This window comes from Ideonella alba, assembly GCF_018069845.1.
Lineage (GTDB): Bacteria > Pseudomonadota > Gammaproteobacteria > Burkholderiales > Burkholderiaceae_C > Ideonella > Ideonella alba.
Genome location: NZ_JAGQDD010000019.1, coordinates 56034 through 98299, shown reverse-complemented (window position 1 = coordinate 98299; position 42266 = coordinate 56034). Strand labels below are relative to the sequence as shown.

Annotated in this window: 40 protein-coding genes and 2 pseudogenes (1 of these 42 only partly in view); 28 read left to right on the top strand and 14 right to left on the bottom strand. The window is 71.5% G+C overall.

The genetic code is table 11. The annotated features are described in order from the left end of the window. Positions 1-81 precede the first annotated feature (81 nt). On the bottom strand, positions 82-1074 hold the full coding sequence (locus KAK03_RS20175) for a LysR family transcriptional regulator (protein WP_210856500.1): 993 nt from the start codon (positions 1072-1074) through the stop codon (positions 82-84). 99 nt (positions 1075-1173) lie between these two features. Here KAK03_RS20175 and KAK03_RS25530 point away from each other — a divergent pair. Next, positions 1174-1338 (top strand): annotated as a pseudogene (locus tag KAK03_RS25530) (DUF2917 domain-containing protein); the annotation flags it as partial. A gap of 50 nt (positions 1339-1388) precedes the next feature. On the opposite strand, the gene KAK03_RS20170 reads toward KAK03_RS25530, so the two are convergent. After that, a complete protein-coding gene (locus KAK03_RS20170; RefSeq protein WP_210856499.1) occupies positions 1389-1802 on the bottom strand; it encodes a TfoX/Sxy family protein in 414 nt (137 codons plus the stop codon). Positions 1803-1874: 72 nt separating this feature from the next. On the opposite strand from KAK03_RS20170, the gene KAK03_RS20165 reads away from it, so the two are divergent. After that, positions 1875-2474 (top strand): 5-formyltetrahydrofolate cyclo-ligase, encoded by a 600-nt coding sequence (locus KAK03_RS20165; protein ID WP_210856498.1) that lies wholly within the window; start codon positions 1875-1877, stop codon positions 2472-2474. Between the two features lie 90 nt (positions 2475-2564). Next, a complete protein-coding gene (locus KAK03_RS20160) occupies positions 2565-3581 on the top strand; it encodes a hypothetical protein (RefSeq protein ID WP_210856497.1) in 1017 nt (338 codons plus the stop codon). Here KAK03_RS20160 and KAK03_RS20155 read toward each other — a convergent pair whose 3' ends face one another. Genes KAK03_RS20155 through KAK03_RS20135 form a run of 5 tightly spaced genes read right to left on the bottom strand, consistent with a single transcriptional unit; the run spans position 3582 to position 11441 of the window. Then, positions 3582-4415 carry an SDR family NAD(P)-dependent oxidoreductase gene (locus tag KAK03_RS20155; protein ID WP_210856496.1) on the bottom strand — a complete coding sequence of 278 codons (834 nt, stop codon included), beginning with the start codon at positions 4413-4415 and terminating at the stop codon, positions 3582-3584. Further along, positions 4412-5755: a glutamine synthetase family protein gene (locus KAK03_RS20150; protein WP_210856495.1), complete on the bottom strand. Its 1344-nt coding sequence runs from the start codon at positions 5753-5755 to the stop codon at positions 4412-4414. Before KAK03_RS20150 ends, KAK03_RS20155 begins: the two co-directional genes overlap by 4 nt. After that, positions 5752-6726, bottom strand: coding sequence for a glycerophosphodiester phosphodiesterase (locus KAK03_RS20145; protein ID WP_210856494.1), 975 nt, complete (start codon positions 6724-6726; stop codon positions 5752-5754). The genes KAK03_RS20150 and KAK03_RS20145 overlap by 4 nt, the downstream gene beginning before the upstream one ends. 23 nt (positions 6727-6749) lie before the next feature. Next, positions 6750-7874, bottom strand: a complete 1125-nt coding sequence (locus KAK03_RS20140) for an NAD(P)/FAD-dependent oxidoreductase (RefSeq protein WP_210856493.1) — start codon at positions 7872-7874, stop codon at positions 6750-6752. Between the two features lie 24 nt (positions 7875-7898). Beyond that, positions 7899-11441, bottom strand: coding sequence for an indolepyruvate ferredoxin oxidoreductase family protein (locus KAK03_RS20135; protein WP_210856492.1), 3543 nt, complete (start codon positions 11439-11441; stop codon positions 7899-7901). Between the two features lie 181 nt (positions 11442-11622). Between KAK03_RS20135 and KAK03_RS20130 the strand changes: the two genes are divergently transcribed. From KAK03_RS20130 to KAK03_RS20100, 7 genes are all read left to right on the top strand, one after another. Then, the gene (locus KAK03_RS20130) at positions 11623-12135 is read left to right on the top strand and encodes an Lrp/AsnC family transcriptional regulator (RefSeq protein WP_210856491.1); all 513 of its coding nucleotides are present in this window, start codon (positions 11623-11625) and stop codon (positions 12133-12135) included. A gap of 32 nt (positions 12136-12167) precedes the next feature. Then, entirely contained in the window at positions 12168-13298 is a 1131-nt protein-coding gene (locus KAK03_RS20125) for a GGDEF domain-containing protein (RefSeq protein ID WP_210856490.1), read from the top strand. Then, on the top strand, positions 13295-13891 hold the full coding sequence (locus KAK03_RS20120) for a hypothetical protein (RefSeq protein ID WP_210856489.1): 597 nt from the start codon (positions 13295-13297) through the stop codon (positions 13889-13891). The genes KAK03_RS20125 and KAK03_RS20120 overlap by 4 nt, the downstream gene beginning before the upstream one ends. A gap of 162 nt (positions 13892-14053) precedes the next feature. After that, positions 14054-14377, top strand: a complete 324-nt coding sequence (yajC, locus tag KAK03_RS20115; protein WP_210801734.1) for a preprotein translocase subunit YajC — start codon at positions 14054-14056, stop codon at positions 14375-14377. 58 nt (positions 14378-14435) lie between these two features. Further along, positions 14436-16334 carry a protein translocase subunit SecD gene (gene secD, locus KAK03_RS20110; protein WP_210856488.1) on the top strand — a complete coding sequence of 633 codons (1899 nt, stop codon included), beginning with the start codon at positions 14436-14438 and terminating at the stop codon, positions 16332-16334. A gap of 18 nt (positions 16335-16352) precedes the next feature. Then, positions 16353-17390, top strand: coding sequence for a protein translocase subunit SecF (gene secF / locus KAK03_RS20105; protein WP_210856487.1), 1038 nt, complete (start codon positions 16353-16355; stop codon positions 17388-17390). Between the two features lie 33 nt (positions 17391-17423). Beyond that, positions 17424-19970: a DUF1631 family protein gene (locus KAK03_RS20100; RefSeq protein ID WP_210856486.1), complete on the top strand. Its 2547-nt coding sequence runs from the start codon at positions 17424-17426 to the stop codon at positions 19968-19970. Between the two features lie 30 nt (positions 19971-20000). Here KAK03_RS20100 and KAK03_RS20095 read toward each other — a convergent pair whose 3' ends face one another. From KAK03_RS20095 to KAK03_RS20085, 3 genes are all read right to left on the bottom strand, one after another. Beyond that, positions 20001-20453, bottom strand: a complete 453-nt coding sequence (locus KAK03_RS20095; protein WP_210856485.1) for a Smg family protein — start codon at positions 20451-20453, stop codon at positions 20001-20003. Positions 20454-20542: 89 nt separating this feature from the next. Continuing rightward, a complete protein-coding gene (gene dprA, locus KAK03_RS20090) occupies positions 20543-21673 on the bottom strand; it encodes a DNA-processing protein DprA (RefSeq protein WP_210856484.1) in 1131 nt (376 codons plus the stop codon). Between the two features lie 22 nt (positions 21674-21695). Next, on the bottom strand, positions 21696-22856 hold the full coding sequence (locus KAK03_RS20085) for a LysM peptidoglycan-binding domain-containing protein (RefSeq protein ID WP_210856483.1): 1161 nt from the start codon (positions 22854-22856) through the stop codon (positions 21696-21698). Positions 22857-23099: 243 nt separating this feature from the next. Here KAK03_RS20085 and def point away from each other — a divergent pair, with 243 nt between their 5' ends. The 12 genes and pseudogenes from def to KAK03_RS20025 all read left to right on the top strand — a co-directional run bounded on the left by def (position 23100) and on the right by KAK03_RS20025 (position 34019). Then, positions 23100-23618 carry a peptide deformylase gene (gene def / locus KAK03_RS20080; protein WP_210856482.1) on the top strand — a complete coding sequence of 173 codons (519 nt, stop codon included), beginning with the start codon at positions 23100-23102 and terminating at the stop codon, positions 23616-23618. Between the two features lie 17 nt (positions 23619-23635). Then, entirely contained in the window at positions 23636-24592 is a 957-nt protein-coding gene (fmt, locus tag KAK03_RS20075; RefSeq protein ID WP_210856502.1) for a methionyl-tRNA formyltransferase, read from the top strand. Positions 24593-24655: 63 nt separating this feature from the next. Further along, on the top strand, positions 24656-25507 hold the full coding sequence (htpX, locus tag KAK03_RS20070) for a zinc metalloprotease HtpX (protein WP_210856481.1): 852 nt from the start codon (positions 24656-24658) through the stop codon (positions 25505-25507). Positions 25508-25645: 138 nt separating this feature from the next. Continuing rightward, positions 25646-26032 carry a hypothetical protein gene (locus KAK03_RS20065; RefSeq protein WP_210856480.1) on the top strand — a complete coding sequence of 129 codons (387 nt, stop codon included), beginning with the start codon at positions 25646-25648 and terminating at the stop codon, positions 26030-26032. 38 nt (positions 26033-26070) lie between these two features. Then, positions 26071-26796 carry an AzlC family ABC transporter permease gene (locus KAK03_RS20060; protein WP_210801747.1) on the top strand — a complete coding sequence of 242 codons (726 nt, stop codon included), beginning with the start codon at positions 26071-26073 and terminating at the stop codon, positions 26794-26796. Continuing rightward, complete coding sequence (locus tag KAK03_RS20055; RefSeq protein WP_210856479.1) at positions 26793-27122, top strand: branched-chain amino acid transport AzlD family protein; 330 nt, start codon at positions 26793-26795, stop codon at positions 27120-27122. The genes KAK03_RS20060 and KAK03_RS20055 overlap by 4 nt, the downstream gene beginning before the upstream one ends. A gap of 45 nt (positions 27123-27167) precedes the next feature. Beyond that, complete coding sequence (locus KAK03_RS20050) at positions 27168-28361, top strand: phosphoglycerate kinase (protein WP_210856478.1); 1194 nt, start codon at positions 27168-27170, stop codon at positions 28359-28361. Between the two features lie 206 nt (positions 28362-28567). Continuing rightward, positions 28568-29824: a cyclic di-GMP phosphodiesterase gene (locus KAK03_RS20045; RefSeq protein ID WP_210856477.1), complete on the top strand. Its 1257-nt coding sequence runs from the start codon at positions 28568-28570 to the stop codon at positions 29822-29824. Between the two features lie 31 nt (positions 29825-29855). Next, positions 29856-31925, top strand: a complete 2070-nt coding sequence (locus tag KAK03_RS20040; protein WP_210856476.1) for an EAL domain-containing protein — start codon at positions 29856-29858, stop codon at positions 31923-31925. Positions 31926-31979: 54 nt separating this feature from the next. Continuing rightward, positions 31980-32291: a DUF1840 domain-containing protein gene (locus KAK03_RS20035; RefSeq protein ID WP_210856475.1), complete on the top strand. Its 312-nt coding sequence runs from the start codon at positions 31980-31982 to the stop codon at positions 32289-32291. Then, a pseudogene (locus tag KAK03_RS20030) lies at positions 32291-32956 on the top strand (histidine phosphatase family protein). The gene KAK03_RS20035 and the pseudogene KAK03_RS20030 overlap by 1 nt, the downstream one beginning before the upstream one ends. Positions 32957-32960: 4 nt before the next feature. Further along, positions 32961-34019: a sterol desaturase family protein gene (locus KAK03_RS20025; protein WP_210856474.1), complete on the top strand. Its 1059-nt coding sequence runs from the start codon at positions 32961-32963 to the stop codon at positions 34017-34019. 12 nt (positions 34020-34031) lie between these two features. On the opposite strand, the gene ruvB is transcribed toward KAK03_RS20025, so the two are convergent. After that, positions 34032-35096: a Holliday junction branch migration DNA helicase RuvB gene (ruvB, locus tag KAK03_RS20020; RefSeq protein ID WP_210856473.1), complete on the bottom strand. Its 1065-nt coding sequence runs from the start codon at positions 35094-35096 to the stop codon at positions 34032-34034. Between the two features lie 89 nt (positions 35097-35185). On the opposite strand from ruvB, the gene KAK03_RS20015 reads away from it, so the two are divergent. The 4 genes from KAK03_RS20015 to KAK03_RS20000 all read left to right on the top strand — a co-directional run bounded on the left by KAK03_RS20015 (position 35186) and on the right by KAK03_RS20000 (position 38450). Next, positions 35186-35545, top strand: coding sequence for a DUF2946 family protein (locus KAK03_RS20015; protein WP_210856472.1), 360 nt, complete (start codon positions 35186-35188; stop codon positions 35543-35545). Positions 35546-35628: 83 nt separating this feature from the next. Next, on the top strand, positions 35629-36282 hold the full coding sequence (locus KAK03_RS20010; RefSeq protein ID WP_210856471.1) for a helix-turn-helix domain-containing protein: 654 nt from the start codon (positions 35629-35631) through the stop codon (positions 36280-36282). 37 nt (positions 36283-36319) lie between these two features. Then, entirely contained in the window at positions 36320-36787 is a 468-nt protein-coding gene (locus tag KAK03_RS20005; protein ID WP_210856470.1) for a copper chaperone PCu(A)C, read from the top strand. 100 nt (positions 36788-36887) lie between these two features. Next, positions 36888-38450, top strand: coding sequence for a methyl-accepting chemotaxis protein (locus KAK03_RS20000; protein WP_210856469.1), 1563 nt, complete (start codon positions 36888-36890; stop codon positions 38448-38450). A 4-nt stretch (positions 38451-38454) separates the two neighbouring features. Here KAK03_RS20000 and ruvA read toward each other — a convergent pair whose 3' ends face one another. Next, the gene (ruvA, locus tag KAK03_RS19995; protein WP_210856468.1) at positions 38455-39030 is read right to left on the bottom strand and encodes a Holliday junction branch migration protein RuvA; all 576 of its coding nucleotides are present in this window, start codon (positions 39028-39030) and stop codon (positions 38455-38457) included. A gap of 36 nt (positions 39031-39066) precedes the next feature. Here ruvA and KAK03_RS19990 point away from each other — a divergent pair, with 36 nt between their 5' ends. Next, complete coding sequence (locus tag KAK03_RS19990; protein WP_210856467.1) at positions 39067-40050, top strand: PhoH family protein; 984 nt, start codon at positions 39067-39069, stop codon at positions 40048-40050. Then, positions 40050-40562 (top strand): rRNA maturation RNase YbeY, encoded by a 513-nt coding sequence (gene ybeY, locus KAK03_RS19985; protein WP_210856466.1) that lies wholly within the window; start codon positions 40050-40052, stop codon positions 40560-40562. The genes KAK03_RS19990 and ybeY overlap by 1 nt, the downstream gene beginning before the upstream one ends. Here ybeY and KAK03_RS19980 read toward each other — a convergent pair. Beyond that, entirely contained in the window at positions 40492-41505 is a 1014-nt protein-coding gene (locus tag KAK03_RS19980; RefSeq protein WP_210856465.1) for a hypothetical protein, read from the bottom strand. The two genes, ybeY and KAK03_RS19980, sit on opposite strands and share 71 nt — an antisense overlap. A 33-nt stretch (positions 41506-41538) precedes the next feature. Next, on the bottom strand, positions 41539-42266 hold the 3' portion of the coding sequence (locus KAK03_RS19975; RefSeq protein ID WP_210856464.1) for a magnesium transporter CorA family protein. 373 nt of this gene lie beyond the right edge of the window; only the last 728 of its 1101 coding nucleotides appear in the window; the start codon falls outside the window, past its right edge — the gene reads right to left on this strand; its stop codon occupies positions 41539-41541.

Genomic DNA, 42266 nt, shown 5'->3' with positions numbered 1-42266 from the left:
GCCCGCCGCCGGGCCGCCCCAAGGCGGGCGAGCCCCCCTGGGGGGTGGCGACGCCGCGCAGCGGCTAGCCTGGGGGCACCATCAATCCGGCAAGGCTTCGGTTTCGGCGTCCGGCACGTCACCGATCGCCACGCGGGTCAGCACCGCCTGGGCGCGCACCCAGGCCATGAAGGCCTGCACCTCCGGGCGCGGCGGCTCGCCGGCGCCGGCCAGCGGCACCAGCCAGTACAGCCAGGGCACCGGCTGGCGGTGGGCCGGGCCGAAGGGCTCGACCAGATCGCCGCGGGCCAGCATCTCGTGCACCAGGGCCAGCCGGGCCAGCGCCACGCCGTGGCCGGCCAGTGCGGCCTGCACCTGCTGGTGGGTGAAGTTCAGCGTGATCCAGCGCCGCGGCGCCAGGTGCCCCAGCTGTTCGGCGCCCAGCCAGGCGCCCCAGCCCAGCGCAATCGCCGGCGGCGTGCCGTCGTCCATCTCGATCAGCGTGTGCTGCGCCAGATCGGCCGGCGTGGCCAGCGGCGGGGCCTCGCCGCGGGCGATCGCCTGGTGCAGCGCGGCGCCGATCACCGGGGTCAGCAGCTCGGGGAACAGGCGCTCGGAGCCGGCCGGGGCCTTTTCGGGGCGGCAGTGGCGCAGCGCCACATCCAGCTCGAAGTCATCGGTCTCGATCAGTCGGTCGGTGGCGGCGATGCGGATGTCGGCGCCGGGGTGGCTGCGTTCGAAGTCGGTCAGGCGCGGCATCAGCCACAGCGAAGCCATCGACGGGAAGGTGGTGACGCTGACCATCTCGCGGCTGCGCGACATGCGGATCTGGCGCACCGAGGTGTCGATGCGTGCCAGTGCCGGCGCCACCACGCGCAGCAGCGCCTGGCCGGCGCTGGTGAGGTCGACGCGGCGCGTGGCGCGGTGGAAGAGGGCGGCGCCCAGTTCCTCCTCGAGCGACTTGATCTGGCGGCTGACGGCCGGCTGGGTCAGGTGCAGCTCCTCGGCGGCAGCGCTGAACGACAGCAGCCGGGCCACGGCCTCGAAGGCGCGCAGGCCATCGAGCGAGAGCGGGCGGTGCGGCGGGCGATTCATGAGCGCTGATTATGAATCCGGTCTGGCGAATTCATTCGTCAAACCCACGCTCCACCTGCATGATTCAGCCACTCGCCAAAGGTTGGCGGCAGGAGATTGATGATGGAATGGCATCTGCGGCAGCGCCAGTCCTGGGACGTGGCGCACACCGGTTGGCTGGTGGCGGCGGGCGAGCCCGCCTGGATCACCCGCGAAGGCGACCCCGACGACCACGTGCTGGCCCGCGGGGCCGTGCTGCGGGTGACCGCGGGCGAGCGGGTCCACCTGGGCCCCTGGCAGGAGGGCAGCCGCCCGACGGTGGTGTTCGTCGCCGCTCAGGACGGGGTGGGTCGCCGCGGTTTGGCCGACCGGGGGGCGCCGCTGCGCCGGGCCTGGGGCGCTTTCGGCGCCTTGGCCGCCTGGGCGCGCAGCGCCGCCTCCAGAGCCAGCCGGCCCCAGGGCTGCATCTGAGACGGGGCGTCCATCGCCTCGTCCGGCGCGCTGAAGTAGCGCAGCGCGCCGTGCTCGCCCTGGGCGGTGACGTACTCGAAGCGGTGGCAGCCGGCGGCCTCGAAGCGCGGCTGCGTCGCGTCGTCGACCTTCAGGTACAGCACCTCGCGCATGATCAGCGCGACGAACAGCTCGTCCACATACAGGCCATGGCCGCCGAACATGCGCCGGCTGCGCACCGCGCCCAGCGGCGCCAGCAACTCGGTGCACCAGTTCACGAAGGCCTTGTCCGGCGTCATGCGGCCCAGTGTAGTCAGCAGCACGGCCCCTGGTCGACAATCGGGTGAACCAATGCCCGGGACCACCGCGCCATGACCCTGCCGTTCAAGCTGAACCTCGAACCCTCGCGCGACAAGGCCGTGCTGCGCAAGCAGCTGCAGGCCGAGCGCATGAGCCTGCTCGACCGCCACCAGCGCGCCAGCCACCTGCAGGAGGTGCTGATGGTCTGGCTGATCAGCCGCAAGGAAACCACCATCGGCGCCTACTGGCCGATCAAGGGCGAGTTCGACGCGCTGCCGGCGCTGTACCGCTGGAGCGAGGCCGAGCCCGGCCGGCGCATCGGCCTGCCGGTGATGAACCGCGAGACCAAGCAACTGACCTTCCACGTCTGGTACCCCGGCTGCCCGATGGAGGAGGACGCCTACGGCATCCCCAAGCCCAAGGACACCGAGTCCTTCCACCCCGAGCTGCTGCTGGTGCCCTGCGTCGGCTTCGGCCCCGGCGGCGTGCGCCTGGGCTATGGCGGCGGCTTCTATGACCGCACCTTGGCGGCGCTGGAGCCCGCCCCGGCCACCGCCGGGCTGGGCTACATGCACGGCTACCTGCCCTGGCTGCAGGCCGAGCCGCACGACATCCCGCTGGACGCGCTGTTGACCGAAGAAGGCGTGTTCTGGGAGCGCGATCCCGCCTGACGCCCCTTCAGACTGCCTTAATGTGCGAATTGCACATTAAATACAGCGCTGGGGGAAGGGTCCTCCTCGCACAGATGTGGAGGATGGACCATGAGGCATTGGATCACCGGCTGGGCCGGTTGCGCGGCACTGGCGCTGGCGGGCAGCGCCAGTGCCACCAGCTACCAGCTGACGGACTTTGGCAACCAGGGCAGCGGTGTGGCCACCGCCAATGGCCTGAATGCCGCCGGCGACGGCGTAGCCACTGCCAGCCCCGGCGGACCGCTGACGGTCTACCAGGGCTTCCGCACCGGCGCGGGCGGCGCCCGGGCACTGCAGCCCTTGCTGGCGGGCCAGTACACCCGCGCGTTTGGTCTGAATGACCTCGGCTGGGCGGTGGGCGACACCCGCCATGCCGACGGCTGGGCGCGCGCGGTGCTGTGGAAGAAGAACAAGCCGCTGGACCTGGGCAAGCTGCCCGGCATGTGGAACAGCGTGGCGCTGGCGGTCAATCGCCAGGGCGACGTGGTGGGCTACAGCGACCACGGCGCGCGCTACGTTTTCGGCACCCTCTGGAGCGGCGGCACGATGCGCCAGGTCGGCCCCGGCCAGACCACCGCCAACGGCATCAACGATGCCGGCGAGGTGATCGGCAACCAGCGCCCCTACCCGTCGAACGGCACGCTCAACTGCTGGCACCAGCCTGCCGGCGGCAACGCCAGCTACCTGCCCAAGCTGGCGGGCAACCTGTGCTCGGTCGCGGCCATCAACCAGGCTGGCGAGATCGCCGGCGGCTCGATGGCGCCCGATGGCCGCTGGCACGCCGTGCTGTACCGCGCCGGCCTGCCGATTGACCTGGGCAGCCTGGGCGGCACGATGACGATGGCGACCGGCCTGAACGACCGTGGCGGCATCGTGGGCTATGGCCTGCTGCCCGACGGCAGCTCGCGTGCGCTGCTGTTGGCGCCCGGCACCAACCCGGTGGACCTGAACACGCTGCTCGACCCGGTCAGCGGCGCCGGCTACCAGCTGCTGCAGGCCGTCCGCATCAACGACAACGGCCAGATCGCCGCCACGGCCAGCAAGGACGGCACGACCCGCGCCGTGCTGCTGACGCCGCTGCCCTGATCAGCCCCGCAGCCGGTCCAGCCCGAACAGCGCCGACAGCTTGGCGTCCAGCGTGGCGGTGGGCAGCAGGCGCTTGAGCCACACCAGCTTGGCGCTGTTGGCGCCCGCGCGGTAGAGCGGGCCGGGCGACGGCTGTTCCAGGTGATCGGCCAGACCGCGCACGAAGTCGGCCACCGGCGTGGCCCCTTTCTGCGAGGCCTGGGCGCGGCGCAGCACTGCCTTGGCCACGGGCGCGTACAGCGAGCCCTCGGGCAGTTGCACCCGCTCGCCACCGGCGTCGCCAAAGCCCGAGACGATGCCGCCCGGCTGCACCGTCACCACCCGGATGCCGAAGGGCGCCAGCTCCATGCGCATCGCGTCGGCCAGCGCATGCAGCGCGGCCTTGCTGGCGCAGTAGGCGCCGGCAAAGGGCGTGGCCGTGACGCCGGAGACACTGCCGATGTGCGCCACGCAGGCCTGCGGCGCGGCGGCGCGCAGCCGTGGCAGCAGGGCCTGCGTCACCGCCACCGGGGCCACCACATTGGTGTCGAGCTGCTGCCGCAGCGCCTGCGGCGACAGGTCCATCAGCGCGCCGAATTGGCCAAAGCCGGCGTTGTTGACCAGCAGGTGCAGCGCCAGGCCCTCGGCCTGCAGCGTGGCGGCGAGCGCAGCGATCGATGCGGCGTCGTCCACATCCAGCGCCATCGCCCGGGCGCCAGCGTCCACCAGCGACTGCAGCCGCTCGGGCCGGCGCGCGGTGGCAATGACGCGCCAGCCCCGGCGCAGCAGTTCGGCGGCCAGCGCGGCACCGATGCCGCTGGAACAGCCGGTGATCAGGGCAGTGCGCTGGTTCATGCCTGGGGCGCCAGAAAGCGCCGCTCCCATTCGCTGATGTGGTTCAGGTAGCTGTCGTGCTCCAGCGCCTTGACGGCCAGGTAGGCGCGCACGAAATCGGCGCCCATCAGCCGCGCGGCGTGCGGGCTGTGCGCCATGCGCTCGTGCGCGGCCAGAAAGGTGCGCGGCAGGCCGTGCGTCTCGTCGTAGCCGTTGCCCTGCACCGGCTCGGTGGGCGTGAGCTGTTCTTCCAGCCCGGCCAGGCCGGCGGCCAGCGAGGCGGCGATCGCCAGATAGGGGTTGGCATCGGCCCCGGCGATGCGGTTCTCCACCCGCCGCGCCACCGGCGACGAGGTCGGCACGCGCAGACCCACGGTGCGGTTGTCGCGGCCCCAGGCCAGCGTGGTCGGCGCCTGACTGCCGCTGACATAGCGGCGGAACGAGTTGATGAAGGGCGCGTAGACCAGCATCAGGTCCGGTCCGTAGGTCTGCAGGCCGGCGATGAAGTGACCCAGCGCGGGAGTGTCGGCACCGGCCGCGTCGGTGAAGATGTTGCGGCCCTGCGCATCGACCACGCTCTGGTGCAGGTGCATGCTGCTGCCGGCCTCGCCGCTGATCGGCTTGGCCATGAAGACCGCGTTCAGGCTGTGCTGCAGCGCCACCTCCTTGGCCGCCAGCTTGAACAGGAAGGCCTGGTCGGCCACCGCCAGCGCGTCGCCGTGCAGCAGGTTGATCTCGTACTGGCTGCAGCCGACCTCATGGATCCAGGTGTCGCCGCGGATGCCGAGTGTGTCGATCGCTGCATGGAAGGCGTCCCAGAACGGCGCCAGCTCGTTCAGCAGGCTCAGGCTGAAGGCCGACTGACCGACCTCGGCGCGGCCGCTGCGGCCCACCGGCGCGGTCAGCGGCTTGGCGGGGTCGGTGTTGGGCGCGGTCAGGTAGAACTCGATCTCCGGCGCCACCACCGGCCTCAGGCCGCGCTCGGCATAGCGCGCCAGCACCGCCTGCAGCACCTGGCGCGGCGCGAAGGCGCAGGGCCGGCCATCCAGCTCGATGCAATCGTGGATCGCCATCCAGCGCGGCGAGCTGGCCCAGGGCACCGGGCGCAGCGTGGCCAGGTCGGGCACCAGGCGCACATCGGGGTCGGCGTCCGGGAAGATCGGGTCGTAGGAGTATTCGCCAGTGACGCACTGCATCGGGATGGCCTGCGCGATGCGCAGCTCCTGGCCGCGGGCGAAGGCGGCGGCGGGCATCAGCTTGCCGCGCGGATAACCCGAGACATCGGGGAACAGGCATTCGATGTCGCGCACGCCCAGCGCCCGCAAGCGCTCGGCCAGATCGTCGTGGGGGTGGGTGCTCATTTCACGCCTGCGGGCAGCGGCAGGCCCTTGTCGGTCATGACCGCCCGCAGGCGGTCGGGGTAGTCGGTGATGATGCCGTCCACGCCCCAGTTGATCAGCTCGGCCATGCGGGGCTGGTCGTTGATCGTCCAGGGGATCACGATCAGACCCAGGTCGCGAGCCTCCTTCAGCAGCGCCGGGGTCAGGTTGCGGTGGTGTACGCCCCAGATCACGCCCGGTGCCTCACCGGCCGAGGCGCGGATCGTGCGCGGCACCGAGCCGCCGTGGTCCTTCACCAGGTGGCCGGCGGTCCAGGTGCCGTCGCGCACCGTGGAGTAATCGGGGAAGTCCATCGTCAGGTACATCGTGCGCAGCCCTGGCTGCTTCTTGTGCAGCCACTGCAGCGTGCGCCAGTCGAAGCTCTGCACCATCACCCGCTGGGTCATGCCGTGCGCGCGGATCACCGACAGCAGCGCGTCGACAAAGGGCTCGGGCGCCAGCGTGTCCTCGGGGTAGCGCGGGTCGAGCTTGGTCTCGATGTCGAAGTGGATGTCCTTGGCGCCCAGGCGCTGCACCAGCTCGAAGACCTCGGCCAAGGTGGGGATGCGCTGGCCGTCGATCGCCTGCTGGTCCGGGAAGTCGCGGCCGTACTTGCTGGTCAGATCGTGGCGACCCACGTCGTGGGTCTTCACCGTGGCCAGCGGCAGGCGGTTGATCAGCAGGTCGTCGCGGATGAGGAAGCGGCCCTCGGCATCGCGCGTGATGGCCTTGTTCAGCGCGCGGTCGTGGTGGATCACCACCACGCCGTCGGCGGTGACGGCAGCGTCCATCTCCAGTGTGGTGACACCCAGGCGGATCGAGCGCTCAAAGGCGGCCAGCGTGTTCTCCGGCCACAGGCCGCGGCCGCCGCGGTGCGACTGCAGGTCGAAGGCCGAGGCGCTGCCGGCCCACAGGGCCAGAACGATGGCGGCAAGGCGCAGGCAGGCACTCATCGGGGCTATCTCCTGGATCGGCTTCAGCGCGGTGCCATCACCGCCGGCTGCACGCCGTGAGCGGCGAGTGTCGCAGGCCGTGGCGCACCGCGCAGCAGGCTGGCCGCCAGCGCGGCGGCGCCGGCGGCACTCTGGATACCGTAGCCGCCCTGGCCGGCCAGCCAGAACAGGCCGCGCACGGCGGGGTCGGCGCCGATCACCAGCTCGCCGTCGGGCGCAAAGCTGCGCAGGCCAGCCCAGGTGTGGCGCGGGCGGCGGATCGTCAGCGTCGAGACCTCCTCGATCCAGGCGATGCCCAGCGCGATGTCCAGCTCTTCGGGCTGCACGTCGTGCGCGGCCACCGGGTCGGCATTGGCCGGCGAGCCCAGCAGCGCCCCCGCGTCGGGCTTGAAGTAGCCGCGGTCGTCCAGCGCGGCCAGCACCGGCCAGCCGCGCGTGTCCAGGCCTGCCGGCGCATCGAAGGTGAAGGCGGCGCGGCGGCAGGGCTGGATGCGCTGGGGCGCGGCACCGAACAGCGCGGCCACCGGGTCGGCCCAGGCGCCGGCGGCGTTGACCACGCGCGCCGCCACCAGCGGCTCGCCGCGCGCCGGCTGCAGCCGCCAGCCATCGGCCACCCGTTCGGCGGCCTGCAGTGCGAAGCCGCAGTGCAGCGTCACGCCGGCGCGGCGTGCGCCGGCCAGGTAGCCCTGGTGCAGGGCGGCGACGTCGATGTCCATCGCATCGGCCTCCCACAGACCGCCGATCACCTGGTCGGGGCGCAGCACCGGCACACGGGCCCGCACGGCCGCGGCGTCCAGCGTCTCGACCACAGTGCCGGTGGCCTGCAGCGCGGCGCGGGTCTCGTCCAGCAACGTCTGTTGACCTGGCCCGGCCAGGTACAGCGCGCCGCGTGGCGACAGCAGCGGCACACTGCAGAAACCGGCGGGGGGCGATTCGTAAAAGGCCCGGCTGGCGCGGGTCAGCGCGCGCGCTTGCGGCGGGCCGTAGCTCTCCATGAACATCGCCGCCGAGCGGCCGGTGCTGTGCCGGCCGGGCTGGTCCTCGGCCTCGAGCAGCGCGATGCGCAGCGGCGGTCCGCCGTCCTGCGACAGGGTCCAGGCGAGCGAGGCGCCGGCGATGCCGGCGCCGAGGATGGCGATGTCGAACATCGCCCGATTGTCAGCCGGCGGCGCTCAGGCGCCGCGCCACTGCGCCATCAGCTGCGCCCACTTCGGCCGCACCGCAGCCAGGTGCCGCGCCTTGATGTGGCCGTAGCCGCGGATCTCCTCGGGCAGGCTGGCGATCTGCACCGCCAGCGGCAGCTTGTCGGCGCTCAGGCCGGCCAGCAGCTCCTCCACGGTGCGGCGGTACTCGTCGATCAGCGCGCGTTCCTCGCGCCGCTCGGGGTGGCGGCCGAAGGGGTCGAGCGCGGTGCCGCGCAGGCCCTTGAACTTCACCAGCCAGCCCATCGCGGTGCGCACCCAGGGGCCGTAGGGCGCCTTGACCAGCTCGCCGCGCTCATTGGTCTTGGCGAACATCGGCGGTGCCAGGTGGTGCACCAGCTTCACCTCGCCGTCGAACATCGCCGCCACCTTGGCGGTGAACTCGGGCGCGGTGTGCAGGCGGGCGACTTCGTACTCGTCCTTGTAGGCCATCAGCTTGAACAGGTAGCGGGCGACGGCCTCGGCCAGGCGGGTGCTGCCGCCCAGCGCGGCCTCGCGCTGGCGCACCTGCTCGACAAAGGCGCGGTAGCGCTCGGCGTAGGCGCTGTCCTGGTAGCCGGTGAGGAAGTCCACCCGGCGCTGCAGCAGCTCGTCCAGCGACGGCCGCTTGACGAACTGGATCACCTGCCCGGCGATGTACAGCGCCCTCACCGCGGCCAGGTCATGGGCGCAGCGGCGGCCCCACTCGAACGCCAGCTTGTTCTTCTCGACCTGGGTGCCGTTGAGCTCGATCGCGCGCATCAGCGACGCATGGCTCAGCGGCACGCGGCCACGCTGCCAGGCGTAGCCCAGCATCAGCGGGTTGGTGTAGATCGAGTCGCCCAGCAGCTTGACCGAGACCTCCTCGGCATCGAAGGCCGCGAAGTGCTCGGCACCCACGGCCGAGCGCACCGCGTCCTCGCAGCCGGCGGCCGGGAACTGCCAGTCGGCGTTGCCGATGAAGGCGGCGGTGGGCGTGCGGTGGCTGTTCATCGCCACGAAGGTGCGGCCCGGCTGCATCGCGGTCAGCGTGGGCTTGGCGGCGGTGACGATGGCCTCGCAGCCGATCACCAGGTCGGCCTTGGCGGTGTCCACCTTGGTGGCCAGGATGTTCGCCGGGTCGTCAGCGATCTGCACATGGCTCCAGGTGGCGCCGCCCTTTTGCGCCAGGCCAGCGGCGTCCTGCGTGACGATGCCCTTGCCCTCCAGGTGCGCGGCCATGCCCAGCAGCTGGCCGATGGTGATGACGCCGGTGCCGCCGATGCCGGCGACGACGATGCCCCAGGCCTCGGGCGCCGCGGGCACCACCGGGTCGGGCACGGCCGGCATCGCCAGGTCCTTGCCGCCGGCCTTGGGCTTCTTCAGCGCGCCGCCCTCGACGGTGACGAAGCTGGGGCAGAAGCCCTTGACGCAGGAGAAGTCCTTGTTGCAGGTGTTCTGGTTGATCTGGCGCTTGCGGCCGAACTCGGTCTCCAGCGGCTCGACCGAGACGCAGTTGCTCTGCACCGAGCAGTCGCCGCAGCCCTCGCAGACCAGCTCGTTGATCACCACCCGCTTGGCCGGGTCGACCAGGCTGCCGCGCTTGCGGCGGCGGCGCTTCTCGGTGGCGCAGGTCTGGTCGTAGATGATCGCGGTGGTGCCCTTGAGTTCGCGGAACTGGCGCTGGATCGCGTCCAGTTCGTCGCGGTGGTGCACCGTGACGCCGGGGCTCAGCGCCGCGCCCTGGTATTTCTCGGGCTCGTCGGTGACGATGACCAGCTTGGCCACGCCCTCGGCGATGAGGCTTTGCATGATCTGCAGCACCGAGTGGCCCTCGGGCCGCTCGCCCACGCGTTGGCCGCCGGTCATGGCCACGGCGTCGTTGTAGAGGATCTTGTAGGTGATGTTGACGCCGGCGGCGATGCTCTGGCGGATCGCCAGCAGGCCCGAGTGGAAGTAGGTGCCGTCGCCCAGGTTGGCGAAGATGTGCTCCTCCTTGGTGAACGGCGCCTGGCCCACCCAGGGCACGCCCTCGCCGCCCATCTGGGTGAAGGTGCTGGTGGCGCGGCCGGGCATCCAGTTGACCATGTAGTGGCAACCGATGCCGGCCACCGCGCGCGAGCCCTCGGGCACGCGGGTGCTGGTGTTGTGCGGGCAGCCCGAGCAGAACCAGGGCGTGCGCTCGCCGGTGTTGACCGTCAGCGTGGCCAGCTCGCGCTCCTTGGCCTCGATCACGCGGATGCGGGCGTCCATGCGGGCGCGCACGTCGTCGGGCACGCCCAGCTTGGTCAGGCGCTTGGCGATGGCCTTGGCGATGATAGCCGGCGTCAGGTCGGCCTTGGCGCGCAGCAGCCAGTTCTCGCTGGGGTTGGGGCGGCTCCATTCGCCGCCGCTGTGGTCGGCGCTGTCGTCCTCGTCGAACTTGCCCAGCACGTTGGGGCGCACGTCGGTGCGCCAGTTGTAGAGCTCTTCCTTGAGCTGGTATTCGATGACCTGGCGCTTCTCCTCGACCACCAGGATCTCCTGCAGGCCCAGCGCGAAGTCGCGGGTGATGGTGGCCTCCAGCGGCCAGACCACGTTGACCTTGTGCAGGCGCAGGCCGATGGCGCGGCAGACGTCATCGGTGAGGCCCAGGTCGGACAGCGCCTGGCGGGTGTCGTTCCAGGCCTTGCCGCTGGCGATGATGCCGTAGCGGTCGTTGGGCGTGGCCACCACGTTGTGGTTCAGGCGGTTGGCGCGCACATAGGCCAGCGCGGCGTACCACTTGGTGTCCATCAGCCGGGCTTCCTGCTCCAGCGGCGGGTCGGGCCAGCGGATGTGCACACCGCCCGGCGGCATGATGAAGTCCTCGGGCAGGATGATCTTCACGCGGTCGGCCGACACATCCACGCTGCTGCTGGATTCGACGATGTCCTGGATCGTCTTCATGCCGGTCCACACGCCGGCAAAGCGGCTCATCGCGAAGGCGTGCAGGCCCATGTCCAGGATGTCCTGCACGCTGGACGGGAAGAAGGTGGGCAGGCCGCAGGCCTTGAAGACGTGGTCGCTCTGGTGGGCGGCGGTGGAGCTCTTGGCGACATGGTCATCGCCGGCAATCGCGATCACGCCGCCGTGCTTGGCGGTGCCGGCCATGTTGGCGTGCTTGAACACATCCAGGCAGCGGTCCACGCCCGGGCCCTTGCCGTACCAGATGCCGAACACGCCGTCGTGCTTCTTCTGCTCGGGGAACAGGTCCAGCTGCTGCGTGCCCCAGACCGCGGTGGCGCCCAGTTCCTCGTTGACGCCGGGCTGGAAGACGATGTGCTGCGCCGCCAGGTGCTTCTTTGCCGCCTGCAGCGACTGGTCGTAGGTGCCCAGTGGCGAGCCGCGGTAGCCGCTGATGAAGCCGGCGGTGTTCAGGCCCGCGGCGGCGTCGCGGGCGCGCTGCAGCAGCGGCAGGCGCACCAGCGCCTGCACGCCGCTCATGAAGGCCCGGCCGGAGGGCAGGGTGTACTTGTCATCGAGCGTGACGGCTTCCAGTGACTTCAGCACGGAAGCGGGCAGCGGGGCGTTCATGCGGGGCGGCTCCTGTCAGGCATGGGCAGCCGGCGCCGGCTTGTGGCCGGGGCCGGTCCCACCGGGGTGTGGCGTGGATCGAGTGTAGGAGCGCTCGGCCGAGAAGTGCTTTCTTTCGATTGCCAAGTGGGGTGATCTGGAGAAACAATCTTGCTCAATTTGCTCGAGATGGGATTGAAAATTGCCAGACGCTGAATATTCAGGGCAAACCCGGAGCGCCGCCCCGCCAGCGCTGGACCGCTACGACGTGGCCATCCTGGCCGCGCTGCAGCGCGACGCCCGGCAGTCCAACGCCGACCTGGCCGCCGCGATCGGCCTGTCGGCCGCACCCACCTGGCGGCGCGTGCGCCGGCTGGAGGAACTGGGCGTGATCACCGGCTACCGCGCCGAGATCGACCGCCGCAAGATCGGCCTGGGCGTGCTGGCCTTCGTGCGGGTGGATACCGAGCGTGACAACGCCGAGAGCACCCGGGCGCTGGAGGCGGCCATCCGCGGCCTGCCCGAGGTCATCGCCTGCCACTACATCAGCGGCGCGGGCACTTTCGAGCTGCAGGTGCTGGTGCCTGACCTGGACGCCTACTCGCGCTGGACGATGGAGACGCTGTTCAAGCTGCCCAACATCAAGGACCTGCACACCAGCTTTTCGCTGGGCGAGGTCAAGGCCGGGGCTGCGCTGCCGCTGGGTCACCTCTAAAGTCTGGCGCTGGCGCGCCGATCAACCCGTCCATGCGCGGGTCCCTCCACAGCATCGGCCAACAGCTGCTCGGTCCACCGGGCCGCCGCCGCATGCGCGTGCAGCAGACGCTGCTGGGCATGCCGGCGCTGCTGCTGATGCAGATCCTGCTGCTGGTGGAACACCGGGTCAGCGGCGCGGCGCTGGGCGAGCTGGGCTGGTACGCGGCCATCACCTGGAGCGGCTGCGCGGTGTTCTACGGGCTGGTGCGCAGCGGCTGGAGCGAGCGGCTGAGCGCCGAGGCCTCGCTGAGCCTGCCGCAGATGGCCTTCGCGATGGGCTGCGTGGCCTGGGCCTACTGGCTGGCGGGCCCGCTGCGCCCGGCGCTGCTGCTGCTGATGCCGCTGACGCTGAGCTTCGGCGTGTTCGCGCTGGACGACCGGCGGGTGCGCACGCTGTCGGCGCTGGGCATCGTCGGCGTGGGCGGTGTGGTGGCGCTGCGCCTGCCGGCGCAGGCCGCCTGGCCCGACGTGGCGCTGGACCTGTCGATGTGGCTGTTCACCGCGGTCACGCTGGCCTCGATCGGCGTGCTGGCGCGGCGCCTGGCGCGCATGCGCGAACGCCTGCGGGCGCAGAAGAGCGAGCTGCGCGACGCGCTGGAGCGCATCCAGCTGCTGGCCACGCGCGACGCGCTGACCGGCCTGCTCAACCGCCGCGCGATGATGGAACAGCTGCAGACCCTGGCCCGCAGCCGCCAGCCGATGACGCTGGCCCTGGCCGACCTGGACCGCTTCAAGCAGATCAACGACGAGCACGGTCACGCGGTGGGCGACCGCGTGCTGCAGGCCTTCGGCCAGCGCGCCCAGCAGATGTTCGGCGAATCGGGGCTGGTGGCGCGCTGGGGCGGCGAGGAATTCCTGTTCGCCATGCCGCACGCCGACGAGACCCTGCTGCGCATGCTGCTGGAACAGCTGCGCAGCACGCTGGCCGGCTCGGCCCATGAGGGACTGCCGGTGAGTGTGCGCATCGGCTTCTCGGCCGGCGTGGCGCGTTGCCATGCGCTGACCGACCTGGAGGAGGCGATCGAGCGCGCCGACCAGGCGATGTACCGCGCCAAGGTGGCTGGCCGCGGCTGCACCAGCAGCCTGGCCGTGGTCCAGGATCCGGCCCGGGAGCCCGCGTGAGGGCGGGCCTGATCCTGGTGACGCTGTTGGCCCAGGTGGCCTGGGCTGCGCCAAGTGCGGGTGACGAGTGGGTGGTGCTGCTGCGCTGGCAGGCGATGCCGCCCGCCGCGCCAGGCGCCGACCGGCACTGGTCCACCACCGTGTCCGCCCCCCCGGCCGCCGCCGCCGACTGGCCCGCGCTGCGCCTGCGCCCCGGCACCACCGCCAGCTGGCGCCAGGATCGCTGGCACACCGACACTGACACCCCTGTCGCCACCGGCTGGACCCCGCAGGGGCCGGTGCTCTATCCCGCCGAACGGCGCCGTCCCGAGCCGCAGGCCCAGCCGCTGCAGGCGGTGTCGCTGCAGGCCCTGCCAACGCGCCGCCGCGCCGAGCTGAACCTGGCCTGGTCCGCGACCTGGCCGGCGGCAGATGCCGACGGCAGCAGCGAGGCCCGCGGCACGCTGACGCTGCCCCCAGGCCGCTGGGTCACACTGGCCGAGTGGGCGCCGAGCGCGCTGCCGGGTCCGGCGGCGAACGGGGATCGCTCCTGGTCGACCCCGTCGGCCCGACCGGCGGGCTGGCGCCTGCAGGCGCGCGCCGAACGACCCTGAACCGCCCGGTCGCCAGCGGTCTGACTGCGGGTTGACCCGGGGCTTGCCGGTGAACTTTCCGCCCGCACCTACAATCCGAGCCCACTGCGCGCGCCGGCCCCGGCGCGCCGCGCTGTTGCGCCCGGCCATTCCGGCGGGCCCCCGTCATCCGAGGATCCCTTCGTGTTCATCTCCAATGCCTATGCCCAAGCCGCCGCGCCCGCCGCGGGCGGTGCCTCCAGCCTGATGCAGTTCCTGCCGCTGGTGCTGATGTTCGTGGTGCTGTACTTCATCATGATCCGGCCCCAGATGAAGCGCCAGAAGGAGCACAAGGCCATGATCGATGCACTGGCCAAGGGCGACGAGGTCGTGGTCTCCGGCGGCATCCTGGGCAAGGTCACCCGCCTGGGCGACAGCGTGCTGCATGTCGAGGTGGCCAATGGCGTGGAGATCCAGGTCCAGCGCCCCTCGATCGTGCAGGTGCTGCCCAAGGGTTCGCTGAAGTAAGCCGACCCCCTCTTCCTCCCTCACGAGGCGCGGGCCGGCTGGCCCGCGACATCCGCGCATGAATCGCTATCCCTGGTGGAAATACGCGCTGCTGGCCCTGGCGCTGGTGGTGGGCCTGATCTACACGCTGCCCAACTTCTTTGGTGAAGCGCCGGCGGTGCAGGTCTCCAGCGGCAAGGTCACGCTGAAGGTCGATGCCTCGCTGCAAGGCCGGGTCAGCGAGGTGCTGAGCGCCGCCGCGATCCAGCCCGACTTCGTGCAGTTCGAGGGCAACTCGGTCAAGGCGCGCTTCGCCAGCACCGACATCCAGATCAAGGCCAAGGACGCGCTGAACAAGGCGCTGAACCCCGACCCCAATGATCCGTCCTACATCGTCGCGCTGAACCTGGTGTCGCGTTCGCCGCAGTGGCTGACCCGCCTGCATGCGCTGCCGATGTACCTGGGCCTGGACCTGCGCGGTGGCGTGCACTTCCTGATGCAGGTGGACATGCGCGCCGCCCTGACCAAGAAGGCCGACTCGATCGCCAGCGACGCGCGCACCATGCTGCGCGACAAGACCATCCGCCACGCCGGCATCTCGCGCGAGGGCAACAGCGTCGTGATCACCTTCCGCGACGCCGCCACCCGCACCCAGGCGCGCAACGTGCTGGAAGGCAACCTGCCCGACGTGCAGTGGGCCGACACCGCGGCCGCCAACGGCGACCCCGTCCTGAGCGGCACGCTCAAGGAAACCTCGGTGCGCAAGGTCCAGGAGGCGGCGCTCAAGCAGAACATCACCACGCTGCACAACCGCGTGAACGAACTGGGCACCTCCGAGCCGGTGATCCAGCAGCAGGGCCTGGACCGCGTGGTGGTGCAGCTGCCTGGCGTGCAGGACACGGCGCGCGCCAAGGACATCATCGGCCGCACCGCCACGCTGGAGGTGCGCATGGTCGACGACTCGCCCGAGGCGGCGGCGGCCGCCACCGGCGCAGCGCCGGTGCCCTTCGGCACCGAGCGCTATGCCGAGCGTGGCGGCGGCCCGCTGATCGTCAAGCGCCAGGTGGTGCTGACCGGCGAGAACCTCACCGACGCCCAGGCCGGCTTCGACGACCAGCACCAGCCCGCGGTGCACCTGACGCTGGACGCCAAGGGCGCGCGCATCTTCAAGGATGTCACCCGCGAGAGCGTGGGCAAGCGCATGGCCATCCTGCTGTTCGAGAAGGGCAAGGGCGAGGTGGTGACCGCGCCGGTGATCCGCTCCGAGATCGGCGGTGGTCGGGTGCAGATCTCCGGCCGCATGACCACCCAGGAAGCCAACGACACCGCGCTGCTGCTGCGCGCTGGCTCGCTGGCGGCGCCGATGGAGATCATCGAGGAGCGCACCATCGGCCCGAGCCTGGGCCAGGACAACATCGAGATGGGCTTCAAGAGCGTGGTCGGCGGCTTCATCGCCATCGCCATCTTCATGTGCCTGTACTACCTGTTGTTCGGCGTGTTCAGCTCGCTGGCGCTGGCCTTCAACCTGCTGATGCTGCTGGCGCTGCTGTCGATGATCCAGGCCACGCTGTCGCTGCCAGGCATCGCCGCGATCGCGCTGGCGCTGGGCATGGCGATCGACTCCAACGTGCTGATCAACGAGCGCGTGCGCGAGGAGCTGCGCGCCGGGGCCTCGCCGCAGGCGGCGATCCACGCCGGCTACGAGCGCGCCTGGGCGACCATCCTGGACTCGAACATCACCACGCTGATCGCCGGTCTGGCGCTGCTGGCCTTCGGTTCGGGCCCGGTGCGCGGCTTCGCGATCGTGCACTGCCTGGGCATCATCACCTCGATGTTCTCGGCGGTGATGTTCTCGCGCGGCCTGGTGAACCTCTGGTATGGCCGCCAGAAGAAACTCAAGTCGGTCTCGATCGGCCAGGTCTGGCGCCCCGATGGCGCCGAGCTGCCGGCCGTCGCGGCCGAGACCGACAAGCCCTGAGCGGACAGGAGACTCAGCATGGAATTCTTCCGCATCCGCAAGGACATCCCGTTCATGCGCCACGCGCTGGTGTTCAACGCCATCTCGGCGCTGACCTTCGTCGCGGCGGTGTTCTTCCTGGCCACGCGCGGCCTGCACCTGTCGGTGGAGTTCACCGGCGGCACGGTGCTGGAGGTGGCCTACGAACAGACGGCCGACCTCGGCAAGGTGCGCCAGACCGTCGAGACGCTCAAGCTGGGCGAGGTCCAGGTGCAGAACTTCGGCACCTCGCACGACGTGATGATCCGCGTGCCGGTGCGCGGCGACATCAAGCAGACCGAGGTGTCCAGCAAGGTCTTCGGCGCGCTGTGCACGGCCGAGCAGGGCAAGGTGGTCGATCGCCAGTACACCACCGACAAGGGCGAGCAGGTCAGCCGCCAGGCCTGCGATGTGGCCGGGCACGAACCGGTCAAGCTCTCGCGCGTGGAGGCGGTGGGCGCCTCGGTGGGCGATGAGCTGGCCCAGGACGGCGCGATGGCGCTGCTCTTCGTGGTGATCGGCATCGTGATCTACCTGGCCTTCCGCTTCGAGTGGAAGTTCGCGGTGGCGGCCATCCTGGCCAACCTGCACGACGTGGTCATCATCCTGGGCTTCTTCGCCTTCTTCCAGTGGGAGTTCTCGCTGTCGGTGCTGGCGGCGGTGCTGGCGGTGCTGGGCTACTCGGTCAACGAGTCGGTGGTGATCTTCGACCGGATCCGCGAGGCCTTCCGCAAGTACCGCAAGATGACCACGGTGGAAGTGATCGACCACGCGATCACCTCCACGATGAGCCGCACCGTGATCACCCACGGCAGCACCCAGATGATGGTGCTGTCGATGCTGCTGTTTGGCGGCCCGACGCTGCACTACTTCGCGGTGGCGCTGACGATCGGCATCCTGTTCGGCATCTACTCGTCGGTCTTCGTGGCCGCGGCGATCGCGATGTGGCTGGGCGTCAAACGTGAAGACTTGCTGAAAGCTGTGGCGTCCGGCAAGGATGGCGACCCCAACGACCCCAATGCCGGGGCAGTGGTGTAGTAGAGTCAACGGGTCTTTGTGCCGACCCGTCCCATGAGCCCTGCGAGTGCCGCGTTGACGCCTCTGGTTGACCAGGCGCGGCAGCGGTTTGTCGAAACCCTCACCCAGGATGCTGCGGCCCTGGTGACCGCGGTCACCGAGGGCGCGCATCAGCTGGCCGATCAGCCCGCCGAGCGGGCGGTGGCACAGTTGCGTTTCGACATCGTGCAGGAGCTTCGCCGCAACGGCCTGGGCTGGCCGGCGCGCCTGAAAGACCATCTCCAGCGCATGCTGGAACCCAGCGCCGCGGTCGATTCGGCGTCGGGGGCCTTGCTGAGTTCGCTGCAGGGCCAGAAGGACCTGTCCCTGGTCGACGACGCCACCGTGCGCCGCGAGATTGCCGTGTCCCGGCTGACGCTGGCCGTGATGGACCAGTGCACCTGGGAGGTGGCCGACCTGCGCGCCCGCTTTGTCAGCACCAGCGGCCAGCCCGACTTCCCCGATGACGACGTGCTGCGCCCCCAGGTGATGGCGCGCTGCCTGGTGCGCTCCTGGCTGGCCTGCGACCTCAGCCTGGACAGCTGGCAGCAGCTCGAATCCGTGCTGCACAAGCGGCTGGCCCAGCGCGCCCAGGAGGCCTACCACGAGGCCAACCGCTGGCTGGTCGAGCGCGGCGTGATGCCCGAGATCGACCTGCGCCCGTTTATCCGGCGCTCCGACGGCACGCCCACCGCACCGGGCGCGCTGGATCCGCTGGACGCAGCTCCGGCGGCCGCGGCAGCGGCCGATGCGCCGGTCTCGACCCGTTCGGGCGGCGCGGCCGCGGGGCCCTCATCGGCATCGTCCACGCCCTCGTCCTGGCGGCGCCTGTTCCCGGCCTCGCCTGAGGGCGCTGGCGGGTCCACGGGGGGTGGCGGCGCGGTGGGTGGCGGGGGCGGAGGCGCGTCTGGTGGTGGTGTCCCCTCAGGTGGCGGCACCGTGATGGGCGGCGCCGGCGGTGTGTACGTCGGGGGCGGCGATGGCGACACCCGCAGCGGCCCCGGCAGCACTGCCTACCGTCGCCGCATGGACGAGGAAACCCGCATGATGACCCGCCCGGTGGCGGGTCACCGCATGCCCACCGACGTCGTGCTCGAGCAGTTCGGCCAGATCGTCGAGCGTCACCTGCCCGGCTTTCTGGATACGGTGCAGGCCCAGCCGGCCTCGGCGCAGCTGTCGGCGGCCATGGCGCGCGCCCAGCAGCAGGTGGTGGCCGAGAGCGACGCCGCGCAGGCGCCGGGCGGCGGCGGCGCGCCCAGCCCGGCGATGGTGCTGCGCGACCTGCAGGAGCGCAGCCGCGAGCTCAAGTCCGCCGCCGCCACGCCGGCCGAGCGCGCCACGATCGAGCTGGTGGCGCTGCTGTTCCAGAGCATCCTGACCGATGACCGCATCCCCGCCACGATTCGGGTCTGGTTCGCCCGGCTGCAGATGCCGGTGCTGCGGGTGGCCATCGCCGAGCCCGATTTCTTCTCGTCCGAGGAGCACCCGGCGCGCCGCCTGATCGATCGCATGGGCGCCTGCGTGATGGGCTTCGAGGGGGCGGGCAGCACCGAGGCCGTGGGCCCGGCGCTGGAGGCCGAGATCAAGCGCATCGTGCAGGTGGTCGAGGCCTTCCCCGACACCGGCCGGCGCGTCTTCCAGACCGTGCTCAACGAGTTCGAGAAGTTCCTCGAGTCCTACTACGCCGACCACGACGCGACCACCCGCATGGGGATCTCGCTGGCGCAGCAGGTCGAGCAGCGCGAGACGCTGGCGATCCAGTACACGATCGAGCTGCGCAAGCTGATCGCCAACATGCCCATCCACGATGGCGTGCGTGACTTCCTCTTCCACGTCTGGGCCGATGTGCTGGCCACCACCGCGATCCGCCATGGCCCGCAGAGCGACGCGCTGATCCAGGTGCGCGAGGCGGCGACCGAGCTGATCTGGACCGCCACCGCCAAGACCACGCGCGAGGAACGCGCCCAGGTGATCCGCCGCCTGCCGCCGCTGCTGGCCACGCTGCGCCAGGGCATGAACGCGGTGGGCATGTCGGCGCAGAAGCAGGAAGAGTCGATCAAGGCGCTGAACCTGGCGCTGACGGCGGCCTTCGGCGCGCGCGCGGCCACCATCTCCGACGAGCAGTTCGAACACCTGAAGCAGCGCCTGGAGACCATCGAGGAGCTGCTGCCCGACGACGATTTCGAGATCGACGACAGCTGGATCCTGGACGAGGCCAACCACGGCAGTGACGGTCTCGAGGTGGTGGGCGACGGCGGCTCGATGCCCGGCCCCGCGATGATCCAGTGGGCGATGCAGCTGGCCGTGGGCGACGCCTTCCGGCTGGAACACCGCGGCCGCCAGGAGACCGTGCGCCTGGTCTGGCAGGGCATGCACCGCCAGCTGTCGCTGTTCTCGGCCGGAGGCGGGCGCTGCCTGCTGTTCCAGAAGGCGCGCCTGGCGGCCTACCTGCAGGCGGGCCTGTTGCTGCCGGTGCAGGAGGAATCGCTCACCGCCAGCGCCACGCGCGAGGCGCTGCGCCGCATCGAGGCCGATCCGGGCCGCTTGCTGGCCGCTGCCTGAGCGGCGTGACTCGGCGCGCGGCGCCGGGGGTCAGTGGATGACGCGGTCCTCGGGAACGTCGAACAACTCGTCCAGCACCAGCGCGTCGGGCTCTTCGCCACGCGACCAGAACAGCATCAGCAGGATGATCTTCAGATCGTCCAGCGGCAGCGGGCCTTCACCGGCCGCCATCGCGCGGTCGATCGCCTGCTCGCGCAGCTCGGGCGTCAGCACCCCGGCCGACTCCAGAAAGCGCAGGAAACCCAGGCCCTGCGGACCGAGCTGGTCTTCCTCGCGCGGCAGGTAGATCCGCTGACTCAGCGTGGCCGGCGCCGCCAGCAGCGGCGTGCCGGCGCTGTCCAGGCCATCGAGCCACTGCAGCGCGTCATGGATCTCGTCGGACTCGAAACCCACGGCCGAAAGCTTGCGCCTGAGCTGGTCGGGCTCCGGGCAGGCCTCGGGCCGCCAGTAGTTTTCGTAGAGGTAGACCAGCACATCGAACATGCGAGGATCATAGCCGCTGGGCCGCGCGCCCCAGCCGGGCGAAACAGGGCCTCGCCGGGGTGCTCTTCCGGCCCTTGCCCGGCGCCGGCTCAGGCCTGGCCGATGCGCTGGAAGCGGCCGCCCGGCAGCCGCGCCACCCGACCCGCCAGCTCCAGCGCCAGCAGCCGCGCACTGAGGGCGGCTGCCGGCCAGCCGCAGCGCGCCTGCAGCGCGTCCAGGCCCAGGGTCTCGTCGCCCAGCGCACCCAGCACGGCACGGTCGCCGGGGTCGGCGGCATCGGCCCGGTCGGCAGGCGCGGTGGACGGCCCGGGCGCCGGCACCGACCCGGCATGGGCGGGCAGCGCCTCGAGCAGTTCCTCGACGCTGGTCACCAGCGCCGCGCCCTGGCGGATCAGCTGCAGGCAGCCCTGGGACTGCCGGGCATGGATCGGGCCGGGCAGGGCGAAGACCTCGCGGTTGGCCTCCAGCGCGAGGCGGGCGGTGATCAGCGAGCCTGACTGCAGCGCGGCCTCCACCACCAGCGTGCCCAGGCTCAGTCCGGCGATGATGCGGTTGCGCAGCGGAAAGTGCGCCGGCAGCGGCGGTGTGCCCGGCGGGTGCTCGCTGAGCAGCGCGCCGTTGTCGGGGATGCGTGCCGCCAGCGCGCGGTGGCGCGTGGGGTAGACGATGTCCAGGCCGCAGCCGGTGACCGCCACCGTGCCCCCCGGGCCGTCCAGCGCCCCCTGGTGCGCCGCGCCGTCGATGCCCGAGGCCAGGCCCGACACCACGCACAGGCTGCGCCGGCTCAGCCCGGCCGCGAATTCGCGCGCATGCGCCAGACCGGCCGGCGTGGCCTGCCGGCTGCCGACGATGGCCACCGACGGCGCCGCCAGTCGCCAGGCGGGCCCCTCCAGCCACAGCAGCGGCGGCGGGTCGGGGCTGTCCAGCAGCAGCGGCGGGTAGTCGGGGTCGCCCCAGGCCAGCACCTGATGCTGGGGCCCCCCCTCGAGCCAGCGCAGGCTGGCGTCCCAGGCGGCATCGGCGGCGGCGTCGCTGTCCTGGCGTGCCAGCAGGCCCTCGACCGCGGCGGCGCCCACCTGTTCCTGCCACAACGCCTGCGGGGCGTCGAGCACCGCCTGGGGGGAGCCGCAGGCGGCCAGAAGGCGACGCATGGCGCCGCGGCCCACGCCGCTGACGTGGCTCAGCCGCAGCCAGGCACGCAGCTCGTCCGGATCGACCATGCCCGCGGCAGCGGGTCGCCGCTCAGGGCTGGGTGACCAGATCGCCGCGGGTCACGGCGGTGTTGGACTGCAGCACCAGCGCATAGGACACGCGGTCGAAGACGCGGAAGACGAAGAGCTCGCCCACGCGGGTGTCGGGCAGGCGCATCACCGCGCGGTCGCCGGTGGTGGTGTCCACCGCGGTCTGGCCGGCGCGCCACAGCGCCAGCACGTGGCCGCGCTCCATGCCGTCCTTGGCGCCGCGGTTGATCGAGACGATCTGGTTCTGCCCGGCGTTCAGGCCATCGCCCTGCACGCCCACGATGCGCGCGGCCAGCATCCCTTCGGGCGAGTGCGGGGCGTAGGGTTCGAAGTCGCGCGGCGGCTGCGGCGCCAGGCGGTCGCCGACATTGGCTTCCTCGCGCAGCGACACCACGGTGAACGTGGCCGGCACCAACTCGGCGGTCTTGCCGTCGGCCGAGGGGCGCACCTCGCCCGCGCGGACCTGCTCGACCACGCCCACGTGGCGGGCCTCGAAGCCGAGGATTTCGCCAGTCAGCGGGTCGGTCAGCGGCTTGGGTTCGCGGTAGAGCTGCCAGGTGCGCGCCTGCGAGACGTCACCGCGCACGTAGGCGGTCTCGCCGCGCGACAGCAGCACGCGGCCTTCCTGGGTGGCGACGATGCGCGGCGCATTCACCAGGGTGTCGGCCTCCAGCACCACCGATTCGGTCAGGAACGGGCCGATCACGCTCATCGGCACCGAGCCGATGGCCGAGTCCTGCAGCGATTCAGGGCGCACCCGCGGGGACAGCTTGCCATCACCGCTGGATTCCACCGGCCGGCCCACGCGCAGCACGGCGCGGCCGTTGCTCTTGTCCAGCCAAAGCACCTGGCCGGGGTAGATCAGGTGCGGGTTGCGGATCTGCTCAAGGTTCATGCCCCACAGCTCGGGCCAGCGCCAGGGGCTCTTGAGGAAGATCTTGGAGATCGCCCACAGCGTGTCGCCGCGCTTGACGGTGTGGCTGTCGGGCGCGTCAGGGGCCAGCTCGGACAGCGGCACGCCAGCCTGCGCCACCTTCTGGGCGGTGCTGCGCTGGCCGTCGGTGACGGGGTAGTTGACGGCCGACGCCGGGCCGGTGACCAGGGCCCCGCACAGGCCGAGGGCACACAGCAGAGGAAGAAGGCGTGGCGAGGATCGGCTCATGGTTCGAGTCTCCCGGGCAATGAGCCGGAAATCAGTGGCAATGCAACAATCGGGGCCTGAGGGCCGTCCTGGCCGGGTCAGTCCCGCGAAAAGCTGAGAAAGCGTCGCAAATTCTGCCCCTAAAGCCTTGATGCCGCAATGAAATGCGGTGACGGCCGTCGCCCAGATTCGCCCCGCCCGCGCAGCGGCTGTTGTGTCTTGTCGACAGCCCGGCGCCCAACCGAGTCCCTCTGCCCCGCTTCCATGGCCCTGCTGAGCATCCTGCGCTACCCCGATCCCCGACTGCACACCGTGGCCCAGCCCGTGGCCGAGGTCGATGCCACCGTGCGCCAACTGGTCGACGACATGCTCGAGACCATGTACGCCGCCGAGGGCGTGGGCCTGGCCGCCACGCAGGTGGACGTGCACCGCCGGGTGATCGTGATGGACACCTCCGAGCAGCGCGACCAGCCGCTGGTGCTGATCAACCCCGAGATCACCTGGGCCAGCGACGAACTGCGCGTGGGCGAGGAGGGCTGTCTGTCGGTGCCCACCATCTACGACGAGGTGCGCCGCCACGCCCGGGTGCGGGTGCGCGCGCTGGGCCGCGACGGCCAGCCGCACGAGTTCGAGGCCGAGGGCCTGCAGGCGGTGTGCGTGCAGCACGAGATGGACCACCTGATGGGCAAGGTCTTCGTCGAGTATTTGAGCCTGCTCAAGCGCGACCGCATCAAGACCAAGATGCTCAAGAAGACCCGCGACGAGCAGGGGCGCCGCCGCTGATGGCCGCCGCTGCGGACCTGCGGGTCGGCTTCGCCGGAACGCCCGAGTTCGCCGCGGTGGCGCTGCAGGCGCTGCTGACGGCCGGCTTCACGGTGCCGCTGGTGCTCACCCAGCCGGACCGTCCGGCCGGCCGCGGCATGAAGCTGCTGCCGTCGCCGGTCAAGGCGCTGGCGCTGCAGCGGGGCCTGCCGGTGGCGCAGCCGCGCAGCCTGCGCCTGGACGGCAAGTTCCCGGACGAGGCCCGCCAGGGCCAGGCCGCGCTGCAAACTGCGGCGCTGGACGTGCTGGTGGTGGCCGCCTACGGCCTGATCCTGCCGGCCTGGGTGCTGGCCACGCCGCGCCTGGGCTGCGTGAACATCCACGCCTCGCTGCTGCCGCGCTGGCGCGGCGCGGCGCCCATCCACCGGGCCATCGAGGCCGGCGACGCCGAGACCGGCATCACCCTGATGCAGATGGACGAGGGCCTGGACACCGGCGCGATGATCAGCCGCCGCTCGCTGACCATCCACGCCGACGACAGCACCGCCACGCTGCACGACCGCCTGGCCGCGCTGGGCGGCGAGATGATCGTGGCCGGGCTGCGCCAAGCCGCCGCCGGCCAGGCGCTGACCGCCACGCCGCAGCCCGCCGAGGGCGTCTGCTACGCCCACAAGATCGAGAAGGCCGAGGGCACGATCGACTGGTCGCTGCCGGCGGCGGTGATCGAGCGCCGCATCCGCGCCTTCGACCCCTTCCCCGGCGCCAGCTTCGGCTGCCAGGACGAGGTGGTGAAGTGCTGGCAGGCCCGCCTGGCGCCCGGCGTGCCCGGCAGCGCGCCGGGGACCGTGCTCTCGGCCGGGGCCGACCACCTGCGCGTGGCCTGCGGTGACGGCGCGCTGGACCTGCTGCAACTGCAGCGCCCAGGCGGCAAGCGCGCCCCGGTGGGCGCCTTCGTGCAGGCCCGCCCCGGCCTGGCCGGCCAGCGCCTGGCTTGAACTTTCCACGGCCTGCCCGCATCTGAGGCAGACCTGTCACCAACGGAGCCCCAGGCACCCACCATGTTCAATCTGCTGAAGACCGCCGTGCTGATGGCGGCCATCACCGCCCTGTTCATGACCATCGGCCAGCTGCTGGGCGGCCAGACCGGCATGATGATCGCGCTGGTCGTGGCGCTGGGCATGAACGTCTTCAGCTACTGGTTCTCGGACAAGATGGTGCTGCGCATGTACAACGCGCAGGAGGTGACCGAGCAGACCGCGCCGCAGTTCTACCGCATGGTGGCCGAGCTGGCCGCCAAGGCCGAGTTGCCGATGCCCAGGGTCTACCTGATCAACGAGGACGCGCCCAACGCCTTCGCCACCGGCCGCAACCCCAGCCATGCCGCGGTGGCCGCCACCACCGGCATCCTGCGCGTGCTCTCCGAGCGCGAGCTGCGCGGCGTCATGGCCCACGAGCTGGCCCACGTCAAGCACCGCGACATCCTGATCAGCACCATCAGCGCCACCATGGCCGGTGCGATCGGCATGCTGGCCAACTTCGGCATGATGTTCGGTGGCCGCGACTCGGAAGGCCGTCCGGCCAACCCGATCGTCTCGATCCTGGTGATGCTGCTGGCGCCGCTGGCCGCCAGCCTGATCCAGATGGCGATCAGCCGCGCCCGCGAGTTCGAGGCCGACCGCGGCGGCGCCGAGATCTCCGGCGACCCGGCCGCGCTGGCCTCGGCGCTGCAGAAGATCCACCGCATCGCCCAGGGCATCCCGCTGGAGGCCGCCGAGGCCCACCCCGAGACCGCCCAGATGATGATCATGAACCCGCTGTCGGGCGGCGGCCTGCGCGGCCTGTTCTCGACCCACCCGTCCACCGAGGAGCGGGTCGAGCGGCTGATGGCCCTGGCGCGCGGAGCGCGCTGACCCAGGATCCGCGCGGAGCGCGCTGACCCAGGATCCGCGCGGAGCGCGCTGACCCAAGTTCCGCACAGCGCGCGCGGACTCAAGTCCGGGTGGGTCCTGGCCGATAACCCGGTCACACCCCTCTGCCCGGACCCGACCATGCGCCCGATCCTGACCCTGTCCCTTCTTGCCAGCGCCCTGCTGCTGGCAGGATGCGACCAGCTGGGCATCGAGTCGGCGGCCGTGGTGGCCGAGAAGCGCTCGGCCGAGGGCAAGGCCATCGGCGGCGCCTGCCGCCATGCGGCCCGCGCGATCGAGGACTGCTACACGCTGAACAAGAAGGCCGACAAGGCCGCGGTCTACGCCGGCTGGCGCGACATGGACGACTACATGCGCGAAAACAAGCTCGAGCCCGTCCTGCCGCAGATCAAGCCCGAGCCCAAGAAGAAGCCGCCGCCCGCCGACGGCGAGGAAGCCGTGGCCGATGCCGGCACCGAGACCAAGGACGGCAAGGACGCCGCCGCGTCCGCACACGGCAAGCACTGAGTCCGGCCCCGCGGCCGCCGCCATAGGACAATGGCGGGATGCTCGATTCCTGGCGCCGCCTGCGGCGCGATCCTGATTTCCACGCCGGCGCGCGCGAGATGGCCGGCATCGCGCTGGGCATCGGCGCCTGGGGCCTGGTCACCGGCGTGGCCATGGTCAAGAGCGGACTGGGCGTGCCGCTGAGCCTGCTGATGACGCTGACCGTGTTCGCCGGCAGCGCGCAGCTCAGCGCACTGCCGCTGATCGCCGCCGGCGCGCCGATCTGGGTGGTCTGGGCCACCGCCGCCTGCGTCAACCTGCGCTTCGTGATCTTCAGCGCCGGCTGGCGCCCCTACTTCGCCCACCTGCCGCGCCGACAGCGCCTGCTGATGGGCTATGTCAGCGGTGATCTGAACTACGTGTGCTTCATGCGCCGCTACCCCGAGCCGGTGCCCGCGCCGGGTCAGCTGGCCTACTACTGGGGCGGTGTGGCGGTGAACTGGTGCGCCTGGCAGGCCATGTCCATCCTGGGCATCGTGCTGGCCGACCAGGTGCCCACCGAATGGGGCCTGGGCTTTGCCGGCACGCTGGCGCTGCTGGGCCTGACCGGCTCGCTGCTGACCGACCGCGCCACCTGGATCGCGGCGGCCGTGGCCGCCTGCGCCGCGGTGGCGGCCTATGCGCTGCCGCTGCGCCTGAACATCGTGGTGGCGATTGCCGCGGCGGTGGCCGTGGGCATCGTGCTCGACCACTGGAAGCCCGCGCAGCGGCCGGGGGCCGCATGACGGGCTGGGACACCGCACTCGCCATCCTGGGCCTGGCCGTGATCACCGTGCTGACGCGCAGTTTCTTCCTCATCCCCGAACGCGAACTGCCCATGCCGGCGTGGCTGCGCGAAGCGCTGCGCTATGCACCGCTGGCCGCGCTGTGCGCCGTGGTGGCGCCCGAGATCGTGCTGACCCAGGGCCAGCTGATCCACACCTGGCAGGACGCCCGACTGTTCGCCGCCGCCGCCGGTGCGCTGTGGTTCTGGTGGCGCCGCGGCATCCTGGGCACCATCGTCTGCGGCACCGCCGTGATGTTGACGCTGCGCCTGGGCCTGGGCTGGTGAATCCCGATAATTCGATCTGTTGAACCCCCGAAGAGAGCCAAGACCATGAACGTGATCCGCTTCGCCGACCTCGTCGCCCAGGGCCGTGCCCAGGGCCAGCGCGTCTTCATCCGCGCCGACCTGAACGTCCCGCAGGACGACGCCGGAAACATCACCGAAGACACCCGCATCCGCGCCTCGGTGCCCTGCATCCAGCTGGCGCTGCAAGGTGGTGCCGCGGTGATGGTGACCTCGCACCTGGGCCGCCCCACCGAGGGCGAGTTCAAGCCCGAGGATTCTCTGGCCCCGGTCGCCAAGCGCCTGGGCGAGCTGCTGGGCCGCGAGGTGAAGCTGGTGGCCAACTGGGTGGACGGCGTGGAAGTAGAGCCCGGCGAGGTGGTGCTGCTGGAAAACTGCCGCGTCAACAAGGGCGAGAAGAAGAACAACCCCGAGCTGGCGCAGAAGATGGCCGCACTGTGCGACATCTTCGTGCACGACGCCTTCGGCACCGCCCACCGCGCCGAGGCCAGCACCTACGGCATCGCCCAGTTCGCCAAGATCGCCTGCGCGGGCCCGCTGCTGGCCGCCGAGATCGATGCGATCAGCAAGGCCCTGGCCAACCCGAAGCGCCCGCTGGTGGCCATCGTCGCGGGCAGCAAGGTCAGCACCAAGCTGACCATCCTGCAAAGCCTGGCCAAGAACGTGGATGGCCTGATCGTGGGTGGCGGCATCGCCAACACCTTCATGCTGGCCGCCGGCCTGAAGATCGGCAAGAGCCTGGCCGAGCCCGACCTGCTGGGCGAGGCCACCGCGGTGATCGCCGCGATGAAGGCGCGCGGCGCCGAGGTGCCCATTCCTGAGGACGTGGTCACCGCCAAGGCCTTCGCGGCCGACGCGCCGGCCACCATCAAGGCCGCCACCGAGGTGGCGGATGACGACCTGATCCTGGACATCGGCCCGAAGACGGCGGCCAGGCTGGCGGCGCAACTGAAGGCCGCCGGCACCATCGTCTGGAACGGCCCGGTGGGCGTGTTCGAGTTCGACGCCTTCGCCAAGGGCACCGAGGCCATCGCCCGCGCGATCGCCGAGTCGGACGCCTTCAGCATCGCCGGCGGCGGTGACACGCTGGCGGCGATTGCCAAGTACGGCATCGAGCAGGACGTGGGCTACATCTCCACCGGCGGCGGCGCCTTCCTGGAGGTGTTGGAGGGCAAGACCCTGCCGGCCTTCGAGATCCTGGCCAAGCGCGCCGCTGCCTGAACCTCCGGGCACCCCACGCCAGGCGGCCTTCGGGCCGCTTTTTTTCGTCCCCCTCGGCCGCTGCGGGCGCAACTTGAGGGGGGCCGGAAAGGCTGTCCCCTCCATCCGGGTATGGGCTGCGTCGCCTCAAGTTCGACCGCCGCAGCGCCGAAGTCCCTCACAAGGCCGCGGCCAGTGGGCGGCGGTGTGCGATTCGAGGATGTGAGATGACCGAGACCGTCGATGTCAGCCAGCTGCGTGTGGGGATGTTCGTTCACCTGGACGTGGGCTGGATGTCGCATCCCTTTCCGCTCTCCAGCTTCAAGATCGCCTCGGCCGAACAGATCCAGACCATCCAGGGCCTGGGCCTGAAGCAGCTGCGCTGGAGTCCGGAGCGCAGCGACCCGGCGCCGGTCAGCCTGGAGCTGCCGGCCCACACCGCGGCGGCCGAGGAAGCCCCGGCCCCCGACCCGGCCGAGCTGGCGCGGCGCGAGCGCGCCGCCCGCCTCGAGGCGCAGCTCGACGCGATGCGCCAGTGCGAGCGCCAGTTCAGCGAGGCCTGCCGCGACCTGCGCCGCATCAACGACTGCGTCCAGGGCGAACCCGAGCAGGCCCGCGAGGCCACGCGCCAGCTCAGCCAGGCCTTGATGGACAAGATGCTGGTCGACGGCGAGCTGTGCGTGCGCGTGCTGGGCGAGCAGCAGGGCGACCGCCTGTCGGCGCATGTGATGAACGTGACGGTGATCTCGATGCTGCTGGGCAAGGCCCTGGGCTTCGACGCCGAGGAGATGATGGCCCTGGGCAGCGGCGCGCTGCTGCACGACGTGGGCAAGCTGAGCCTGCCCGACCGCCTGCGCCTGGGCCACGACAACTTCAGCGCCGCCGAGCAGCAGCACTACCGCGAGCATGTGGCGCTGGGCGTGGCGCAGGGCCGGCGCATGGGCCTGACGCCGCAGGTGCTGCTGGTGATCGCCCAGCACCACGAGCTGGCCGACGCCTCGGGCTACCCCAGCGGCGTGGGTCTGGACAAGATCAGCACCGCGGCCCGCGTGGTGTCGATGGTCAACCACTACGACAACCTGTGCAACGCCGCCTCGGTGGCCCAGTCATTGACGCCGCACGAGGCGCTGTCGCGGATGTTCGCGCATGCCCGCGGCAAGTTCGACGCGGTGATGCTCAACGCCTTCATCCGCCTGATGGGCATCTACCCGCCGGGCTCGATCGTGCAGCTGTCCGACGACCGCCTGGCGATGGTGATGTCGGTCAACTCGGCGCGCCCGCTCAAGCCGCGCGTGCTGGTGATGGATGCCGGCGTGCCCAGCGAGCAGGCGCTGCACCTGGACCTGGAGCAGGTGCCCGACCTGGGCATCCGCCGCAGCCTGCGCAGCGACCAGCTGCCCGGCCGCGCCCTGGAATACCTGGCCCCGCGCAAGCGCCTGGCCTACTTCTTCGACGTCGAGTCGCCGGCCCTGGAGCAGGCATGACGCGTGGCAGCCAACGGCCACGGAGGCGGCGGTGAGCGGCCCGGATGCCGGTCTGTCCTGGTGGGCCGGACAGGCCCAGGGGCAGGCGGCCATCCTGGCGGCGCTGGACGCGCCGGCCTGGCTGGTCGAGGCCGATCACCTGACGGTCCTGCAGGCCAATGAGGCGGCGGCCGCCTTCCTCGGTCGGCCGCAGCAGGCGCTGCCCGGCCTGGACGCCCAGGCCCTGCTGCCCAGCCTGGAGGACCTGGCCTTCTGGGGCGAGGCCCAGGCTGGCCACGCCACGACGCTGGATTCCGAGATCGACCTGCCCCGCCCGGGCGGCGGCGAGGCGCGCATGCGCCGGCGCATCAGCCGCCTGCCGGGCGAGGGCCCCGGCCTGTGGCTGGTGCAGCTGCAGGACCTGAGCCGCGAGCACGCCGCGCAGCGCGAGCGCGAGCGCGCGCTGGCCGAGCTGCGCGCCACGCTGGAGGCCACCGCCGATGGCATCCTGGTCACCGACCTGAGCGGCGGCATCCGGGCCTTCAACCGCCGCTTCGCCCAGCTCTGGTCGCTGCCGCCGCAGGCCCTGGAGCAGCGCGACGACGCGCGCGTGCACGCCTGGATGGCGCTGCAGACCACCCAGCCCGAGGCCTGGCGCGCGCGCCTGGCCGCGCTGCGCGAGCATTGCCTGACCTCGGCCAACGACACCGTGCGCCTGGTCGACGGCAGCCTGCTCGAATGCCACACCCAGCCGCAATGGAGCCAGGGCCGACCGATCGGCCGGGTGTTCTCGTTCCGTGAACTGAACCGGCTGCGCCCGGGGGCGCCCCGCCGGGACGGGGACGGCGAGCCCGACGCCGGCAGCCGCCTGCCGCACCGCGCCACGTTCGTCGCCCGTGTCGACGATGCGCTCGCCCAGGCCCGCGACAGCGGCGCCAGCCTGGTGGTGCTGTGCGTGGATGTCGACACGCAGGCGCTGTGGGGTGCGCCGGACGCCGCCCTGCCTTCCGAGGACCGCTGGGCCGCGGTGGTGCGGCTGCTGCGCGCCGGCCTGCAGGCGCCGGCGATGCTGGCGCGGCTGGGCGCGGCACGCTTTGGCGTGCTGCTCGAGAACGCCAGCGAGGCCAAGGCCGAAGCCGTGGCCCGCCGCTGGCAGGCGCTGGCCGCGGCCGAGCCGGCGGGCAGCATCAGCCCGCCGGTGGTGGGCGTGGCGGCCTACCCGCAGGCGGGCAACTCGGCCGACGAACTGCTGGCCCATGCCGAGAAAGCCCTGGCGCGCGCCCAGGCGCTGGGCGAGTCCTGCCGCACCCACCAGAGCAGCGGCGAGTCGCGCACCCAGCGCCAGCAGCGGCTGGAGGCGGCGCTGCGCGACGGTCTGGCGCAGCCGCAGTTCCGGCTGCAGTACCAGCCCCGCATCGACATGGCCCAGGGCCGCCCCTGCGGCCTGGAAGCGCTGGTGCGCTGGAAGGACCCGCTGGCCCACCGCGAGCTGCTGCCCGCGCAGTTCCTGCCGCTGGCCAACCGCGCCGGTCTGCTGGCCACACTGGACGAGTGGGTGCTGTCGCAGGCCGTGCAGCAGCTGGCGCGCTGGCGCGCCGCCGGGCTGATGCTGCCGGTGTCGGTCAACCTGGGCGCGGCCTCGCTGCTGCGGCCTGGGCTGGCGCGGCGCATCGAAGCCCTGCTGGTCCATGCCGGCGTGCCCGCGCAGGCGCTGTCGCTGGAGCTGAGCGAAGAGGCGCTCATCACCGACCCCGAGGCCACCGCGATCACCGTGCGCGCGCTGCGCGCGCTCGGACTGGGGGTGGTGCTCGATGGCTTCGGCCGCGGCGAGAGTTCGGCCACGCTGCTGCAGCGCCTGCCGCTGTCGGCGGTCAAGCTGGACCGCAGCGTGCTGCACGACGCCACGCGCCATGCCCAGGGTGCCGCGTGGCTGCGCGCCACCGCGGCACTGGTGCGCGCGCTGGGCCTGGACTGCCAGGCCGTGGGCGTCGAGACCGAGGGCCAGCGTCTGGCGCTGGCGCAGGCGGGCGGCCTGTCCTGGCAGGGCTTCCTGCATGGCGCGGCGCTGGATGCGCAGCGGGTGCCCAACTGGTGCGCCCGGGTGGCGGCCGCCGCAGCCTGAGCCTCGGCAGGCACAATGCACGCCGAGGGCCCGCAGCGGGCCCGGGGAGCGAGCGTGATCTACAAGTTCAAGAGCAAGGCGGCCGGTGACGTGATCATGCTCGGCCCCAATGGTGACCGGGTGCTGGGCCTGATCGGCAAGCCCACCGGCGGCCCCGGCATCCTCGAGCCCCAGGACATGCCGGCCGCAGTGGCCGCGCTGCAGGCCGCGATCGAGGCGGACGACGCGGTGCGCGCCGCCGCGGTCGACGAGCAGGACCCGGCGACACGGCCCGAGGGCATCTCGCTGCGCCAGCGCGCCTGGCCGCTGGTCGAGATGATCCGCCGTGCCCAGGCGGCCGACGAACCCATCGTCTGGGGCGCCTGATGCCCTTTCCCGAGCCGACCCGCGTGATCGCGGTGCGCCATGGCGAGACCGCCTGGAACGTCGACACCCGGCTGCAGGGCCAGCTCGACGTGCCGCTCAATGACCGCGGACGCGAGCAGGCCCGGCTGGCGGCGCGGGCGCTGCGCCACGACCCGCCCGACGTGATCTATGCCAGCGACCTTTCGCGCGCGCTGGCCACCGCCCAGGCCACCGGCGAGCTGCTGGACCGCCCGGTGAGCACCGACACCGGCCTGCGCGAGCGCCACTTCGGCATCTGGCAGGGCCACACCTACGCCGAGGTGGCCGAGCGCTGGCCCGAGCAGAGCGAGCGCTGACGCCGCCGCGAGGCCGGCTTCGGCCCCGAACAAGGCGAGACGCTGCAGGGCTTCTTCGACCGCGTGGTGGCCTGCACCACCCGTCTGGCCAGCGCCCATCCCGGCCAGACGGTGCTGATGGTGGCGCATGGCGGCGTGCTGGACTGCCTGTACCGCGCGGCCTCGCGCATCGCGCTGGACGCGCCGCGCACCTGGGAGCTGCCCAACACCGGCATCAACCGCCTGCTCTACACCGGCGAGGGCTTCACGCTGGTGGGTTGGGCCGATGTGCACCACCTGGACGACGACGCGCGCGACGAGTCCAGCGACCGGGTCGGCCACGCCGCCTGACGCCATGCAGGCCGCTCAGGTGATCGTGCTGGCAGTGCCGGTGTTCCTGGCGCTGATCGGCCTGGAGTGGTGGTGGGGACGCCGGCGCGGCTTCGACACCTACCGCCTCAACGACGCGCTGGCCAGCCTGTCGTTGGGCGTGATCAATCAGGTGCTGCCGCTGCTGCTGCGCGTCGGGGTCTACACCTGGGTCTGGCAGCACGCGGCGCTGACGAGACTGCCCGCCGACGCCTGGTGGGTCTGGCTGGCGGCGCTGATCGGCTACGACTTCTGCTACTACTGGCTGCACCGTGCCGGCCACCGCGTGGCGATCTTCTGGGCCGCCCATGCGGTGCACCACCAGAGCGAGGAATACAACCTCAGCACCGCGCTGCGTCAGACCGGCAGCGGCTGGTTGCTGGGCTGGCTGTTCTACCTGCCGATGGCGGTGCTGGGCGTGCCGCCGCTGGTCTTCGGCACGGTGGCGCTGATCGACCTGCTCTACCAGTTCTGGGTGCACACCCGGCAGATCGGCCGCCTGGGCGGGTTCGACCGCTGGTTCTGCTCGCCCAGCAACCACCGTGTGCACTACGCGGTGAACGACCGCTACCTGGACCACAACTACGGCGGCATCCTGATGGTCTGGGACCGGCTGTTCGGCACCTTCATCGACGAGGACGACGCCGAGCCCATCGTCTACGGCACGCGCACGCCGCTGGCCAGCTGGGACCCGCTGCACGCCAACCTGGTGGTCTACCGCGAGCGCTGGGCCCTGATGCGCCATGCGCGCGGCTGGCGCGAGCAGCTGGCGGTGTGGCTGGCGCCGCCCGACTGGAAGCCGGCGGCCGCGCCGCCGTCGCCGCCCTTCGTGCTGGCGCGTGCCGCCTACGACCCGCCGGTGTCGCGCTTGCGCCAGGGGGCCGCGGTGGCGCTGTTCGGCGTGGTGTTGCTGGCGGCGGCGCAGTGGCTGTGGATCGCCCACACGCTGGCGCCGCTGGCGATGTGGAGCGGCGCGGTGGCGATCCTGGCCGCGACCTGGGGCGTGGGCCGGCTGCTGACGCCGCCGGCCCGGTCGTCCGCCTGACCCTCAGACGCTCTAGCGCTCGAACAGATCGCCGGCGCGCTGCGGCGGCGCCAGACCCAGGTGGCGCCAGGCCATCAGCGTGGCCACGCGGCCGCGCGGCGTGCGCTGCAGAAAGCCCTGCTGGATCAGGTAGGGCTCGATCACGTCCTCGATCGTGCCGGGCTCCTCGCCAATCGCGGCGGCCACGTTGTCCAGGCCCACCGGGCCGCCGTCGAAGCGGTGCACCACCGCCTCCAGCAGCTTGCGGTCCATCAGGTCGAAACCCTGCGGGTCGACGTCGAGCATCTTCAGCGCGGCGTCGGCCATCGCGCGGGTGATGTGGCCATTGCCCTTGACGTCGGCGTAGTCGCGCACGCGGCGCAGCAGGCGGTTGGCGATGCGCGGCGTGCCGCGGCTGCGGCGGGCGATTTCCATTGCCCCGTCGGGGTCGATCGGTGCGTTCATCAGGCCCGCCGAGCGGGTGACGATGCGGGTGAGTTCCTCGGCCGTGTAGAACTCGAGCCGGGCGACGATGCCGAAGCGGTCGCGCAGCGGGTTGGTCAGCATGCCGGCGCGGGTGGTGGCGCCGACCAGCGTGAAGGGCTGCAGGTCCAGCTTGATCGAGCGCGCCGCCGGGCCCTCGCCGATCATGATGTCGATCTGGTAGTCCTCCAGCGCCGGGTAGAGGATTTCCTCGACCACCGGGCTGAGGCGGTGGATCTCGTCGATGAAGAGGACGTCGTCCTTCTCGAGGTTGGTCAGGATGGCCGCCAGGTCCTTGGGCTTTTCCAGCACCGGGCCGCTGGTCTGGCGCAGGTTGACGCCCAACTCGGCGGCGATGATGTGGCTCAGCGTGGTCTTGCCCAGGCCGGGCGGACCGAACAGCAGCACATGGTCCAGCGCTTCGCGGCGCTTCTTGGCCGCGCCGATGAAGATCTCGAGCTGCTCGCGCGCCTTGGCCTGGCCGACGTACTCGTCCAGCAGCTTGGGCCGAAGCGCCCGCTCCAGCGCTTCCTCCTGCGGGCTGGCCGCGGCGGCGGTCAGCACCCGGGGAGCACGCGGCAGGTCGGCGCCGAAATCATCGGTCTGGATGGACATACAGTCATTATCGGGCCAACTCGCGACTCGTGGGGGGCTTGCGCTGGATCTGGTCGCCGCCCGCCCGATCACCCTAGAATCGGCCGCACATGCTGCATCACCTGCGACATCGCCTGGCCCATGCCGCCCTGCTGGCGTGGATGGCGCTGTTCGGCCTGCTGGCGGCACCGACCGTCTCGCGCAGCCTGGCGGCGGTCGACCCGATCGCCTACGCGGCGGTGTGCAGTGCCGCGGGCAGCACCGATGCCGCGTCCAGCCAGGGGCAGGCCCACGCCGGCGAGGCCTGCGGCCTGTGCGCCGTGGCCGCCCTGCCGATCGTGCCGGTGGTCGGCGGTGGCAGCGTGGCCGTGCCCCGCTTCACGGCCGTGTTGGCCGAGCCGGTGGCGCTGCCGTCGCGGCAGGTGGCGTGGCGCATCGCGCGCTCACGCGCACCGCCTCTCCTGACCTGATGCCCGAGCGCGGGCCGCGGCGAGATGCCGCGCCCGCAGTTGACATCGGTGTGCGCGGCCCGGCCGCGCCGGAGAGGATTCCCATGAACCATGCTTTCCACGCCGACGGCGTGCCGGCCCCGCTGGGCCTGGCCACCGGCGACACGCTGTTCGAGGCGGGCCACGGCGGCCCGGTCTGGCAACTGCAGTCCGGCGCCCTGCGCCTGGACCAGCTGGGCCGTGAGGGCCAGCGCTTCGTGCAGCTGGTGCTGCCGGGCGACCTGGTGGGCGCCGAGCAGCTGGCCGCCAGCGGCTATGCCCACAGTGCCCGGGCGATCGTGCCCAGCGTGGCCGTGCAGCGCGCCGTGGGCGGTGACGCCGAGCGCCGCCTGCTGCTGGCCGAGGCGCTGCTGGGCCAGCTCTCGCGCACCGGCGACCTGGTCCTGCTGCGCACCGGGACCGCCCAGGAGCGTCTGCGCCACCTGCTGCTGCTGCTGTCCGGCGCCGAGTCCGACTGGGACGAGGCCGAGGCCAGCCAGCGCGTGCTGCCCACGATCAAGGACGTGGCCGCGATCATCGACACCGCGCCCGAGACCGTCTCGCGCATCTTCGCCAACCTCAAGCGTTCGCACCTGCTCGACGGCCGCCAGCGCCAGGGCGCGCGCTTCAGCGCGGCGCGGCTGCGCGAGCAGGTCTGGCCCGCCGGCATGACCCGCAGCGACGGCGCCCAGCGCCCGCTGCAGCTGGTCGAGGTCTGACCTTCACGCTTTTCCAACCACCCCCAGAGGACCCCCGATGAAGTTGAAACATCTGGCCGCAGCGGCCTTCACGGCCAGCCTGTCGATGAGTGCAGCGCTGGCACAGACCGCGGTCAGCGACGCCTGGGTGCGCGGCACCGTGCCGGCCCAGAAGGCCACCGGCGCCTTCATGCAGCTCAAGTCCGCGCAGGGCGGCCGGCTGCTGTCGGTGGCTTCGCCGCTGGCCGGCGTGGTCGAGATCCACGAGATGAAGATGGACGGCAATGTGATGAAGATGGCGGCGCTGCCCAAGGGCCTGGAGCTGCCGGCGGGGCAGACCGTCGAGCTCAAGCCGGGCGGCTACCACGTGATGCTGATGGACCTGAAGCAGCCGCTGAAGGACGGCGACAGCGTGCCGCTGAGCCTGGTCGTCGAGGGCAAGGACGGCAAGCGCGAGACGATCGAGCTGAAGGCGCCGGTGCGCCCGCTGGGTGCTGCCAACCCGGCACCGATGCACCAGCACTGACTGACCGAGCCAGAAGCGCCCCAGAACGGGCGTTTCTCCGGACATTGCCGCGGCGATCTGCGTGTCGAATGCGGGGGGCATGCGTTTCGCCAGGATGCCCATGAACCTGCTCAGTCGCCTCTCCGTCAAGACGCGCCAGCTGTGGCTCGCGGCGCTCAGCGCGCTGATCGTCTGCGCCTGTGTCGCCGTCGCGCTGTACGAAACGCGTGCACTGGCACGCAGCAGCCAGACCAGTTTCGTGGCCAAGGACGTGGTGGCCGACATCCTGCCGCCACCGATGTATCTGATCGAGATGCGCCTGGTCGTGTCCCAGGCCCTCGAGGCGACGCTGTCGATCCGCCGCGCCGAGGACGAACTGGCGCGGCTGGGGCGCGAGTACGACGACCGTGTCGCCTGGTGGACCGCCCACCCGCCCTACGGTCTGGAGCAACAGCTGCTGGGGCGGCAGCACGCCGAGGGGCGGGCCTTCATCGCCGCCGCCAGGGACGTGCTGCAGCACCTCAAGTCCGGCGACCGCGAGGCCGCCACGAAGGCCTTGCTGACGGCCGACGCGCTCTACCTGCGCCACCGTGCCGGCGTCGACGAGACGGTCACGGCCGGCGCGGCGCTGGCCGAGTCGTCCATGCAGGAGTTCGCCGACCAGTCCGAGCGCGCCCACCAGGTGCTCCTGACGCTGATGGCCTTGGGCGTCACCGCGACGCTGGCGCTGGCCTGGGGCGTCTCACGCTCGCTGCTGGTGCCGTTGCGCCATGCCGTCCGGGTGGCCGAGACGGTGGCGGCGGGCGACCTGACCCGCCAGGTCCGGGTCGATGGCCGCGACGAGACGGCCCAGTTGCTGAGTTCGCTCAATGCGATGAGCGGGCGCCTGGCCGAGATGGTCAGCGAGGTCCGCACGGCCAGCCTGCATGTGGCCTCGGCCAGCACCCAGATCTCGGCCGGCAACCAGGACCTGCGCCAGCGCACCGAGGTGCACCAGAGCGAACTGATGGCCACCAGCGCGAGCCTGGCCGAGGTCACCCGCTTCGTGCACGAGAACGCCGCGTCGGCCCAGACCGCCCGCGAGCGCGCACAGGTGGTGAGCCAGACAGCCGGGCAGGGGCTGAAGGCGGTGCGCGACCTGACCGGCATGATGAGCACGATCTCCGGCAGCTCGCGCAAGGTGGGCGAGATCGTCGGCCTGATCGAGTCGATCGCTTTCCAGACCAACCTGCTGGCGCTCAACGCCGCCGTCGAGGCCGCCCGGGCCGGCGAGCAGGGCAAGGGATTTGCCGTGGTGGCCGCCGAGGTCCGTCAGCTGGCCAACCGCTCGTCGGCGGCCAGCGCCGAGATCCGCGCGCTGGTGCAGGCCAGCGCCGCCGACATCCAGGAGGGCGACCGCTTTGCCGGCGTCGCGCACCAGGCGATCGAGGCGATGGCGGCCCAGGTCGACGAGATGGGCCAGCGCGTGGGCGAGATCTGGGAGACCACCTTCGCCCAGAGCTCGGGCATCAACATGCTGGTCGAGACCATGCAGGCGCTGGCGAACAGCTCCAGTTCGAACGTGGCGCTGGTGGCGCAGACGGCCGAGCTGGCCGGCGGCCTGGAAGGCCAGGCGCGCCAGCTGGCCGAGTGTGTCGGCGCCTTCCAGCTGCCGGATTCGCCGCGCCAGGTGCAGCCGGCCTGAGCGGTCAGCCCAGGGCCTTGAGCGCGAGCTTGATGCCCTCGCTGACGCCCACGTCCGGCGGCAGCTTCTTCAGCGCCGCCGCGGCATCCTTCTCGCCATAGCCCAGCGCCATCAGCGCCTGGACGATGTCGGCCTGGCTGTCACTGACCGCCGTGGCGCCGGCCGGCAGCGCCAGGTCGGGGCCGAGCTTGCCCTTGAGTTCGAGCAGCAGCCGCTCGGCGGTCTTCTTGCCGATGCCCGGCACCTTCTGCAGCCGCCCGCCTTCCTGGCGCGTCACCGCCGCGGCCAGATCGGCCACGCTCAGGCCCGACAGGATGGCCAGCGCGGTGCGCGGGCCGATGCCGGAGATCTTCAGCAGCTCGCGGAAGGTGCCGCGTTCCTCAGCGGTGAGAAAGCCGTAGAGCAGCTGCGCGTCCTCGCGCACCACGAAGTGGGTCAGCAGCGTGGCGCGCTCGCCCAGGCCCGGCAGGTGGTAGAAGGTGCTCATCGGCACGTCGACCTCGTAGCCGACGCCGCCCACATCGATGAGCACGCGCGGCGGGGTTTTCTCGGCGAGGGTTCCGGTGAGGCGTCCGATCATGGCGCCGCATCATACGGTGGTGGACAATCACCGGCGATGACGCTGCGCCACACCTTCACGCCCCTCGACAACGTCCGCCTGGGTCACCTGTGCGGACCGCTGGACGAACACCTGCGGACGATCGAGGCGGTGCTGCCGGTCACCATCCAGCGCCGCCAGGGGGCGTTTCGCATCGAGGGCAGCGCGCGCGATGCCGAGCGCGTGCTGGAGCTGCTGCAAAGCCTCTATGAGCGCGCCCGCAAGGCCATCCCCGCCGATCTGCTGCAACTGGCGCTGGACGACCTGCGCCGCGGCAGTCGCGCGCGCCTGGCCGGCAGCGACGCCGAGGGCGACATCGTGCTGCACACGCGCCGCGCCGACCTCACTGGCCGCGCGCCCAACCAGGTGCAGTACCTGCGCCAGATCCTGGGCCACGACATCACCTTCGGCATCGGCCCGGCCGGCACCGGCAAGACCTTCCTGGCCGTGGCCTGCGCGGTGGATGCGCTGGAGCGCAGCGCGGTGCAGCGCATCGTGCTGACGCGCCCGGCGGTGGAAGCCGGCGAGCGCCTGGGTTTCCTGCCGGGCGACCTGGCGCAGAAGGTCGACCCCTACCTGCGCCCGCTGTACGACGCGCTGTATGACCTGATGGGCTTTGACCGCGTGACCAAGGCCTTCGAGAAAGGCACGCTGGAGATCGCGCCGCTGGCCTTCATGCGCGGGCGCACGCTCAACCACAGCTTCGTCATCCTCGACGAGGCCCAGAACACCACGCCCGAGCAGATGAAGATGTTCCTGACCCGCATCGGCTTCGGCGCCAAGGCGGTGATCACCGGCGACGTCAGCCAGATCGACCTGCCGCGTGGCACGGTCAGCGGCCTGGTCGACGCCGAGCAGGTGCTGCGCAAGGTCAATGGCATCGCCACCACCCGCTTCACCTCGGCCGACGTGGTGCGTCACCCGCTGGTGGCGCGCATCGTCGACGCCTACGACGCCCAGCAGCGCCGCCGTGCGCGCGCTTCCACCGCCCCGGAGTCCTGATGGCCCTGCACCCGCTCACCCTGTCGCTGCAGTTCGCCGACCCGCGCCACCGCGCGCAGCTGCCGCGCCACACCGTGGCGCGCTGCATCCGCCATGCGCTGGAGGCGCCGGGCGAGATCACCGTGCGCATCGTGGGTGACGACGAGGGCCGGGCGTTGAACCGCGACTACCGCGGCAAGGACTACGCCACCAACGTGCTCACCTTCGACTACGCCCACGAACCGGTGGTGCAGGCCGACCTGGTGCTGTGCGCGCCGGTGGTCGAGGCCGAGGCCCGGGCCCAGCGCATCCCGCTGGCCGAGCACTACGCGCACCTGCTGGTGCACGGCACGCTGCACGCCCAGGGTTACGACCACGAGGGCGACGAGGTCGAGGCCGAGGCGATGGAAGCGCGCGAGACCGAGCTGATGCTGGGTCTGGGCCTGCGCGACCCGTACCGCCTCAGGGCAGCGGGGTCAGCAGATAGCAGCGACCGTCCGACCCGCTCGCCGAGATCTGCCCGGCGTCGTTGATGCCCCAGGCCTGGGTCAGCGTGGCGCCATCCGGCAGCGTGACCAGGCTGTCCAGCGTCTTCCAGGTGCCGCCGATCGTGGCCACGAAGGCGTACAGGCGCGACCAGTCGTCGGTGTAGAAGCCCACCACCTTGCCCTTGCTGTTGAGGTTCTGGGCCAGCGCGAACAGGCCGGGCACGCCCAGGTCGCGCAACTGGCCGCCGCCGGGATCGGTGACGAAGGCGTGGTGGGCCGAGCCGTCGGCATTCCCGGCAAAGCCCACCAGCACGCCCGACTTGTTCATGCCCAGCGCAAACGTGGTGTGGCCGCCCAGCGTGCCCAGCAGCGTCATGCCCTGACCGTCGGGCCCGGTGATGAAGGCCCGCGACCCGCCACCCGGCTGGTCGATCGCGCCGGCCACGGTGCCGTCGGCCAGCACGCCCATCGGCGTGGTGCCGGCGGCCAGCGACTGCGGCCGGTAGCGCGACCCACTGGTGAGAAAGCCGTGGTACAGGCCGTCCGTGGGGTCCAGCGCGCCGCCGACCACGCGGCCCTTGGCGCTCAGCGCGGTGGCGTAGGACGACCGTCCGGCCTGGCCGATCGGCGTGGGCACGCTGGCGCCCGCCGCCACCACGATCGCCTGCTCGGCGGTGTCGCCAGCCACCGAGGCCTGCCCCACCGCCACGCCGCGGTCGTTGAGGCCCTGCAGGCGGCTGTGCGAGCCGCCCAGGGTGTCGACCAGCCGCGCCCCGACGCCATTCGGCCCGGTGACGAAGCCGCGGGCGGGACCGGCGGGGCTGAGCATGGTGGTCCCAACCACCTGGCCGCTGCCATTGACGGCCGCGGGCTGGCAGCTCACGGTGCCGGCGGGGGTGATGTCGAGGGCGCTGTACCGTGCGGCGGCCTGGGCCTGAGGGGCCAGCAGGGCGAGCAGGGCGGCGGCAGCGAGGGCAGGGGTGTGCAAGGGGACGTCCTTCAGCGGGGAGGGGGCGCGACATCAGCCCCGGGTGCTCCCCAACAGCCGACGTTGCCAGAAGAAGAAGCCCAGCACCAGCGCAATCACCCCCATCATGCCGGCGGCGATCCACACGCCGGTGTGCGAGTGGATCAGCGGCAGGCCATCGAAATTCATGCCGAAGAAGCCGGTGATCAGGTTCATCGGCAGGAACAGCGCGGTGATCACGGTCAGCGTGCGCATGATGTCGTTGGTGCGCTGGCCGACCAGGGCGAAGTGCATCTGCAGACCGGCCTCGGCCGACTGCTCCAGCCGGCGCACGTGGGTCAGCACGCGTTCGATGTGCTCCAGCACGTCGCGCGAGCGCACCCGCAGCAGGTCGCGCTCGCGGCGGGTGGTGGCATCGAGCGCGGCCGGCCATTCGTCCAGCGCGTCGATCCACTCCTGGATGGCGCTGCGCTGGTCCTCGCAGATGTCTTCGAGCATGTGCAGCGCATCGCGCGAACGCACGATCAGCGACCAGTCGACGCTGCGCTGGCGCCGCGCCAGCAACTCGGTCTGCAAGGTGGCGAAATGCCGCGTCAGCAGGCGGCGCAGGTCCAGGTAGTTGTCGACCACGTGGTTGACCATGCGCAGCATCAGCTCGGCCGGGCTGGTGGGCAGCCGTGCGCCGCCACGCAGGTCGCTTTCCTGCGCGTGCTGGGCCAGGCGCGAGGCGAAGTGCTCGCGCACCAGGCAGTCGGTGGGGTGCACGCTCAGCAGCACGCGGT

Bases quoted from the DNA above. Each gene is read 5' to 3' on its own strand.
- KAK03_RS20175 (WP_210856500.1), bottom strand. From the start codon at position 1,074: ATGAATCGCCCGCCGCACCGCCCGCTCTCGCTCGATGGCCTGCGCGCC.
- KAK03_RS20170 (WP_210856499.1), bottom strand. From the start codon at position 1,802: ATGACGCCGGACAAGGCCTTCGTGAACTGGTGCACCGAGTTGCTGGCG.
- KAK03_RS20165 (WP_210856498.1), top strand. From the start codon at position 1,875: ATGACCCTGCCGTTCAAGCTGAACCTCGAACCCTCGCGCGACAAGGCC.
- KAK03_RS20160 (WP_210856497.1), top strand. From the start codon at position 2,565: ATGAGGCATTGGATCACCGGCTGGGCCGGTTGCGCGGCACTGGCGCTG.
- KAK03_RS20155 (WP_210856496.1), bottom strand. From the start codon at position 4,415: ATGAACCAGCGCACTGCCCTGATCACCGGCTGTTCCAGCGGCATCGGT.
- KAK03_RS20150 (WP_210856495.1), bottom strand. From the start codon at position 5,755: ATGAGCACCCACCCCCACGACGATCTGGCCGAGCGCTTGCGGGCGCTG.
- KAK03_RS20145 (WP_210856494.1), bottom strand. From the start codon at position 6,726: ATGAGTGCCTGCCTGCGCCTTGCCGCCATCGTTCTGGCCCTGTGGGCC.
- KAK03_RS20140 (WP_210856493.1), bottom strand. From the start codon at position 7,874: ATGTTCGACATCGCCATCCTCGGCGCCGGCATCGCCGGCGCCTCGCTC.
- KAK03_RS20135 (WP_210856492.1), bottom strand. From the start codon at position 11,441: ATGAACGCCCCGCTGCCCGCTTCCGTGCTGAAGTCACTGGAAGCCGTC.
- KAK03_RS20125 (WP_210856490.1), top strand. From the start codon at position 12,168: ATGCGCGGGTCCCTCCACAGCATCGGCCAACAGCTGCTCGGTCCACCG.
- secD (WP_210856488.1), top strand. From the start codon at position 14,436: ATGAATCGCTATCCCTGGTGGAAATACGCGCTGCTGGCCCTGGCGCTG.
- secF (WP_210856487.1), top strand. From the start codon at position 16,353: ATGGAATTCTTCCGCATCCGCAAGGACATCCCGTTCATGCGCCACGCG.
- KAK03_RS20100 (WP_210856486.1), top strand. From the start codon at position 17,424: ATGAGCCCTGCGAGTGCCGCGTTGACGCCTCTGGTTGACCAGGCGCGG.
- KAK03_RS20095 (WP_210856485.1), bottom strand. From the start codon at position 20,453: ATGTTCGATGTGCTGGTCTACCTCTACGAAAACTACTGGCGGCCCGAG.
- dprA (WP_210856484.1), bottom strand. From the start codon at position 21,673: ATGGTCGATCCGGACGAGCTGCGTGCCTGGCTGCGGCTGAGCCACGTC.
- KAK03_RS20085 (WP_210856483.1), bottom strand. From the start codon at position 22,856: ATGAGCCGATCCTCGCCACGCCTTCTTCCTCTGCTGTGTGCCCTCGGC.
- def (WP_210856482.1), top strand. From the start codon at position 23,100: ATGGCCCTGCTGAGCATCCTGCGCTACCCCGATCCCCGACTGCACACC.
- htpX (WP_210856481.1), top strand. From the start codon at position 24,656: ATGTTCAATCTGCTGAAGACCGCCGTGCTGATGGCGGCCATCACCGCC.
- KAK03_RS20065 (WP_210856480.1), top strand. From the start codon at position 25,646: ATGCGCCCGATCCTGACCCTGTCCCTTCTTGCCAGCGCCCTGCTGCTG.
- KAK03_RS20060 (WP_210801747.1), top strand. From the start codon at position 26,071: ATGCTCGATTCCTGGCGCCGCCTGCGGCGCGATCCTGATTTCCACGCC.
- KAK03_RS20055 (WP_210856479.1), top strand. From the start codon at position 26,793: ATGACGGGCTGGGACACCGCACTCGCCATCCTGGGCCTGGCCGTGATC.
- KAK03_RS20050 (WP_210856478.1), top strand. From the start codon at position 27,168: ATGAACGTGATCCGCTTCGCCGACCTCGTCGCCCAGGGCCGTGCCCAG.
- KAK03_RS20045 (WP_210856477.1), top strand. From the start codon at position 28,568: ATGACCGAGACCGTCGATGTCAGCCAGCTGCGTGTGGGGATGTTCGTT.
- KAK03_RS20025 (WP_210856474.1), top strand. From the start codon at position 32,961: ATGCAGGCCGCTCAGGTGATCGTGCTGGCAGTGCCGGTGTTCCTGGCG.
- ruvB (WP_210856473.1), bottom strand. From the start codon at position 35,096: ATGTCCATCCAGACCGATGATTTCGGCGCCGACCTGCCGCGTGCTCCC.
- KAK03_RS20015 (WP_210856472.1), top strand. From the start codon at position 35,186: ATGCTGCATCACCTGCGACATCGCCTGGCCCATGCCGCCCTGCTGGCG.
- KAK03_RS20010 (WP_210856471.1), top strand. From the start codon at position 35,629: ATGAACCATGCTTTCCACGCCGACGGCGTGCCGGCCCCGCTGGGCCTG.
- KAK03_RS20005 (WP_210856470.1), top strand. From the start codon at position 36,320: ATGAAGTTGAAACATCTGGCCGCAGCGGCCTTCACGGCCAGCCTGTCG.
- KAK03_RS20000 (WP_210856469.1), top strand. From the start codon at position 36,888: ATGAACCTGCTCAGTCGCCTCTCCGTCAAGACGCGCCAGCTGTGGCTC.
- ruvA (WP_210856468.1), bottom strand. From the start codon at position 39,030: ATGATCGGACGCCTCACCGGAACCCTCGCCGAGAAAACCCCGCCGCGC.
- KAK03_RS19990 (WP_210856467.1), top strand. From the start codon at position 39,067: ATGACGCTGCGCCACACCTTCACGCCCCTCGACAACGTCCGCCTGGGT.
- ybeY (WP_210856466.1), top strand. From the start codon at position 40,050: ATGGCCCTGCACCCGCTCACCCTGTCGCTGCAGTTCGCCGACCCGCGC.